Genomic DNA, 56503 nt, shown 5'->3' with positions numbered 1-56503 from the left:
CGCGATCTGAGCAGCAAACTGGTCGTCGAAGACCGCCTTGAGTTAGCGCTGGTGGATGAACTACCGCTGCTGGATCGCATTATTCTGCATATTGACCGCTTCTTTACCCGCCATCAGAACAAACTGGAACGTTTGACCGCCATCGCGATTACGCTGCCCGGCATTATTGATACCGAAAACGGTATCGTTCATCGCATGCCCTTTTATGACGATGTTAAAGATATGCCGCTGGGTGAAGCGCTGGAAAAGCACACTGGCGTGCCGGTGTATGTCCAGCATGACATCAGCGCATGGACGATGGCCGAAGCCCTGTTTGGCGCGTCGCGCGGAGCAAGGGATGTGATTCAGGTGGTTATCGATCACAACGTTGGGGCGGGGGTGATTACTGACGGGCGTTTGTTGCATGCGGGAAGCAGCAGCCTGGTGGAGATTGGCCACACGCAGGTTGATCCCTACGGCAAACGCTGTTATTGCGGCAACCACGGTTGCCTTGAAACCATCGCCAGCGTCGAGAGCGTGCTGGAACTGGCGCAGTTGCGCATGAGCCAGTCAATGAGTTCGATGCTGCACCAAAAACCGCTGACCGTGGAGTGGCTCTGCCAGGCTGCGCAGCAGGGCGATTTATTGGCGAAAGATATCATTAGCGGCGTGGGTGCGAACATTGGACGCATTCTGGCCATCATGGTGAATTTGTTCAACCCGCAAAAAATACTGATTGGATCGCCGCTCAGCAAAGCGGCAGACGTGCTTTTTCCCGCCATTGCCGCGTGCATTCGCCAGCAGGCGTTGCCCGCATACAGCCAGCACATTAGCGTGGAAAGCACGCAATTTACCAACCAGGGCACCATGGCCGGTGCGGCGCTGGTAAAAGACGCGATGTATAACGGATCTTTACTTATCCGTTTGTTGCAGGGGTAACATTTTTACACTGTTGCCATAAAAATTGCGCTACCTCAATCTTGCCCCCAGGCAGTTATCTTAGACTTTCCCCACTGAATTATTTTCCTGGTTTATATTTTCGTAGAACAACGGTGGGATGAGTGATGCTTAAGCGTTTCTTTGTAACGGGTACAGACACTTCTGTCGGGAAGACAGTGGCGTCCCGCGCGCTACTCCAGGCGCTGGCAGCCAGTGGTAAAACGGTGGCGGGTTACAAGCCTGTTGCCAAAGGGAGCAAAGAGACGCCGGAAGGGCTGCGCAATAAAGACGCGCTGGTGCTGCAAAGCGTTTCGTCACTGGAGCTGCCTTACCAGGCGGTCAACCCCATCGCATTAAGCGAAGAAGAGAGCAGCGTTGCGCACAGTTGCCCCATCAATTACACCCTGTTATCGAATGGCCTGGCTGATCTCTGCGATCGCGTCGATCACGTGGTTGTGGAAGGCACCGGCGGCTGGCGTAGCTTAATGAATGACTTACGCCCGCTTTCGGAGTGGGTGGTGCAGGAGCAGATGGCGGTGGTTATGGTGGTGGGTATTCAGGAAGGGTGTCTTAACCACGCCTTGCTGACCGCGCAGGCCATCGCCAGCGACGGCTTACCGCTGATTGGCTGGGTGGCGAACCGCATCAATCCGGGGCTTGCGCACTATGCCGAAATTATCAATGTGCTGAGCAAAAAACTGCCCGCGCCGCTGGTCGGTGAATTGCCGTATCTGCCACGCCCGGAACAGCGTGATCTGGCGCAATACATTAATCTGCAAATGGCGACCGGCATGTTAGTTGCCGACCGTATTCTGGCCTGACGCGGGCCGTTCGCTCATAGCCCGCTGTTCCTGTTTCTCCGCTTATACTCTTTATTGCATTTGATGCAAAAGTAGACAATTTAAGCGGGGAATCTTATGAGTACATCCCTTTTACAGTAAAACTCCGTCGGTCACGGTGCTGGATAACCGTGGTCTGGCGGTGCGTGACATCGTTTATCACCGCCATCCGGAAACGCCGGACACCACCGACGAGCGCATCACCCGCCATCAGTTTGATGCGCGCGGTTTGCCGTCACAGAGCGCCGACCCGCGTCTGTATGCCGCCGGGCGGGCGAATTTCAGTTATCTCCCTGACCTGGTCCGCCGCCGGGCAGAAGCTGCGTGAGGAGCACGGCAACGGCGTGGTGACCACATATTCGTACGAAGCGGAAATCCAGCGCCTTGTTGGCATTAGAACGGAACGAGTCTCCGCCACAAAAGTGCTGCAGGACCTGCGCTACGAATACGACCCGGTGGGCAATGTGCTGGTGATTACCAACGATGCCGAGGAGACGCGTTTCTGGCGCAATCAGGAAGTGGTTCCCGAAAATCACTACGCCTACGACAGTCTGTACCAGCTGGTCAGTGCCAGCGGACGCGAAATGGCCAGTGCGGTACAGCAGAGCAGTAACCTCCCTGATGTCACCTCCTTCGATAACGCCACGTACACAAACTACACCGCACTTACACCTACGACAACGCCGGTAATCTGACGAAAATTCAGCACAGCGCGCCGGCGTCCGGCAATAACTACACCCTGAACATGACGGTATCCGACCGCAGCAACCGCGCGGTGCGCGCAGCACGTTTACGGAAAACCCGACCGATGTCGGAACGCTGTTCACTGCCGGTGGCCAGCAGAAACAGCTTTTACGGGCGCAGAGCCTGCTGTGGACGGCGCGCCAGGAATTACAGCAGGTCAGGCCCGTTACCCGCGACGGCGCAGCCGGGTAGCGGATCCACAATCACCGGGTTTGGCAGCACTGGCTGCACCTGATTACCGGTGTTCGGCGGCGTATTTACCCCCGAATTATCCGCTGTCCAGATGATGGTGATGTGGGCTTCGTGCAGTAACAAACATGCAGAGAGAAGGGGAGAATGATGAAAGAACGAGCGGAATCTGTTTCCGCTTACCTGTTACTGAACGCATGAGGACAAGTTGTGAAAGATGTGCGCTTATATCCTCTTGCGACGCTTTGCGGAGTACATCACCTCGTCGCTCTCTTTAATCATCTCCCCCAGCGACTGGTAACGACGCGCGTCACTATGCAACATTCCAAAGGAATAATTAATGTTGTACGGCTTACCCGATTTTTTGTTGTACTCATCCACACTCTTGCGGAGATTGTTCAAGAAAGCATCAGCATGAGCCTGCTGCGTAACGAGAACGGCGAATTCATCCCCACCAAGACGTCCTACGATATCTCCGGCACCAAGATGTTGGTGCAACAGCGCTGAGAATACTTTTAATACTTCATCACCTTCAGCGTGCCCCCAGAGATCGTTGATAGGTTTGAATCTATCCAGATCAAAAAAGATAAGGCTAAATGCCGCATTATCTTTAGCAAGGCTGCGGAATCGTTTTTCCCCCGTCCTGTAAAAGCCACGACGATTAGCGATACCTGTCAGGCTATCTGTCATGGCCATTCCAATCACCCTGAATTCATCTTCCAGAATAAAGGCTAAATCCTTGAGTGAGGCAATATCATCGTCGTTAAAGCCACGGGGGGTGGTATTGATCAGACAAAGCGTACCTGCTACCTGTCCATCAGGCAGATGTACCGGGTAGCCTGCATAGAATCTGATGTAAGGCTCACCCGTCACCAGAGGGTTATCATGGAAGCGTTCATCATTAGCTGCGTCGTTAACAATAAAGGGGCCTTCCTGCAAAATGGCATGACCACAAAAGGAGATGTTACGGGGCGTTTCCTTAATACCCAGCCCCTCACATGCAAGCAACCATTGGCGCTCGCGATCAAGCAGGCTTATTAGTACGACAGGCACCTGGAAGACCTTTTTTGCAAGGCGAGTTAAACGATCAAAACGTTCATCGGCACCTGTATCCAGCAGGTCTGCCAGATGGAGAGACTTTAATCGTTCTTCTTCATTTTCGGGGATTCCTGGAAATTTCATACGGCCTCGCAGAGATATACTTGCTTTGTGTCAGCTACGTTGACTGCATCCAGACTGGCTAAGCCTTCCACGTCATTAGAACAATATAGTTCAAACGATAATGGACAGCCTGCTTGCTACGCGGTGCACGACATGTGATCCCGCCTGCTTTTCACCTGTCGCAGCCTTTCAGCTCACAACCCCCTCTTTTAGTAGAAAGTTAAACATCACTGAATCGCAGACAAAACGTCGGGTTGGTGGGGATGGGGTGCCTGTTTAACCCGTGGCGATTCAATGAGCGGTTGTCAGGGCATTTTGACTGTTGACCCTGACCCCGAATATGATCCAGTCGTAATCAGGAATAACCGGCTTCATGATGGCTGCATATTCTGCCAACCGGCAGACTTCTCAGCGAATTCGGATGGCGTCATCCAGCCCAGTGCAGAATGGGAACGCCTCTGAAAATACATATAAATCAAATCCGACAAACTTTGCAGAGGCCGTCAACTATACTTTCGGTGACCATTTTGGTTGCCTAACATCTAACGGAGTATTCCATGAGTCTTTCCCTTTACAGTAAAACCCCGTCGGTCACGGTGCTGGATAACCGTGGCCTGGCGGTACGCGACATCACGTATCATCGCCATCCGGAAACGCCGGACACCACCGACGAGCGCATCACCCGCCATCAGTTTGACGCGCGCGGTTTGCCGTCACAAAGTGCCGACCCGCGTCTGTATGCCGCCGGACTGGCGAATTTCAGTTATGTCCCCGACCTGAACGGCACGCCGCTGCGTACGCAGAGTGCCGATGCCGGAACCACGGTTGCCCTGAATGACGCCTCCGGGCGGGCGTTTTTGCAGGTCAGCAATATTGGCTCAGGGAATGACCGCAGTGTCGCCGTCACCCGCACCTTTCAGTATGAAGCGGCAGACCTGCCGGGACGACTGCTCGGCATTACCGAGCAGGTTGCCGGCGACAGCGCGCGCGTCACGGAGCGGTTTGTCCGGGGCGGTCATTCCGCAGATGAACAGAGCCACAATCTTGCAGGCCAGCTTGTCAGCCACTACGACCCGGCAGGTTTGTTTTCCACGACCAGCGTTTCCCTGAACGGCGTGCCGCTTGCCGTCACGCGCCAGCTGCTGCCGGACGATGCCGACGCAGACTGGCAGGGTGCGGATGCTTCCGCGTGGAACGACCTGCTGGCGGGCGAAACCCACACCACAACCAGCACGGTGGACGCGGCCGGAAATGTACTCACCACCACCGATGCGAAAGGCAATATCCAGCGCGTGGCCTATGACGTGGCGGGTCTGCTGAAAGGCAGCTGGCTGACAGTCAGTGGCGGTTCCGAGCAGGTAATCGTGAAATCCCTGACCTGGTCCGCTGCCGGGCAGAAACTGCGCGAGGAGCACGGCAACGGCGTGGTAACTACGTACGCATATGAAGCGGAAACGCAGCGGCTGGTGGGCATTAAAACCGAACGTATGACACCGGCAAAAGTGCTGCAGGACCTGCGCTACGAATACGACCCGGTGGGTAACGTGCTGGTGATTACTAACGATGCTGAGGAGACGCGTTTCTGGCGCAATCAGGAAGTCGTTCCCGAAAATCACTACGCCTACGACAGCCTGTACCAGCTGGTCAGCGCCAGCGGACGCGAAATGGCAAATGCGGTACAGCAGAGCAGTAACCTGCCTGATTTCACTTCCTTCGATAACGCCACGTACACAAACTACACCCGCATCTACACCTACGATAACGCCGGTAATCTGACGAAAATTCAGCACAGCGCCCCGGCGTCCGGCAATAACTACACCACCAGTATCACCGTATCCGACCGCAGCAACCGGGCGGTGCTCAGCGCACTCACCGAAAACCCGTCGGATGTGGAGGCGCTGTTCACTGCCGGTGGCCAGCAGAAACAGCTTTTACCGGGGCAGAGCCTGCTGTGGACGGCGCGACAGGAACTGCAAAAAGTCACGCCCGTCACCCGCAGTGGTGCAGCGGACGACAGCGAACGTTACCGCTACGACGCCAGCAGCCAGCGCATCGTGAAAATCACCTCGCAGCTGACCGGCAACGGCCCGCAGACCAGACGGGTGGTTTATCTGCCGGGTCTGGAACTGCGCAGCAGCGCCACAGAGGCGTTACAGGTGATAACCGTCGGTGTTGCCGGACGCGCGCAGGTACGCGTTCTGCACTGGGAAGGCGGGCAGCCTGAAGGTATCAGCAATGACGCGGTGCGTTACAGCTACGACAACCTCACCGGCAGCAGCAGCCTCGAAGTGGACAGCAGTGGCGAACTCATCAGCCAGGAGGAGTATTACCCGTTCGGCGGCACGGCGTTATTCACCTCGCGCAGTCAGCTGGAGGCGGATTACAAAACCATCCGCTATTCAGGTAAAGAGCAGGACGCAACCGGGCTTTATTACTACGGCTACCGCTATTATCAGCCGTGGGCGGGACGGTGGCTTTCCGCAGACCCGGCGGGGACGGTGGATGGTCTAAACCTGTTCACAATGGTGAGGAATAATCCTGTGATATTGAATGACCATCAGGGGCTTAATAGTTTTAATGGAAATGACGATGACTTTACGCCGGTTGAAGATGTTGAAATAGAATATCAGCGCACCAATGCACTTGGTGTATTGGATGCTGCGATCGCAAAACTTAGTGATAAAAAAATATCAGGAGATACAAAACAAAGGATTAGAGAAGTTTTACAAGGTACAACCTCCAAAACTAAAGTGAAGACTTCAAGATTTAAAGATGAGTTATTAGGTAGGTTTAAATTTATGCGCGCAAAGCTGGCGAAAGCCTCATTTATATATGATACAAGTGAAGGTTCTGAACGCGTCAATGCATATGTGTATGCGGATCAGAAAGGTAAACATGCAGGGAATGTTTTTTTTACCAACAACTTTTTAGAAAAAGCAGGTGACATAAGGAATATACAAACTCTTTTACATGAAACTTCGCATTTTAGCGGTTTGTATCGTAGTGCTAAATGGAGTGAAGTATATAAATCAGAAGGAAGTATGGATTATTTTTATACAAAAAAGATTGCAACTAATGATATTAATAAATTTATAGAAAGTGCTATTCTTGGATTTCAGAAATGGTATGGGGAAATGGACAGTGACATTATTGGTAAAGGAGCAGATGTAAGACCTGCTGGGTTAAGTCGTTTGAAAACGGCTATTCATAATGCAGATAATTTAGCTGTCATAGCATTAAGTCTTGGTCGTGAAAAACTACATGCGCATGAGCATTTTAGTTTAAGATTGCGCCATGGTCGTATTAAACGCTTTTTGCAAAAAAACGAATTTTCATCCAGAGCTGCGGGTTCGAATACTCATATGTATATTGGCTAATTAATTCAGTGTTGAGTTGTTGGTTTGGAGTGCCGGTTAGGTTAGTAAACCTAGTCGGCATTATTTAATGCGGTTTGGCTATTATTTAAATAGTAAATGCTCGTTGCGTTTTTCTTTGGTTTAAATATTCCGCAACACGCTCCTGCCATAATGACAGCTTTCTTCATCGACAATCGACAATCGGCATCTGGCAAGTGTTACTTTCATATAATCATCTAAGCACGCGCAGAGTAGTTTCGCTTTGACGAATCCAGTGCTTCGTCTTCGATAACCGGCATTATTAGGTGCGTAACAGTGCATAAAGCCCGGCGATCTTTCCGGGCGTGTTATAGGGGGTAACATTTCCTGAACGGGTGTGGCGTAACCGCTGCTTTCTAAACGTCAGTGGCGGCGACGTTAGCGAAACAGCGTTTTTTGCGCCACCGGAATAAGCAACTGCTCTCGCCACTGCGCCAGCGTTAATTGCGCCAGTTGCCCGAGTGCCATGAAAAAAGGGTGCTGCGCGTTATCACAGAACTCGGCAAGAAACCGCCCGCTCCACGGCAGCAGATGCCAGGCCAGTAATTGATCGCAGGCGTTGTTTTTGCCTTGTTCCACCAGCCACGCCGCCATCAGCAGCAAGGTGCCGAAGTGATCTTCCGGCTCGTTTTGCCCGCTATTGAACGCAATATTGTTGTCGCGCATCCACTGGCGCAGCGCCAGCGTCGAGTCGCCAAATAACACGCTCTCTTTATCCAGCCAGACCGAACCCCACGGCGGCGCGGGTAGCACCCACGGGCCGATCAACAATCGTTGCCAGGCCTCATTAAGCGGCTCGTTACATGGTTGCGCAAACGCCTCTGCCAGCGGAATAAGCGCCTCTTGTGGTAAAGGCCACTGTTCCAGCCACTCGCGACTGCGTAGCGCGGCGACGAGCGGCGCGGAGGGTTCACTCTCCGGCGGATAGTAAAAAAGGGCGCCCAGCACGCGGGCGGTAAAAATAAAAGACTCGCGGGTTGCGTCCGTCATGCTTTCTCCTGAAAAGCGCGGGTTTCCCCGCGCATTGTGATTAACCCGCGACGGCAACGCCAACGGTCATATGCAGGCCGTAAAACAGACCACGGCCAATGATTTCACCGGCTACCACCAGCACAACGCCGACCAGCAAGCTGCTGGCTTTCGGCTGTCTGCGCATTACAAGCGGACAGATCCAGCAACCGAGACCGAGGGCGACCAGCAGTAAACGCACCACCTGCAACAGGCCGTAATCTGGCACCAGCGCGACAGCTTGCTGCACTGAGCTGTGGGTTTCGCCAAGCTGCATGCTCTGCAACATTACCACGGCAGCGCTTGCGATAAGTGCCGCAACGCTGATGGCGGCAAAACGCGGGGCCGGAAAACGCATACCCGCCAGCCGCAGCAGCAACGCCGCCAGCAGCGGCCCGCCCGTCAACATGGTGAGGAAAAATGCAGCAGTGGTGTAGCCGTTATGCCAGGTCGGCACGGTATCAATCTGGTAAACCCGCGTCATCGCCCAGACAAACAGCACCCCCAGCACCATGCTGATAATCAGCCAGCCGCGCCCCAGTGCAGCGGGCAGTTTGCCAAGCCAGGCCAGCAGCCACCAGAAACCGCCGACGGCGAAAAACAGCGATCCGGCGGCAATTTCATTACTCAGTGACGAGGCGCCAATGCGGTTTAGCGAGTTAAACGCGCGCAGCGGTGAACCGAGGTGCATCATTGAGGCGATAAAACCGATGCCCATCAACACCCAGAGCAAAAACTGGCTGCGGACAATCCGCACCTGACCGCTATTGTCATCTCTGGCGTTCATCCACACGAAGCCAGTCACAATCAATCCGCCCACCACGCACTGACCGAGCACAGTAAACAGAACCAGCGGCCATTCATGCCATCCGTTCCCCATCTCACACCTCCTGCGGGTTTGCCAGATAGCCGGTGGTATCCCCCGTCGGACGGCTGTTGGCGTTTGGTTTGATGACAATATTGGGCTTCGTGAAGTGCGATGCCGGAAGCGGGGCGATAGCGGCCAGTTCGCCATGTTGCTTACGCAATTCGTCAATCGGGCCGAAATCGAGCGCGCGCAGCGGGCAGGATTCCACGCAGATGGGCTTTTTCCCTTCTGCAACGCGGTCATAACAGCCGTCGCATTTGGTCATATGACCTTTTGCCGCATTGTATTGCGGCGCGCCGTACGGGCAGGCCATATGGCAGTAGCGACAGCCGATGCAGACATCTTCGTCCACCACCACAAACCCGTCTTCCCGCTTATGCATTGCACCGCTCGGGCAGACTTTGGTGCACGCCGGATCTTCACAATGGTTGCAGGAAATCGACAGATAATACGCAAAGACGTTTTGCTGCCAGACGCCGTTATCTTCCTGCCAGTTACCGCCCGCGTATTCATACACGCGGCGGAAACTGACATCCGGGGTTAAGTCTTTGTAATCTTTACAGGCCAGTTCGCAGGTTTTACAACCGGTGCACCGGGCAGAATCGATAAAAAATCCATACTGGGTTGTCATCGGCTACTCCTTAAACCTTTTGAATATCGACCAGATTGGTGTGCTGCGGGTTGCCTTTCGCCAGCGGCGAAGGCCGGTGCGTGGTCAGCGTGTTCACGCAGCCGCCGTGGTCAATGCGATCGCCGTCCATACTGGCCTGATGCCAGGCCCCCTGGCCCATGGCGCTGACGCCCGGCATGATGCGCGGCGTCACTTTCGCGGCGATACGGACTTCCCCGCGGTCGTTAAAGACGCGCACCATGTCGCCCTGTTTGATCCCGCGCCGTTCGGCGTCGATCGGGTTGATCCACACCTCCTGGCGACACGCTTCCTGCAACACATCGATGTTGCCGTAGCTGGAATGGGTACGTGCTTTGTAGTGAAAACCGAATAATTGCAGCGGGAATTTTTCGCGCGCCGGATCGTCCCAGCCTTCAAAGGTTGAGGCGTAAACCGGCAGCGGGCTAATCACTTCGTCTTTATCCAGTTCCCAACTGTTGGCAATTTCCGCCAGCTTGCTGGAGTAAATTTCAATTTTGCCGGAGGGGGTTTTCAGCGGGTTGGCGATTGGGTCGTCGCGGAATTTTTTATAGGCAACAAAGTGGCCGTTCGGATCTTTGCGCTTATAAATACCCATCGCTTTCAGGTCTTCATAAGCGGGCAGTTGCGGATCTTTGGCGACCATTTTGGCGTACAGGTATTTCAGCCACTCTTCCTGCGTACGACCTTCGGTAAATTTCTGGTAAATATCCGGTCCCAGGCGGCGAGCGATTTCGCTGGTTATCCAGTAAATCGGTTTACGTTCGAACTTCGGCGCGGTGACGGGCTGGAGGAAAATCAGGTAGCCCATGTTCCCGGCATAATCATTGGGGATGATGTCTTCCTGTTCGACGGTCATCAAATCTGGCAGCAGAATGTCGGCATACATCGCCGATGAGGTCATAAAGTTCTCAATGACCACGATCATTTCGCACTTGCTGTCGTCCTGCAGAATGTCGTGAGTACGGTTGATATCGCCGTGCTGGTTGGTAATGGTGTTTCCGGCATAGTTCCAGATAAATTTAATCGGCACATCAAGCTTATCTTTACCGCGTACACCGTCACGTTTGGCGGTCATCTCCGGGCCGCGCGCAATGGCATCGGTCCAGGTAAAGCACGAAATCGAGGTTTTCACCGGGTTTTCCGGCATCGGCATGCGTTCGATGGTGATGGTGTAGGTGGATTCACGCGCGCCGCTGTTGCCGCCGTTGATGCCGACGTTACCCGTGAGGATCGGCAACATGGCAATGGCGCGTGAGGTCAGTTCGCCATTGGCCTGGCGCTGCGGCCCCCAGCCCTGGCAGATATAAGCCGGTTTGGCGCTGCCAATTTCCCGCGCCAGTTTGATGATTTTATCGGCGGGAATACCGGTGATACGCGATGCCCACTGCGGTGTTTTAGCGATGCCGTCTTCGCCCTGGCCGAGAATATAAGCTTTGTAATGGCTGTTGGCGGGCGCATCGGCAGGCAGCGTTTTTTCGTCGTAGCCGACGCAATATTTATCCAGAAACGCCTGGTCGACGAGGTTTTCGTTAATCAGCACCCACGCCATACCGGCAACCAGCGCGGCATCGGTACCTGGACGAATGGGCACCCACTCATCTTCGCGTCCGGCGGCCGTGTCGGTATAACGCGGATCGATAACGATCATCCGCGCATTTGAGCGTTCACGCGCCTGCTCAAGGAAATAGGTAATGCCGCCGCCGCTCATGCGGGTTTCCGCCGGGTTGTTACCGAACATCACCACCAGTTTGGTGTTTTCGATATCCGAGGTGCTGTTACCGTCGTTGGAACCGTAGGTGTAAGGCATCGCACAGGAGATTTGCGCGGTGCTGTAAGTGCCGTACTGGTTGAGAAAACCGCCATACATCGCCATCAGGCGGGCAATAATCGACGCCGAAGGGGAAGAGCGGGTAATGTTGCCGCCGACAATGCCGGAGGAGTAATTAATGTAGACCGCTTCGTTGCCGTATTTTTGCACCACGTCTTTCAAACTGTTGGCGATAGTATCCAGTGCTTCGTCCCAGCTGATACGTTCAAACTTGCCTTCTCCGCGTTTACCGACGCGTTTCATGGGGTAGTTCAGGCGATCCGGGTGGTTAATGCGGCGGCGAATAGAACGGCCGCGCAGGCAGGCGCGTACCTGATGATTGCCGTAGATATCCTCGCCGGTATTATCGGTTTCGACCCAGTAAACTTCATTGTCACGGACGTGCAAACGCAGCGCGCAGCGGCTACCGCAGTTGACCGAACAGGCTCCCCACACCACTTTGTCTGGCGCGGGTTGCATCGCCTGTTGCACGGCAGCGGCGGCAGAACGCAGGCCAAAGGGCAGGGAAAAACTCCCGGCGGCCAGCGCAAGCGATCCTAAAGCGGTGGATTTCACCAACGTTCGTCGGCTGATCCCTCCCTGGTATTCACTATCGGACATAGCTCACTCCATTATTTTTTATAATAAAAAGAAATTGCCTGGTGTATTAAAAGCAGGCTAATGAAGTGATCATGTTAATCATTAGGGAGTAGAAGAATCTTAAGCGTGATCAAGTTGAGGGAAATCCCCCTGGAATGAAGGGGGATTTTATTTACTGCGCGCCGGCGCTTTCTTCGCTCTGCTGAGCGGCGCCGCTGTTGCGGGTGTAGAGAATTTTGTAGGTGTCATTGGCGCAATGACCGACGACCTGCGAACCTGCCTGGTCAGCCTGATCATTAGGCACGATGGTTAGCGTAAATCCCGTTTCCGGCACGCCATTATTGATAATACGTTGCTGAATATCGGTTTTAACCCGTTCGCATGAGTCCGGCGCGGCGAACGCCGGTACAGCACCCACCAGCAGTAATGCGCAAAGCCAACGTGAATAATGCATCCTCGTCTCCTTCTGTTTTACCCGCTCTAAGCTTAGCACCTGCGATGCCTGCAAAAGGTAAATATCTGAATCATCTGAATAAGCCGCTATCGCTGTTTTAATAGCTCCACCTCCGGCGGGAAATCGACCGGGACGGCAGTGAGGAGGAATTCGCCCAGACGGTCAATATTCTTTTTGCGCGGCGAATCTTTTGGCCATACCAGCCAGTAACTATCGCCAGTGCTTATTGCTTGCGGGAAGGGCAGCGTTAGCTGATTTTGCGCCAGGGCGGGCAGGCTGAGCAGCAGATCGCCGACCGCCACGCCATGACCACCGATCGCCGCCTGGTAGGCTTGTTCCAGCGTGTCAAAAACCGCGCCGCCGCTAGGGACGAGCGTGGGAAATAAACCGCTCCCGGCTTGCCAGCGCCGCCAGTCGCGGCGATCGCGCGACGGATGGATCAAGGCGCAACTGCTCAGATCGCGTTGCGCCAGCGCTTTAAGCGCCGGGGCGCAGAGCGGGATCAGCCACTCATCAAATAAGCGCAGGCTTTGCGTGTACTCACCAAAATGGCCATTGCCCAGCAGAATGGCGCAATCGAAGGGTTCGGTGCGGAAATCGACGGTATCGATATCCATCCAGACACTACTGATCTCAATCTGCGGTGTGCTGTGCTGCTGGCGAAAGGCATTTAACACATCTAATAACCAGCGCATTGTCAGTGTCGACGGGGCTTTGAGCCGCAGTTGATGCTGGTGGCTGCGCAGTGTCTGGCAGGCATTTTCCAGTTGCAAAAAACCGTCCTGTAAACGAACAGCCAGCTGGCTTCCTGCGTCGGTCAGGGTAATTTTCGGGCCATGGCGCAGAAACAAACGACACCCAAACCACTCTTCAAGGGTACGAATATGGCGGCTTACCGCACCGGGGGTGACATTGAGAAAAAGGGCTGCCTGGCTAAATGATGCCATTTGTGCGGCAACGGTAAACGCCCGTAGTGCGTAGAGTGGAGGCAGGTTTTGGTTCATTTGTTCGTTATCCATTGTGAGTTTTTTGCATAGCGAACGGCAGTTTAACTCGTTTTTCAGGCCCGCGCTTTCCGGTGATACTTCCTCAATAAATAAAAGGAGGGAGAGGATGGGATCACTGAATGTGGTGCTGCTGGGAACATACATCGGTGTGGTAGTGACGTTGCTGGCAACGCCCGGGCCGGTGGTGGCGCTGGTGTGCGCGGCGGCAGCGCGGGGCAACCACGCGCGCGCGTTTTTAACGCTGGCAGGCACTAATCTGGCCTCGCTGGTATTAATCGCACTGGCGGGGTTAACGTTGGCGGGCGTTGTCACGCTCTCGGGCTGGCTACTAAATCTGGTAGCAACGGCGGGTTCGCTCTTTATTGCGATTAGCGCTGTGCAGGCATTGCGCGCCTTGCGGCGTGAAAAAGGCACGGGGATGACCCACAATAGCGGGCAGGGCGGGTTTGTTGCGGGATTTATGACGGCCATCGCTAACCCAAAGGATATTCTGTTTTTTATCGCTTTTTTCCCGCAGTTTACCGGCATTACCGGTGATTTCTCCGCCAGCATCACGTTGCTTACCGCCATCTGGGTAGTGCTGGATTTTAGTGTCTTAACGCTCTATATCCTGGCCGTTAAACGCTGGTTACCCGCGAGGCAAAGTGGGCGTTTTGCTACCTTCTCATCGTTGATTTTATTGCTAACAGGTGTGGGTGGCGCAGGCTATTCGCTGTTGTTACTCGCCAGCCACCAGGCATAGCCACAAAGAAGTCATTGCCCTAAGTTATAAAGCTTTTGCTAATATAAGCGCATTACAAAAGAAGAATGTGGTGAACCCATTGAAAAAACAGCTGTTACTTATCTCTCTGGCGGTGGCGCTTGCCGGATGCGATAAGCCGAAGGGACCCGTTTCATTCACGCCGGAAATGGCGAGCTTCTCGAATGAATTCGATTTTGATCCGCTGCGTGGCCCGGTTAAAGATTTCAGCCAGACGTTGCTTAACGATAAAGGTGAAGTCACGAAACGCGTTACCGGAACGATGTCGAAAGAGGGATGTTTCGATACGCTTGAACTGCACGATCTGGAAAATAACAGCGGCGTGTCGCTGGTGCTGGATGCCAACTACTATCTCGAGGCGGAATCGAAGGAAAAACGACTGCGTTTGCAGGGCAAGTGCCAACTGGCGGAGTTCCCGGCAGCGGGCGTGACCTGGGATACCGACGATAACGGATTTGTGGTTCGCGCAACGGGCAAGGAGATAGAGGTTAAATACCGCTATGACGACGAAGGGTACCCGCTGGGAAAAACCACGACATCGAAAGACGCGACGTTGTCTGTTGTGTCTACGCCTTCGAAAGATAAGCGCAAAAAGCTGGATTACACCTCTGTCAGCACGCTGAACGATAAGCCGCTGGGCAATGTGAAACAGGCCTGTGAATACGACAGCCATGATAACCCGGTGAGTTGCAGCCTGGAGATTGTGGACGAAAGTGTTACGCCACAGGTGTCGCACAAATACAGCATCAAAAACACCATCGAGTATTATTGATGCCGCTGACCACCGTGCTTTACTGCGCGGTGGGTTTCAGTAGCGTCGGGCCGCTTGTTTTGTGGTTTTCAAGATACTGCTGCTGGAAAATACACATGCGAATGGTGTTGCGGTACTCACCGTTAATAAAGAACTCATGGATTAATTCACCTTCGACCATAAACCCCAGCTTGCGGTAAATGTGAATCGCTTTTTCGTTCTCTTTATCCACAATCAGATAGAGCTTATACAGGTTCAGTACCGTAAAACCGTAATCCATCGCCAGCTTCGCGGCTTTTGATGCCAGCCCTTTGCCCTGATATTCCGGGGAGATGATTATCTGAAACTCCGCACGGCGGTGAACGTGGTTAATTTCAACCAGCTCCACTAATCCGGCTTTTTCGCCATTGCACTCGACCACAAAACGGCGTTCGCTTTGATCGTGAATGTGCTTGTCATACAGGTCAGAAAGTTCAACGAAGGCTTCGTAGGGTTCTTCAAACCAGTAACGCATGACGCTGGCGTTGTTATCCAGTTGATGAACGAAGCGCAAATCCTCGCGCTCGAGCGGGCGCAGGCGGACGGTGTAAGCGTCACTCATGAAAAGTCCTTTTACGTAAGCGGAAATCGGGCGCGCGAGCGCCCGGGGCGGTTAACGAATTTGCTGTCCGGTGCGGCGATCCAGACAACGCAGGGTATTGGGTTCCCAGTAAGCGTTGAGGTTGCTACTTTTCTGGCATTTGTCCTGCGCATCAAACGCGACATCGGTTTTATCCCACTCTTTTTCCACGCGCTTGTTCACTTTTTTGCGCAGGCTGCGGGTGTCATTCCATTGCTCTTTTTCCATCGCTGCGGATTGGCGGCTTTGCGCGTTATCGCCGGATTCAATCACCAGACGATTGGTTTCGGCCAGTGCGGAGGTGGTGTACACGATGGCACCCAGCGTCAGCATTGCGGTGAGGCACAGGCGTTTGCTAAGTGTTTTAGTCATTGCGATTTCCTTAATTTGAGGGAGAAACAAGATGCCCATATCACTCTATTCTATGCGATCTCAGCCACACGGGATAGCCAGCCGGGACTCACTCTCAGAGCATTATCAGGTATGATAGTTCAACCAAGTTTGAATCAACGTGCCTCTGATGCTGAAAACCACACTCCTGTTCTTTGCCACCGCGCTGTGTGAAATTGTCGGTTGTTTTTTGCCCTGGTTATGGCTAAAACGCGGCGCTACGCCACTGTTACTCATTCCCGCGGCGTTCGCGTTGGCCATGTTCGTGTGGTTGTTAACGCTGCATCCGGCGGCCAGTGGGCGCGTTTACGCGGCTTACGGCGGCGTGTATGTATGCACCGCGTTGATTTGGCTACGTGTGGTCGACGGCGTCAAACTCAGTGTTCACGACTGGCTTGGGGCGCTCATCGCCATGTGTGGGATGTTGATCATCGTGGCTGGCTGGGGACGTGCATAATGTACGCCGTTTTTGATACTCAGCGTGACAGCACCGTTGTTCGCATGCGGTCTTTGTTTCTCTCCTGATTTCATTCTGTTAGCACAGTTTAAATAACCGCTAAGGCAGCACCGGCGCGTGAAATCGCGTCAGGCGCGTAGAACTTCTGAAGAAAATGGGGCACGGCGACAGCGTTTGACCTGGCAGGAATGTCTTCAACATGCCCGGTTCAGTAAGGCTGTTTAAGATGATATCCGTCACCTGCAAAGGGATTCATTTACTCTTCGAACGCTTCAGGTATTGTTCGCGGGCGCGAATATTTTTAAAACGCTTTTTGCCGGAACGCCGGAACGCCGGAACGCCGGAACGCCGGAACGCCGGAACGCCGGAACATCTGCGCTATCGCGTAATTTCATCTTCTCAACGCATTGCCTGAATCACAAAGGTAAATGTGTAGCGTTTTGAAACATTTGGTTACCATTCTAGTTGGTGTAGTCCGCAAATCCTGTCGCAAATCATAGTCTGGTTTACCGCAGTCCGTAATCTATTGAACCACTGTTTCACTTAATAAGATGAGTCTCACCATGGAAAACAGGCTATTAACGGCGAAAGCCACGCTACCCACTTATGACCGTAACAAACTGGTTGCGCGCATTGTGCATCTCGGTTTTGGCGCGTTTCACCGCGCGCATCAGTCAGTTTATGCCGATATTCTTGCCGCAGAGCATGGCAGTGACTGGGGCTATTGCGAGGTCAATTTGATTGGCGGTGAGCAGCAAATTGCCGATCTCAAGCAGCAGGATAACCTCTATACCGTGGCGGAAATGTCTGCCGACGCGTGGACTGCGCGTGTGGTTGGCGTAGCAAAACGCGCGCTGCACGCACAGGTGGATGGTCTGGAAACCGTGCTTGCCGCTATGTGCGAACCGCAGGTTGCCATTGTTTCGCTGACCATCACCGAGAAAGGCTATTGCCACTCTCCGGCGACCGGCAAATTGATGCTCGATCACCCGTTAATTGTCGGCGATCTGCAAAATCAGCAGCAGCCAAAATCGGCCGCGGGCGTGATAGTGGAAGCTCTGGCGCGCCGTAAAGCCGCCGGTTTACCGGCGTTCAGCGTGATGTCCTGCGACAACATGCCGGAAAACGGCCATGTCACCCGCAATGTGGTCTGCGCTTATGCACACGCGGTGAACGCAGAATTGGGCGACTGGATTGAAGCCAATGTGACATTCCCGTCAACCATGGTAGACAGAATTGTTCCGGCGGTGACTGCCGAAACGCTGGATAAAATCGAGCAACTGACCGGTGTGCGCGACCCCGCGGGTGTAGCTTGTGAGCCGTTCCGCCAGTGGGTGATTGAAGACAATTTCGTGGCGGGTCGTCCGGCGTGGGAAAAAGCGGGGGCCGAGCTGGTGGCAGATGTTGTGCCGTTTGAAGAGATGAAACTGCGCATGCTGAACGGCAGCCACTCCTTCCTGGCGTATCTGGGCTATCTGGCGGGTTATCAACATATTAATGAGTGCATGGAAGATGAGAATTACCGTCGCGCCGCGCACGCGTTGATGTTGAAAGAGCAGGCGCCAACGCTGAAAGTGCAGGGCGTGGATTTGGCGCATTACGCCGATCTGCTGATCGCCCGTTACAGCAATACCGCCCTGCGTCACCGTACCTGGCAGATCGCCATGGACGGTAGCCAGAAACTGCCGCAGCGTATGCTGGATTCTGTGCGCTGGCATTTAGTGCATCAGCGAGATTTCTCCCTGCTGGCGCTGGGGATTGCCGGCTGGATGCGCTATGTCGGCGGAGTCGACGAACAGGGACAAGCGATTGAAGTGTGTGATCCGTTGCTGACAGTGATCCAGAGCGCGGTTAACAGCAGCGCGCAAGGTGAAGCCCGCGTGCAGGCGTTGCTTGGCATTGAGGCGATTTTTGGCAATGAATTGCCGAAAGACGCAACCTTTGTGGCGCAGGTGAAAAAAGCCTATCTGACACTGCTGGAGAAAGGCGCGAAAGCTACGGTGGCGCAGTACGCTGCAACACTTTAACTGCGAGTCTTAACTCAACACAGAAACAGTGAATGCCGCCACGGCGGCATTCTTTTTTCACCACGCTTTTTTCAACCGCTTAGTGCAAACCAAGACGAATCAGTTCAACCGGTTCGAATTTACCTTCACAGCCTTCCACTTCCACCGTTTTGCTACGGCGCACCTGCGCGGGGTTTAACCCCTCGGCGTGAATCGCGACGATTTTACCGGTGCGGCCAGTGCCATTAATCATCACGCGCGTGCCGGTGGTGATAGCGTTACGGTTACGATCATACGTCATCATGGTGGTTTCTCCTTATTGAAATCCGCAAAACGAAACGGGGCAGAAGATGTCCCCGAAATGGACGCCTTATAAATACGCCCCTGAGCCAGTGAGTTTTTGTTTTTGATCAAAGTCACACTTTTTTGCCGGAAAAAAATGTGACCTGGCGGAGATAAGAAGGGGGAAGGATTACTCTTCGCTGAACCAGTCGCGGTTTTCCTGGCGAATAGTTTTTACTGACTCGCTGATTTCCTGCAAATGCAGCGTCATGGCGCGATCAACGGCGTCAGCATCGCGCTTTTCCAGCGCGGAGAAAATATCCATATGCTGGCGCAACAGCATCTCCGGCGGCGAAACATGATCAAGGCTCATATAGCGCACGCGGTCGATGGTCGCTTTAATATTTTCGATAGTGTCCCACGCTAACTGGCAGTCGGCGATGAGCGCCAGCTTCTGGTGGAAATTATCATCCAGCTCGAAAAAGTCATTCAGTTGTTTACGCTCAATCGCAGTGCGCTGCTGATTAAGGTTTTGCTCCAGCTGATAACAGGCGCTGTCATCAATCATCGTTGCGGCGCGGCGGGCGACGGCGCATTCAATGGCCTGGCGAACGAAGCAGCCGTTACGCACCTGCGTCATGGAGATCTTATTGACGTAGCTACCGCGTTGCGGGCGGATTTGGATCAGGCCGTTTTCAGCAAGCTTAATAAAAGCTTCGCGTACTGGCTGGCGTGACACGTCAAAGCGCACCGACACCTCTTTTTCAGACAACGGCGTGCCCGGTGGGATCAGGCAATGGACGATGTCCCGCCGTAAGATGCGGTAAATCTGTTGATTGACGGGCTGTGTAGGGTTGAGTTGCGTTTCAGCGGCCATTCGCTCTTACTTTTTAAGGGGTTAACCGGTCTACCATACCATTAATTTACCGTACATCCCATACCCGGCCCGCAGGCCGGGCGTGGAAATTACCCTTCGCGGTGGACGCTAAGACCAGCATATGTCTGGCTGACTGGCATCATTTCGAGGGTATTAATATTGACATGCTTCGGCAACGTGGCGACCCACCACACCGCTTCGGTAACGTCTTCCGGCGTCAGTGCTGTGGTGTTCTCGTAAGTTTTTCCGGCTTTCGCATCATCGCCTTTAAAGCGCACATTCGAAAACTCGGTGCCGCCCACCAGGCCCGGTTCGATATTGGTCACACGCACGGCGGTGCCGCTAAGATCGGTACGTAAGTTCAGGCTGAATTGCCGCACAAAGGCTTTGCTCGCGCCATAGACGTTACCGCCTGCATAGGGCCAGCTACCGGCGGTGGAACCGATATTGATGATGTGGCCGCGATTACGCTCAACCATGCCCGGCAGCACTGCGCGTGTCATATACACCAGACCTTTATTATTGGTGTCGATCATGGTTTCCCAGTCGTCGACATTCGCTTTATGTGCCGGTTCCAGACCCAACGCCAGGCCTGCGTTGTTAACCAGTACATCAATATCGCGCCACGCGGCAGGCAGAGCAGAAATAAACTCTTCAATCGCCGCGCGGTTACGCACGTCCAGTTGTGCGGTATAGAGGTTATCGCCCAGTTCGTCCTTCAGTTCCTGCAAACGTTCCTGACGACGACCTGTGGCAATCACTTTATGGCCGTTCTGAATAAAACGGCGTGTAATACCTTCGCCAAAACCCGCGGTTGCCCCGGTAACCAGAATAATCATCTCACTGTTCCTCAACGCATTTTGTGGTGTAGTGACATAGCATGCACCGCTTTATAGCGGTAACACAACTTATCCCGCATACAGTGTGGCAAAAATCGCCGGCTCATGTGCAAAAGCAGAGAAATGATTGCGATGCGCGCGGCGGATGCCTACTCTGAGAAGAATCACCGCATTCAGGAGCGAAATATGTCGGTCACTAATCCTTTCTTTTCTGCCAGCACACTGCCTTACCAGGCGCCGCCTTTTGACGTCATTAATCAGGAGCATTACCGCCCGGCGTTTGATGAAGGAGTACGGCAAAAACGCGCTGAAATCGCCGCTATCACGCAAAATCCAGCGCCAGCGGATTTCGACAACACCCTGCTGGCGCTGGAGCGCAGCGGTGCGCTGCTCACCTATGTCACCAGCGTCTTTTTTGCCATGACATCGGCCCATACCAATGATTTTTTACAACAGCTCGATGAGGCGTTTTCTACCGAGCTTGCTGAACTGGCGAACGATATTTACCTCGACGACGCTCTGTTTGCCCGCGTGGAAGCGGTATGGAAGCAGCGCGACGCGCTCTCTCTGGACGCCGAATCTTTACGTCTGGTGGAAACCACCTATCAGCGCTTTATGCTGGCGGGCGCAACACTGAGTGCGCAGGACAAAGCGACGCTGAAAGCGCTGAACACCGAATCAGCCACCCTGACGAGCCAGTTTAACCAGCGGCTGCTGGCGGCGGATAAAGCCGGTGGGCTGGTGGTGGATTATGCTCATCAACTTGATGGCCTGAGTGCAGAAGAGATTGCCATCGCTGCCGAGGCAGCAAAAGCCAAAGGGCTGGAAAATCGCTGGTTGTTGTCGTTGTTGAATACCACGCAGCAACCGGCGCTGGCGGCGTTGCGCGATCGCCAGACGCGTGAAAATCTGTTTAACGCGAGCTGGTTGCGTACGCAAAAAGGGGATGCCAACGACACCCGCGCTATTGTGTTGCGCCTTGTGCAGTTACGTGCGCAGCAGGCGAAACTCCTCGGATTTGCCGATTTTGCCAGCTGGAAGATTGCCGATCAGATGGCGGCAACGCCGCAGGCGGCGCTGGAGTTCATGCGAAATATCGCGCCCGCCGCGCGTGCCCGTGCTGAACGTGAGCTGGCTGATATCCAGCAGGTTATCGATACGCAACAGGGCGGTTTTACCGCGCAAGCCTGGGACTGGGCATTCTATGCCGAGCAGGTGCGTCTGGCGAAATATTCACTGGATGAATCACAAATCAAACCGTACTTTGCGCTCAATACCGTGCTCACCGAAGGCGTTTTTTGGGCCGCGAGCCAGCTGTTTGGTCTTCGCTTTACTGAACGTTTTGATATTCCTGTCTATCATCCGGATGTTCGCGTATGGGAAATTTTTGACGCGGATGGCGCCGGATTAGCGCTGTTCTACGGTGATTATTTCGCCCGCGACTCAAAAAGTGGTGGCGCATGGATGGGCAATTTTGTCGAGCAGTCAACGCTCAACGGCACGCGACCGGTGATTTACAACGTCTGTAATTACCAGAAACCCGCAGCCGGGCAGACGGCATTGCTTTCGTGGGATGACGTTATCACGCTGTTCCATGAATTTGGCCACACCCTGCACGGTCTGTTCGCCAGCCAGCGCTACGCCAGCCTCTCCGGCACCAATACGCCGCGTGATTTTGTCGAGTTCCCGTCGCAAATCAATGAGCACTGGGCCAGCCAGCCGCAGGTGTTTACCCGCTATGCCCGCCACTACCAAAGCGGCGAGCCGATGCCGGAGCTCCTTCGCGAGACGATGTTACGCGCCACGCAGTTTAATAAAGGTTACGACATGACCGAACTGTTGAGCGCAGCGCTGCTGGATATGAACTGGCATGCGCTGGCAGATGGTGAGAGCGTAAGCGATGTGGAGAGTTTTGAGGCACAAGCGCTGCGCAAAGAGCATCTTGATGTGGCAGCGGTTCCGCCGCGGTATCGCAGCAGTTATTTTGCCCATATTTTCGGCGGCGGTTATGCGGCAGGTTATTACGCTTATCTGTGGACACAAATGCTGGCAGACGATGGTTACCAGTGGTTTGTGGAGCAGGGCGGGCTAACGCGTGAAAACGGGCAGAAGTTCCGTGAAGCGATTTTATCCCGTGGTAACAGCGAAGATCTTGCCGCACTTTACCGCCAGTGGCGCGGTCACGATCCTGAGATCGAACCGATGCTGAAAAACCGGGGATTGAGTGAATAGCGCAAGAAAATTGCTTTAAAAACTTACATAACCCGCCAGAGCATTGACCTGAATATGCCCGGCAAATAACGTGAACGTGGTGATGAATCCCCCTGCGCGGAGGGGCTACCAGTCATACCTTTTTGGGGTGAAAGCGAGTTCTGCGGGCTGGAGCAGACTCACCGGGAGGCACCCGGCATCACCGAAATCTGTATCGCCAGAGGCTTTTTTTCTTAAAGGCCTCTGGCGTTTTTCTTAAATCACCACGGTTCAAATCCCTGTTTTTACCCACTTCATTTATTAAATTGCGGGCTGGTTCACACTTCCTGGCATAGCGTTATCCCTCTCATTAAGCCAAATTAAAGAACCTGATTTTACGGCTTAACATTCTGTGGCATTACGCAGGCATTGAGAAAGTGGCTGTGCTAATGTCGAGTGCTATTTAAGCAACTGAGGTAACCGACATGACCAAAAATGTAGTGGTAATACGCGCCGGTGGTAAGGTTGAAAACGTGACCGTGGAAGATAATGCAAAATCGGTCACGTTTAAAAATGAGCAAAGCTCTTTTCTTGAAATCCCAATTGAACCCTGGGAGCTTGACGGAGAAACCTTCCTCGTTGCCCGATTTTCTGACCTGGTCAGCCAGCAGGAAACTGAACAAGCCATCCGGAAATTCTATTGATCAACAACCGCCCGCGGGCGGTTTTTTCATGCGGTACGCGGAGGTGTAAATGGCAAATGAACGTGAAGTTTCAGAAACTGCCGCTCCCACAGTGAGCACTCAGGATAGCGCCTTATCCCATCTGGTTTCGTGTGCCAATCTCGGCGCGGGTATGGTGGTGACGCTGGTTGTTGGCGGCCAAGTGGTGGCGGGTGAGCTCGTATCCGGCCAAGAATATGCGTTATATACGGCGAAATCGATTCGATCTATTCAGGGGGATGACGCGTCGCTGAAAAATTCCATCGCGCTTTTCTTTGATGATCTGGCTAATGATTATCGCGTTGAAGAGGGACACGATATTCCGCTTAACTATTTACATATTAAAGATCCGTCGTGGATGACGGGAAATGGCGGTTGGACGAGCGTAAAAGGAACAATATTGCGCGTACATATTGCGAAAGTGAGCGGCTTTTCTTTAGGGAAAGCGAAAAACGCCTGAATAAAGGAAATTAAAAGGGCCTCAAATGAGGCCCTTCCTATAACACTTGTTTTGGCCACCGCCTTCTTCGTAGAACAGGTATACAGGATCTGGCTGTAAGTCTTGCGCCACAAACCGAGCAAATGGCCCCATGAGGCAAACGTTGACCCGGGCAGAATGTGGTAAATAAAAACTTCTGGCTGCTGCAAACCGGGCATTTAAATTTGATATTGGGGATAACCCCTCCGGTCTGTGAAATGGTGATCCGACGTTATCACAAACTTTATACGCCGGAAGATATATCTTCTGTAATTTCAATAGCAAAAGAGCACTCCCCGCAGAAAAACGTTTCGATGAAACCCGTTTCAGCCATGACGCGAGCGCCGCGCGTTAAGCACTTGTTTAGGTTTTATTGAGGAAGGCAATGCTAGATTGGTTGGCAGTCCGCTAACCCGTCGTTTAAGTTAGCGCGTAGAAAAACAGCAATCTATCCATGCAAGCATTGGCCGCCTTTTAAGGGCGGTTTTTTTTTGTCTGTTTGCGCAAAGCGTACAAAAATAAATGGCCCCTTACGTTTTTTCGCAAGGGGCCATATCGGCGGGGGATTATCAGCGATCATCAGTCATCCCATTTATGGCTGAAATAAGCAGCAAGGAACCCGGAAAAAACAATAATGCCCAGTACTGCGATAAAAACATGCATATTTGCCATGGTGTCAACTCTCCATTTAATTAACCAACTTGCCTCTCTTACCTTAATTGGTGGCCGCGATGGAGAAAGAATAGCCTGCTTAACCTCAATAAAAGATGAATAGCGTGAATTATTTCGCCGCGGCGCTAAATTTTTTGCGGTATGCCGCCGGGGATATTCCACGCTGCTGCTGAAAATGGTGGCGCAGTGATGCCGCAGTCGCGAATCCGCTGTGCCCGGCAATCAGCTCAATACTCATCCGTGAGTGAATGAGTAAATCTTCAGCCCGGCGTAATCGCTCCTGCAAAATCCAGCGGGCGGGGGTGGTTCCTGTTGATTCTTCGAAACGGCGTAAAAACGTACGCGGGCTCATGCCCGTTTGTTTCGCCAGTGACGCTACCGTATGGCTGCCTGCCAGATGTTGATGAAGGAAATCGAACAACTGTCCTAACTGGCGGCTCTCGCGCGTGCGGGCGACCGGGCGTTGAAGCTGCTGGGTTTGTGAGCCATCCCGGTGCGGCTGGACCACCAGCCGCCGGGCGACATTATTCGCGACGTCAATACCGAAATCCTCGCGCACGACGTGCAGGCATAAATCGATCCCCGCCGCGCTTCCCGCCGAGGTCATCACATTTCCTTCATCGTAATAGAGAGCGTCATCCAGCACGATAATCGCCGGGTAGGCTTCCCGCAACATGTCGGTATAGCGCCAGTGGGTGGTGGCCTTGCGACCATTAAGCAACCCGGCCGCCGCCAGCACAAACACCCCGGAACAGATAGAGATCACCCGGCAGCCGCGCTGCCAGGCTTGATACAGCGCGCTGCATAATGCAGGCGGAACAGGCACCTGGGCACCGCGCCAGCCCGGAACCACAATGGTGTCCGCTTGCGCAAGCAGTTCCAGCCCGCCTGCCGCCATCACGCGGATACCGCCTGTGGCGCGCAGTTCGCCCTCATCCACGGCGGCAACGGTAAACGTATACCAGTTATCGCCAAGCTCCGGGCGCGGCAGACCGAAAATCTCCACCGCGACGCCAAATTCAAAGGTGCAAAGCCCATCATAGGCCAGCGCGACTACGCGGTGGCGGGCAGGGGTGTGTCGTGAAGTTGTCATTATCCTGGTGTTATCTGGCATAGAAGGGGGCAGTGAGTTAGTCCTGTGTTGGTTAAATTAGTGTTAACACAAACAAGGAGAAAAAACGATGAGCTACGTAACTGAAGTTCCCGCAGCATCACCGGAAGAAACCGCCCTCCATTTTCTGCGCCGTTTGAGCGTGGAAACGGATTGCGCCGATGTCCACCATGCGATTACCCACGGCGAGCAGGATTTTGTGTTACTGCATGTGGTGGGCAACCCGCAGACTTTTGCCCGTCGCCACCTGCCGGGGGCATTGCATTTGACACATAGCGAGATGACGGCGGAGCGCATGGCGCAATGGCCCGCCGATACGCTGTTCGTGGTCTATTGCGCCGGACCGCACTGCAATGGTGCCGATCGCGCGGCGCTGAAACTGGCGCGAATGGGGCTGGCGGTGAAAATCATGATTGGTGGTATCACCGGCTGGGAAGATGAAGGCTATACCTTTGCCAGCGGTACGGGCGCGTTGTAAGCCATTTCTTCACCTTTCACGGCACTAAGTTGAAATTTTTTCATGTGCCGTGAAATTTTCTCGGTTGCTGCTTTTCCTGCGCTATGACATTTTCTTTGGGCATTTAGACATCCAGAAGTCTAAAGGTTCAAATAGTGAATTATCACGCCGGTCAATCATTCCGGCGCAGAGGAGAGCAATATGCAGCGACATCAGGCCCCATTCCGTGCAGACGTAGTCGGCAGTTTCTTGCGCCCGGACGAGATCAAGCAGGCACGCCAGCAGTTTGCGCAGGGTGAAATCAGCGCTCAGCAGTTGCGCCGTGTTGAAGATGATGCGATTCGTCAGGTGGTTGAGCAGCAATGTGCCTGCGGTCTGCATGTCGTCACCGATGGCGAGTTTCGCCGTGCCTGGTGGCATTTTGACTTCTTCGATGGCCTCGAAGGTGTGGAACGTTACGACGCCGATAAAGGCATTCAGTTTAATGGTGTGCAAACCAAAGCCCACGGCGTGCGCGTCACCGGTAAATTAGGCTTTGGCAATCACCCAATGCTGGAAGATTTTCGCTTCCTGAAAAGCATCAGCGGCACCGCGCAACCGAAGATGACCATTCCCAGCCCAAGCGTGCTGCACTTTCGCGGCGGGCGTAAAGATATCGACGCCACGGTTTATCCGCAGCTTGACGCTTACTTTGACGATCTGGCGACCACCTGGCGCGATGCGATCCAGGCGTTCTATGCCGCAGGCTGCCGCTATCTGCAACTGGATGATACGGTTTGGGCATATCTCTGCTCTGATGACCAGCGTCGCCAGATCCGCGAACGTGGCGACGATCCCGATGAACTGGCGCGCATTTATGCCCGCGTGATTAACAAAGCGCTGGAAGGTAAACCGGACGATTTAACCATTGGTCTGCATGTGTGCCGCGGTAATTTCCGCTCCACCTGGATCTCCGAAGGCGGTTACGAGCCGGTGGCAGAAGTGCTGTTCGGCAGCGTGAATGTTGATGCGTTCTTCCTCGAATATGACAACGATCGTTCCGGCGACTTCGCGCCGCTGCGTTTTGTCCGTCCGGGCAAACAGCAGGTGGTGCTGGGGCTTATCACCACCAAAAATGGCGAGCTGGAAAACCCGGAAGGGGTAAAAGCGCGAATTCAGGAAGCGGCGAAGTTTGTCGATATCAACCAGATTTGTCTCAGCCCGCAGTGCGGTTTTGCCTCCACTGAAGAAGGCAACACGCTCACGCCTGCCCAGCAGTGGGACAAAGTACGGCTGGTAACGAAAATCGCCGAACAGGTATGGTAAATAAAAAACGGCGCTCTGTGCGCCGCTTTTATTATTGCGCCTGCAATCCGCCGAGCGGCCGTGCCTGCATGCCTTTGAGCATCATCAGCCAGGCCACAATGATGGTCACCATCAGAATGACAAACAGTGAGGCCGCAGGCAGCGTGGTCAGGATAACCCCGGTAAGTAATGGGTTCATTGCCGCGCCGAGCCAGCCCAGCGCCTGCGCCGAGAAGTAGGTCGCTTTCATTCCCGGCGGCGCGATGTTATCGATCAACATATATTCACCGGGGGCGTAGATCACTTCTCCCAGCGTAAACACCGCGGCGGAAAGCCCCCAGAGCCACAGGTTATCGCCGGATAACATAAAACCGATAAGGCCGATAACAAAACTGAAAGTGCCAATGGCCATCGCCGGACGCAGGTTGGAGGCGGTGAGTTTACGGCCAACCGCATACTGCAAGGTGACCACAATCGCGGCGTTGACCGGCAGCACTACGGCCACCACGCGCTCGGCGAACTCGCTGCTGGCGACCGTCATCACATATTGTGACAGGCAGGAAGCAAAAGAACCGGCGACAAACGAGGCGAGAAAGTTCGATAAGGTAAACCAGCCGAGCGCTTTATCTTTCAGCAACACGGAAGGATCCCACGCCACAGAGTTATCGGGGCTTTCGCCAACCGCGACGCGGCGTACAAACAGCTGAATAAACACCAGCGGAAAGGCCGCACAGATAGCCGCCAGCCAGAAGGGCAAATTAATGCTCTGCATGACCAGCAACGTGCCAAGCGGCGGGCCAACGGTCCAGCCGACATTCAGCACCGTGTAGTTGAGCGAGAAAATTTTCGCTTTCGCCGCAGGCGCGAGTGTGTCGGCGAAATAGGCCTTCAACACGGTGGAAAACACCGAGTAAGCGCAATTAATCAGGGCAAAAAACAGCACCACTAACCCGGCATGGTGTGACAGCGGGATCGCCGCAAAACCGGCTATAAAGGCGATAATCGCCAGCAGCATATAGCGCTTTTTATCGAACTTGTCTGCCAGCATGCCGAAGCCAAGGCTGAACACCACGCCGATCGTCAGCGCAATAGACATCGCGTAACCGACCTGATCGACCGCCATCCCGTACTGGCGATTCAGGTAGATGGTCATAAACGGCAGCGTAGCACCGCGTCCGATGGTTAATAAAAGTGAAGATGCCAGTAACGCGGCGGTGGAGCGTGTTTGCTTGATGGTCATGTTCCTGCCCGACATGGTGTTGTTATATTTTTTTGTGATGGGTACAGCTTTAACATGCATAAAGTGTGATGTACAACCGCAGTTTTGTCGGGAAATGCCCAAACTGCCCTACCTGAATTAATGATCTGTCGCTGTACAACTTTTTGCGTTAACGTAAATTTTTTACAAAAGTTTAAAAAACACAAGGGCGAAGAATGACGCGTAAAGATGTCCTGCTGGCGATGCTGGTAGTTGTAGCGTGGGGGCTGAATTTTGTGGTGATCAAAGTTGGCCTGCACAATATGCCGCCGTTGATGCTGGCCGGGTTACGCTTTGTGCTGGTGGCCTTTCCGGCCATTCTGTTCGTCGCGCGGCCAAAGGTGCCGCTGCGGTTGTTGCTCGGCTACGGCCTGACAATCAGCTTCGGGCAGTTCGCATTTCTGTTTTGCGCCATCAAGTTTGGCATGCCCGCAGGGCTGGCGTCGCTGGTGTTACAGGCGCAGGCGTTTTTCACTATTATTCTCGGCGCCGGCGTGTTTGGCGAACGTTTACAGATAAAACAACTGGTTGGCATCACGCTTGCGGTAGTGGGCGTGCTGGTGCTGATCGAGTCCAGCCTGAACGGTCAGCATGTTCCGCTGCTGGGGTTCCTGTTGACGCTGGTGGGGGCGTTTTGCTGGGCCTGTGGCAATATCTTCAACAAAAAAATCATGCAGCACAGCTCGCGCCCGGCGATCATGTCGCTGGTGGTCTGGAGCGCGCTGATCCCCATCGTACCGTTTATGGTCGCTTCGCTGATTTTCGATGGTCCGGCGCTGATGCTGCAAAGCGTGGTCAGCATTGATTTCACCACGCTGTTGTCGCTGGTCTATCTGGCGTTTGTCGCCACGATCCTCGGGTATGGCATCTGGGGTACGCTGCTGGGGCGCTACGAAACCTGGCGTGTGGCGCCGCTGTCGCTGCTGGTGCCGGTGGTCGGTATGGCGAGTGCCGCGTTATTGCTGGGTGAGACGCTATCTGCGTTACAACTGGTAGGGGCCGTGCTGGTGATGGCGGGGCTGTATATCAATGTGTTTGGTTTTCGTCTGCGCAGTCTGGTGCGGGCGTAAGCATAAAAAAAGCCCCGCGTGATGCGGGGCAAGACGTTTAGCTGCGCTGATGGTAATACGGCACACCTAATGCGTCGGATTTGTCGCTACCCACGCCCATATGGTTAAAATCAAAAGGCGATGTTTGCTGGGCGGTGGGTAAAATCATCGCGTCACGGTTGTTCTGCTGTGCGGGATGATTAACTTGCTCCGCATAACTCTGGCCGGATAACAGCACCATCAGGGTGACAGCGGCACAGGCGATACGTTTCATACTTTCCTCGATACGTCTTTTTACTGCAGGCGATTAAATTAACAAGCGTGATTCAGCGGGAACAGATACCGGGACTCTGCCGGAATATCCGTCACGCGGAATTTATGCGGCGGCACGTCGAAATAGTTCTTAAACGTGCGCGTTAAGGTTTGTTGCGATTCAAACCCGTAACGCTCTGCCAGATACAGGATCGGCTCATTACTTCCCTTGAGCTTTTGCGCAATTTCCGTCAGCTTGCGGCTGCGAATGTACTGGCCCAGCGAATGACCAGTCTCTTTTTTAAACATCCGTTGCAGGTGCCACTTGGAGTAACCTGAACGCTCTGACACTTTTTCCAGCGACAGCGGCGATTCCAGGTTGTCCTCGATCCAGTCCAAAATGCTATGAATAGTGATAGCGTCAGTATTGCGTCTGGACATCGTCATACCTCTTTGTTTTTTTACGGCAAAATTTTCTTGAGCAAATACTCAAGGGTTGCCACTTCTTCTGTCGTTAAGTTTTTAGTTAATTCCTGGTGCAGGTTATGCCCTACTAATTGATGACATTGCTCACACAGCGCCGCGCCTTCGGCGGTTAACCGCACCAGCACGCCGCGCTTGTCATTCGGATTCGGGTTACGTTCGATCCAGCCTTTGCACACCAGTCTGTCCAGCATGCGGGTCAGGGCGCCGAGATCGACGGAAAGCACCTTTTTCAGTTCTACCGGGGTGATACACACTTCGCAGCGGATAGAGCAGAGCACCTTAAACTGGGTGGCGGTGATATCCAGCGGCGACAGGTAGTCGTTGAGTAAACGATCTTTTTTCTGGTTAACCATGTGGATCAAGCGGCCAAGAGGAATGATGTCGTTAAATAGATCATTCGTGCTTTTCACAATGGTTGCCCCGGCAAGTAGATTAGTCACGGCAGATATTATTGCTCAGGCAAATATAAGTCAACCGAATGAATCCACGATGCCACTATTTGCTAAAACGTTTCATGTCTGGAAAAAAATCCATTCGTAACGCACTGAAAGTAATCATTTAATCAAGACGCGAGCCGCGCGCGGGCATGCCATTGCCGCCGCGTTATGGCTATACTGGCGGGGTCTTGACCTTGCAAGGAGTGACCGTCAGATGCTGGAACTTTTTAAAGCCATTGGCCTTGGGCTGGTGGTATTGCTACCGCTGGCAAACCCGTTGACCACCGTGGCGCTGTTTTTAGGGCTGGCGGGCAATATGAACAGCGCGCAGCGCAACTATCAGGCGCGGATGGCCTCGGTTTATGTCTTCATTATTATGATGGTGGCGTACTACGCCGGTCAGGTGGTGATGAACACCTTCGGTATCTCCATTCCGGGGTTGCGCATCGCCGGGGGATTGATCGTGGCGTTTATCGGTTTTCGCATGCTGTTTCCGGCGCAAAAGCCGCATCAGGCGCCAGAAGTGAAAACCAAGTCAGAAGAGCTGGAAGAGGAGCCCGGCGCCAATATCGCCTTTGTGCCGCTGGCCATGCCGAGCACCGCCGGGCCTGGCACCATCGCTATGATCATCAGTTCCGCCTCGACCATTCGCCACGGCGCTGAGTTTCCCGAATGGGTCATCACCGTTGCGCCAACGCTGATTTTTGCCATTGTGGCGCTGATATTATGGGTAAGCCTGCGCAGCTCCGGGGCGATCATGCGGCTGGTGGGCAAGGGCGGTATAGAAGCTATTTCACGGCTGATGGGCTTTCTGCTGGTCTGTATGGGCGTGCAATTTATCATTAATGGCGTGCTGGAAATCATCACCACTTTTCATGCCGGAGCCTGATGCGCACATTTCTCTCCTGGCTGGTTGTGGCGCTGGTTGCGCTAACCGGCTGTCAGCAGCGTCCCGGCGTGCAACCGCCGCTGGCGCAAAAAAGTTTCACTGAGTATCAACAGCAAACGCGCGATTTTGTTGCCGCGCACCGGGCGTTTCAGACGCTGGATAAAGCGAGCGAACTGCGGCTCAACACACCACAGGAGTGGCGTCCGGCGAAGCCTGCGCATAAAGGCATTTTGCTGATCCACGGCCTGGGCGACGGGCCAGGAACGTTTGTGGATATTGCCCCCGAACTGGCAAAACAGGGCTTTCTGGTGCGCACCGTGCTGTTGCCAGGCCACGGTACGCGACCTGCGGATCTGCTGGATGTCGATGTTGCTCAGTGGCGGCAAGTGGTGCGCGAGCAGGCCGATATTCTGGGCAAAGAGGTCGATGCCCTCTGGCTCGGCGGTTTTTCCACCGGCGGGAATCTGGCACTGGAATATGCGATGGCGCATGACAACGTGCAGGGGCTGCTGCTGTTTTCCCCGGCGTTCAAATCCAGCACTGGTTACGATTTTCTCGCTCCGACAGTAGCGTTGTTTCGCGACTGGTTGCGTCCGCCGAGCGCTATTTTCCCGCAGCAAATCGCCACCCGCTACTTACGTGTGCCGACCAACGGTTTCGCCCAGTTCTGGCGCACCAGCGCCAGCGCGCAGCGGCTGCTTGCGCGTAAGCCGTGGACAAAACCGGCGCTGCTGGTGTTAACCGGACATGATTCGGTGCTCAACACCCGCTGGATCCTCGATCAGTTCGATCGCCGCTTTACCCACCCGGCCAGCCGTGTGATTTGGTACGGTACCCCCCCGGCGGAAGCGGCAAAAATGTCTCGCTTACGGGTAAAAACGGATTATCTGCCGCAGGATCGCATCAGCCAGTTTTCTCATATGTCGGTGCTCTTTTCGCCCCGTAATCCGCTGTACGGACGCAAAGGCAGCGTGCTGCTCTGTGCGAATGGCCAGTCAGAAGAGGCGGCAAAGCGCTGTCTGGCGGGTGAAACGGTGTGGTATTCAGACTGGGGGCTGGTCGAGGCGAACAAAATTCATGCCCGCCTGACCTGGAATCCGTGGTTTGACTGGCAAACCACGGTGATGGATGAGGTTGTCGCTGCCGCGCAGTAACCGGCGCGGTTTACACGTGGCTGGCGTGGGTTTGCTCTTCCAGCTTCACCGGCCAGCGGCGGAAAATCACCACCGCCCACACCAGCGCGGCAATCGCCGGGATCGCCCCGGCGTAACCGATCACGTTCATCGACCAGTGCAGGCTTATCTGGTTGCCGACCAGCGCACCCGCGCCGATACCAATGTTAAAAATGCCGGAAAACAGTGACATCGCCACATCGGTTGCATCCGGGGCCAGCGCCAGCACTTTGACCTGCATACCCAGGCCGATAATCATAATCGCGATGCCCCATACCACGCTCAGCACCGCCAGATGCATTTCGCTACCGGAAGCGGGCAGCAGCATCATCAGCGATATTACCAGCAGACCAATCGCGCTGCAGACCAGGCCAGAGGCGTGCTGATTCCCCAACTTGCCGAACAGTACGCTACCGATAATCCCGGCACCGCCAAGCACTAACAGCAGCAGGGTGGCGAAATTGGCGCTGAAGCCCGCCACATTTTGCACGAACGGCTCAATGTAGCTGTAAGCCGTGTAATGCGCGGTAACCACCACGGCGGTGAGCAAATAGATGCACATCAGCGCAGGGCGACGGAACAGCACCGGCAGGCTTTTCAGCGAACCCGAATGTTCGCTCGGCAGCGCGGGCAGCAGTTTCACCAGGCACACCAGCGTGACCAGTGCGCCCATACCGATAGCAAAAAAGGTGGTACGCCAGCCGAAATACTGCCCGACGATACGGCCAATCGGCAGCCCGAGCACCATCGCCAGTGCGGTGCCGGTGGCGATCAAACTCAACGCCTGCGCACCTTTCCCGGCAGGCGCCAGGCGAATGGCCAGCGAGGCAGTGATCGACCAGAAAATGGCGTGGGCGAAAGCAATGCCGATGCGGCTGATGACCAGCACCTCAAAACTCCAGGCGAGGAACGACAACACATGGCTGGCGATAAACAGCACAAAGAGCGCAATCAACAGTTTACGGCGCTCAATCTGGCTGGTGAGCAGCATAAAGGGCAGCGACATTAACGCCACAACCCAGGCATAGATGGTTAACATGATCCCCACCTGCGCGGTTTCCATGTCGAAGCTCTGCGCGATATCCGACAGCAAACCCACAGGCACGAATTCGGTGGTGTTAAAAATAAATGCGGCGACAGCAAGCGTCACTACCCGCAGCCACGCGACTTTTCGTGAAACGGTATTCGTAGTCATAAGGGTATTGGGGGGGTGGTTGGCGAAAAGAAGAGGTCACGATCTTACTGCCTTTGCTGGCGAAAATACAAACATTTTGTGATGTAGATCTCACTTTTTATTCATGGGGAAAATACCAGTTGCAACGTTTCCGAATAGCGCTCAAAAACAGAAGACGAAAAAGAGGAAATGCTATGCAAACCATCGATTTTTATATGGTCGACGCCTTTAGCGACCGCACTTTTGGCGGTAATGCCGCCGCCGTCTGTCCCCTGACCGAATGGTTAGCCGATGATGTGCTGCTGCGCATGGCGCAACAGCATAATCAGTCTGAAACCGCCTTCTTCGTGCGTAACGATAGCGGTTTTGAGCTGCGCTGGTTTACCACGCAGGATGAGATCAATCTCTGCGGCCACGCGACCCTCGCCGCCGCGCACGTGATCTTTGAATATCTCGATTACCCGGATACTGAAATCCTCTTCACCACCCGCTTTGTGGGGGAACTTAAAGTGAGCCGCAACGGCGACTGGCTGACGCTGGATTTCCCGGCCTGGTCGACGGAAACGGTAAGCCAGCCACCGGCGCTGCTGCTGAAAACGCTGGGTATTGAACGCGCGAAAGAAGTGCGCGTGGCGCGGGATTATCTGGTGGTGCTGGAAAACCAGGCGCAGGTAGAAGCCTTAACGCCGGATATCGCGGCAATGAAACCGCTTGGCAAGATGGTCTGCGTGACCGCGCCCGGTGAGAACGTCGATTTTGTCAGCCGCTTTTTCTGCCCGGGTGAATCGGTGGCGGAAGATCCGGTGACCGGTTCGGCGCACAGCATGTTGATCCCGTACTGGGGCGAAAAACTGGGTAAAAACAGCCTGCAGGCGCGGCAGGTCTCCGCGCGCGGCGGCGATTTGCGCTATGAATGGCGCGGCGATCGCGTCCTGATTGGCGGCCAGGCAACGCTCTATCTGTTGGGCAAAGTGTTCTTACGCTAAAAACCGTCCGGCAGTAACGCCGGGCGAGTTTCTTTCGGCTCATTGCGCTGTTTCCGTCGGAATTCAAACGGACAGAAGGGACGATCATCGGCGGGCGCAGCCAGTCCTGCATTGGCGAGCACCGGCGTAAACTGCCGCAAAATATCTGGCCGGATCTGGCGCTTTTCAGCCGTAACGGCTGGGATTTGCCGCGCGGTATCTCCGCGCAGACGGAGGAGAAAGCGGCGCTGAAACACGATTTGATTGTTAACGCCAAACGCCGGGGGGCGCTGGCGGACAGCAGTAAAGATGGTGTGAGGTCGCTGTTTAACGTGGCGAATCCCGATTCGCTGACCGATATCGTTACCGATACGCAGCGTAGCCCCGGGATCCGCCAGCAGCTTACAACGTTACCTGGCCGGTTAACGGCGCCAGTCAGGGCAAGCGGGCAATATTCGCTTTGATAACTTCGGCGGAGTGGTTGAATTTCGCCACTTCGTCACCTTCCAGTTGCAGTTCAATAATCTGCTGAACGCCGTTTTGCGCCAGCACGGCCGGTACGCCAATCGCCACGTCGCTGACGCCATATTCCCCGTCAAGAATGCAGGAGATTGCCAGCGCGCGGTGGCTGCCGGTGAAGATATTGCGGCAGATCTCGGCGATGGTGCCGGCGATGCCGTACTCCGTACAGCCTTTACGGGAGTAAATCTCAAAGCCGTGGCGGCGTACTTTGTCGGCCAGCGCGTCAACATCCAGCCGCTGGCCGGTTTTGCGCCGGTAAACATCGGCAATCGGCGAACCGTATACCGACGAGTGCGACCACACCGGAAACTGCGTGTCGCCATGCTCGCCGAGGATAAACGCATCGATACTTTGCGCGCCAATATCCAGCGCCTGGGCCAGCGCGCGGCGTAAGCGGGTGGTATCCAGCCAGACGCCAGTGCCAATCACCTGGTTGCGCGGAAGCCCGGACAGTTTCCACACCTGCCAGGTAATGATGTCGCACGGGTTGGTCGCCACCAGAAAAATGCCGTTAAAACCGTTTGCCATCATGGATGGCACAATATTTTTAACGATCCGCGCGGTGTTGGCCAGCTCATCAAGGCGGGTTTGCCCTGGCTTTAACGCGCCGCCGGAAACGGTGATCACCGCAATATCCACATCCGCGCAATCTTCAACCGGGCGGGTGGAAATGGTCATCATTCCGGGCATATACGCGGCGGCATCCGCCAGATCCTGGGCGTGGCCTTCCACCCGTTGCTGGTCTAAATCCACCAGAATTAACTCTTCACAAATGTTCTGGTTCAGCAGGGCATAAGCAGCAGATGCGCCGACATTGCCTGTGCCAATAATCATCACTTTCCGGGCTTTGGTGTTCATGAGTATTCCATTTTCTGCATCGTATGTTGCGTAAGGTACAACCTATATTCTCAGGAGCGCAATCTCAGGAGGCGTAGCTATAGGTTATTCATATGACGGCGGTAGCAAATTCTTGTTTATTTTTAACAGGCTAATAACAAGGAGCCTGCTATGTACCGCATTGTTGATGCTGCGGCCACGCAACCGGATCTGATTGCGCTGATCGCTGCTCTGGATGCCTACCAGAGCGCACTTTACCCGGCAGAGAGTAACCATCTGCTTGATCTCGCGGCATTACCTGCCGGAACGCTGATTTTGCGCAAAATTATGCATCACGACGAGGCCGTCGGCTGCGGCGCAGTGGTGCTCAACCACGACGGCAGCGGCGAGATGAAACGGGTGTTTATCGATCCCCGCCATCGCGGCCAGCGGCTGGGGGAAAAATTGCTCGCGGCGCTGGAACAGGCAGCCGCTGGGAAATCGTGTCATACCTTGCGGCTGGAAACCGGCATTGAACAGCACGCGGCAGTGAAACTGTATCAGCGCTGCGGTTACCAAATATGTGAGCCTTTCGCGCCGTACAGCGCCGATCCGCTGAGTATTTTTATGCAGAAGTCGCTGGTTGCGGAGCCGCATTCAGCAGGGCAATAAACGCCTCCAGATGGCGGGTTTTCGCGCCGCGCCGCCACACCAGCCAGGTGGTGAGCCAGCGCCAGTTCTCCGCCAGCGGCCAGGCTTCCACCTGGTGATGACCGGGCATACTTTCCAGCATACTGCGCGGGATCAGCGCCAGGCCCGCTCCGGCAATCACGCACGCCAGCATGCCGTGGTAAGACTCCATCTCGTGAATTTTACCGGGCGTGGCGCGATCGGCGTGAAACCAGCTTTCAAAATGGCGGCGGTAGGAGCAGTTGGCGCGAAACGCGTAAATGCTGGCGCCGTTTACCTGAGCAGCATGGGTAATCACCTCATGACCGACAGGCGCGACGATCATCATCTCTTCGCGGTAAACCGGAATGCCTTCCAGGCCGGGATGCATAATCGGGCCGTCAACAAACGCCGCGCTTAGCCGCCCCTCCAGCACACCATCGATCATGGTGCCGGAAGGGCCGGTGGCGAGATCGAACTGAATGCGCGGATAGCGCTGGTTGTACTGCGCCAGCGTCGCCGGAATGCGCACCGCGGCGGTGCTTTCCAGCGCGCCGAGCGAGAACAGCCCTTGCGGTTCATCACCGGCGACCACCATCCGCGCTTCATCGACCAGGGCGAGGATCTGCTGGCTGTAGCGCAAAAAACTGTGCCCGGCGGGAGAGAGGCGCAGGCGCTGATTTTCGCGGATAAACAGATCCACGCCGAGATCGGACTCCAGCTGGCGAATGCGCGTCGTCAGGTTTGACGGCACACGGTGCACCTTCTGCGCCGCCTGGGTAATGCTGCCGGTCTGCGCCACGGCGTTAAACATCTCAAGCTGGGTTAAGTCCATGCCATTCTCTCTTCGTGAACAGGGTGGTTAATATTATTCAGTTTTCAGAAATAACAAATTGCGCCATCCTTGCGCAAGTCCTGAACATATTTAGCGGAGTATTTATGCCTGTTTCCTCAATCACGCACGCGCTTTCCATCAACCCGGCCACCGGTGAAACCCTGCGCGCAACCCCCTGGGCCAGCCGTGAAGAGGTCGATACGGCAATTGAACTGGCTACCAGCGGTTATCGCCAGTGGCGGCTGTTGCCGGTCAGCGAACGTGCGCAAACCTTACGTCGCCTCGGCGATGCGCTGCGCAAACGCGGGGAAGAGATGGCGCAGATGATCCGCCAGGAGATGGGCAAACCGATTTTGCAGGCGCGCGCGGAAGTGAATAAATCAGCCGCGCTGTGTGACTGGTACGCGGATCATGGTCCGGCGATGCTTGGCAGTGAGCCGACGCAGGTCGAACAGCAGCGGGCAACCATTGAGTACCGCCCACTGGGACCGATTCTGGCGGTGATGCCGTGGAACTTCCCGCTGTGGCAGGTGCTGCGCGGTGCGGTACCGATCCTGCTGGCGGGCAACAGCTACCTGCTTAAACATGCGCCAAACGTGCTGGGTTGCGCGGCGTTAATAGGTGAGATCTTCGCTGAGGCCGGCGTTCCGCAGGGCGTTTTTGGCTGGGTGAATGCCACCAATGACGGTGTGAGCCAGGCGATTAACGATCCGCGCATCGCCGCCATTACCGTGACCGGCAGCGTGCGTGCGGGAGCGGCTATTGGCGCGCAGGCCGGGGCGGCGCTGAAAAAATGCGTCCTTGAACTCGGCGGTTCTGATCCCTTTATTGTGCTCAACGATGCGGATCTTGAACTGGCGGTGAAGGCCGCGGTAGCAGGGCGTTACCAGAACACCGGACAGGTCTGCGCCGCCGCCAAACGTTTTATCGTCGAAGAGGGCATTGCGCAGGCCTTTACGGAGAAATTTGTTGCCGCCGCCGCCGCGTTAAAACAGGGCACACCGGACGAAGAAGAGCATTTTCTCGGGCCGATGGCGCGCTTTGATCTGCGTGATGAGCTGCATGCGCAGGTCGAAGCCAGTATCAACGAGGGCGCAACGTTGCTGCTGGGCGGTGAGAAACTGGCGGGTGAGGGGAATTACTACCCGGCCACCGTACTGAGCGGTGTGACACCAGAGATGACCGCGTTTCGCCAGGAGCTGTTTGGCCCGGTCGCCGCTATCTCGACCGCACGTGATGCACAGCATGCGCTGGCGTTGGCAAACAACAGTGATTTCGGCTTGTCGGCTACCGTCTTTACCGCCGATCCTGCGCAGGCGCAACGTTTTGCCGAACAGCTTGAGTGCGGCGGTGTGTTTATCAACGGCTACAGCGCCAGCGATGCCCGCGTGGCCTTTGGCGGGGTGAAAAAGAGTGGTTTTGGCCGCGAGCTTTCCCACTTCGGTCTGCATGAGTTTTGCAATATCCAGACGGTGTGGAAAGATCGTCTGTAAGCTAAACGCGCCCCGCGCGGGCGCGTCATTGCTGGCTGTCATGGACCTGTCATGATCCTTTTGTAGACTCACGGCAACTTTGTGGTTATAGAAGAATATCATGAACTTAAAGCAAATTTTCCGCCGTATTTTGCGGCGTGTTTCTCCACGACAGTTTGGTTTGCTCGCCGGGATTTTCTGCATTATTGGCTTGTTTTCGGCCCTGCAAATCGCCTCCTCGTTTGTCCTTTCCGCGTCACTCCATAACGCCCAGCATAATGAACAACTCAACCAGCAAGCGCACCTGCAACAGGTGCGGGTCGATGAAGCGCGCATTGCGCTCCTGACGGCAAGCGATCTGCTCAACCGGGCGGGCGTCTATTTTATGCAGGATAAAGAAACCGGCTCGGAAGGGAGCTGGCACAGCCTGATGGATGAAACCCATAAGGCACTGGAGACCTCGCAAAAGGCCTGGCAAGCGTGGCTGGCGCTCAACCCGCCTAAAGATGAGGCGCTGATTAACAGCTATCAGCTTTTCTACGGCGCGCTAAAAGAGCAGGCCGACGGGCTGGTGAAAACCCAGTCGATTGACGCCTTCTTCGCCGTGCCGGCGCAGGCGTTCCAGGCTGATTTCAATGACAACTATGCCCGTTTCCAGCAGGCCAGCGAAGCGCGCGCCGAGCAGGGACGCCAGGCGCTGATGGCGAACCTTGCGCAGTTACAGCATGTGTTTGTGCTGGTGCCAGCGCTGCTGGTGGTGATTGCGGTGCTGGTCTGGTTTGGCATGTCGCGCTGGGTAATTACCCCGCTGCGCAGCCTGATAGCCCATATCAATATCCTGGCGGCAGGCGATCTGGGTACACCGCTTCCGCCGGTGAAACGCTTTAACCGAGAAGTTGACCAGCTCGGCCTCAGCATCGGCACTATGCAGCAAGGGTTGCAGCAACTGGTGATGCAAGTCAGCGATGCCACCTCGTCGATGGTCGATACCATTCGCCGCCTCGCTGAGGATAACCAGTCGCTGTATCAGCAGTCGGCGAAACAGGCGCAGGAATTGCTGGATGTGACCGAGCATATCGCCACGCTGGAATCCCATGTGGAAGGTAATACCGGTTTTGCTGAGCAGGCGCGCAAACAAGCCGATGAGGCGCGGGAAGTGGCCGCCGGTGGCGATCGAATGATGGATACGGTGAATCAATCGATGCGCGAGATTGTCGAGCGTTCGGCGGAGATGCGCAACATTGTAGCGATGATTGATGGTGTCGCTTTCCAGACCAATATTCTGGCGCTGAACGCGGCGATTGAAGCGGCGCATGCCGGCAACCACGGTCGCGGCTTCGCGGTGGTGGCGAAAGAAGTGGGGCTGCTGGCGCGCAAGAGCAGCCACTCCACGCAAACCATTCAGCAATTGATCAATCACTCCTTACAGGGCATCAACGACGGCACCCAGGCGGTGAGCCGCCTTGAGGATAACCTGCAGCAGGTCACCGGGCTGGTCGGGCATTTAAGCAGTGTACTGAGCGAAATTTCTGCCGCCACCCTCAGCCAGGGCGACAGCATTCACAAAATGACGCGCCGCCTGCACTCGCTTAACAACGTTGCCCGCCGCACCGGGGAACTGGTCTCGACGGCCACCGAAGCGTCGGAAAAATTGCACAACGATTCTCATCAGCTGATGCAAGCGGTTGCGCGTTTTCGACTTCCTGCCTGACGCAACGTATTCGCCTCTGTTATACTCGCAGGCCATTTTTGGCCTGTGGGTAGCAAGGAGTCAGAGTGGCAACGGTGATGGATAACGGCGTACTGGAGGCGGTGCTCGCTGAGGTACGCCCGCTGTTGGGGCGCGGCAAGGTTGCGGATTACATTCCGGCGCTGGCGTCGGTGAGCGGCAACAAATTGGGCATTGCCATCAGCACCGTGCAGGGCGAACACTTCCAGGCGGGCGATGCCGACGAGCGTTTCTCAATTCAATCAATTTCCAAAGTGCTGAGTCTGGTGGTGGCGATGAACCACTACGCGGAAGAGGAGATCTGGCAGCGGGTGGGCAAAGATCCCTCCGGCCAGCCGTTTAACTCCTTGTTACAGCTTGAAATCGAGCAGGGCAAGCCGCGTAATCCCTTTATCAACGCCGGGGCGCTGGTGGTGTGCGATATGTTGCAAAGCCGCCTTAGCGCGCCGCGTCAGCGCATGCTGGAAATTGTGCGCAAACTCTGCGCCGCGCCGGATATCGCCTACGACAGCATGGTCGCGCGATCTGAATTCGAGCACTCCGCCCGCAATATGGCCATTGCCTGGCTGATGAAGTCCTTCGGTAATTTTCATAACGATGTCGCCACCGTGTTACAGAACTACTTCCACTATTGCGCGCTCAAAATGAGCTGTGCCGAATTGTCGCGCACTTTTTTATTCCTCGCCGATGGCGGACACAGCGCCCAGCAGGCGGCGCCGGTGGTGACGCCGATGCAGGCGCGGCAGATTAATGCCCTGATGGCGACCTGCGGCATGTACCAGAACGCCGGGGAGTTTGCCTGGCGCGTCGGCTTACCGGCGAAATCCGGCGTCGGCGGCGGGATCGTCGCCATTGTGCCGCATGAGATGGCAATTGCGGTCTGGAGCCCGGAGCTGGATGAAGCGGGCAACTCACTGGCTGGTGTTGCGGTGCTGGAAGCGTTAACGCGAAAACTGGGGAGATCGGTCTATTGATGAATGATTTCGCGCCGTTGTTTGCCCGGCTGGGACGGTCAACATTCCGTTCGCGTTTTCGCCTCGGGGTGAAAGAACGCCAGTACTGTCTGGATAAAGGTGCGGAAGTGATTGCTTCCCACGCGGCGGATTTCGTTGCTAAACGCCTTGCGCCAGCGTACCCACAAAATGATGGCAAACAGACGCCGATGCGCGGCCACCCGGTATTTATCGCTCAGCATGCCACGGCTACCTGCTGTCGGGGATGTCTGGAAAAGTGGCACAACATCCCGCATGGTCAGGCGCTAACTGAATCGCAACAACACTACATTGTTGCGGTGATTTACCAGTGGCTGGTAATGCAGATGAATGCGCCGCGCTGATATGCGCCGTGTAAGCCAGCGCCGCGTGTTGCGGGCCGATAGCCAACGTTAGTGATATGGATTGAGATTTGATGCGTGCACTTTTTTCATCCCCTTTCCGTCCTTTTCGGAAAGAGACGCCGTACACCAATGCGGTCATGGTGTTTATCCTGACAACGCTGTTTTATTTGCTGGGCGCGATGATGCGCCTGGTCGAAGAGCTTTCCCTCTTCTGGCCGCTTAATGCGGTGATGGCCGGTGTTTTCGCGCGTTATGCCTGGTTGCAGCGCTGGCATTACTACCTGATTAGCTATGTTGCCATGCTGGTCTATGACGCCATCACCACGTCCTGGGGTATGGCGTCGCTGATTATCAACTTCTCCAATATGGTGTTTATCATCACCATGGCGCAGCTTATCGGGCTTGAACGTAACCAGATGACCAAAGCGCCGGAGCCGGTTAACGCGCTGAAACTCTTTGGCTACTGTCTGCTTGCCGCGCTGCTGTGTGCGTTTTTTGGCGCGCTGGGCTCCGTGGGGATCAATGGTCAGGGGTTTGGCCTGCTGCTGGCCGACTGGTTTGGCGAGCAGTTCTCAACAGGCGTGCTGATCCTGCCCTGTATGCTGACCATGAGCTGGCCGCGTAAACCGCTGAACGTCGAGATGCGCAATGTAATGCCGGTGCTTGCTGTTGGCGTATCGATTGTCGCCTCGGTCGTGATTGGCGGCGCAGGCAGCCTGGCGTTTCCGCTCCCGGCGCTGATCTGGTGTGCGGTGCGTTACTCGCTGCCGCTGACATGTCTGGTGACGCTGCTGACCGGCGGGCTGGAGATAATTCTGGTCGCCAGCGGCCAGATCAATATTTTCGTCAGTTCACCTCTGCAGATCCCGCATATGTTCTCCGCGCGCCTGGGGATTGCCACCATGGCCATTTGCCCGGTGATTGTCTCGGTCAGCGTTGAGGCGATAAACCGCCTGATGCGCCAGGTTTCCCTGCGCGCCGATTTCGATTTCCTGACCCGCGTTTACTCGCGCTCGGGTTTGTATGAGGTGTTAAACCGCGACGCAAAACGCTTTGCCGACAAACACATCACCGTGATGTTGCTGGATATTGATTACTTCAAAAGTGTCAATGACAGCTACGGCCACGAATGTGGCGACCGGGTGCTGACCTCCTTTGCGCGAAAAGTACAGCAGGCGCTGGGCACGCGCGGTGTGCTCGCCCGCATGGGCGGGGAGGAGTTCGCTGTCGTGGCGACAACGCAGGACGCCAGTGAAGGTAAACACCTGGCGGAAACGCTGCGCGAAAAAGTGGCGCAGTATCCGTTTAACTGGCAGCAACAGACGCTGCATTTAACCGTCAGTATTGGTATCAGCCATGGTAAAGCCGATGCCGGGCAATTAACGGCAACGTTCAATGCGCTCCTGGCGGTGGCGGATGAAAATCTCTACCGCTCGAAAAAACGCGGGCGTAACTGCACGACAGATGCTCAACATAACGCGCCGGAAATGGCGGGAAGCGCCATTGGAGGATAATTTCCCGCGCGTGTCGCAGCGGGTGATGACGATAGCGGCAATTAATATCGATAACTTATTAAATTGCTTGCTACTAATTTTTATCGTCAATACTATTATTGCGTATACGTAGCGGAATCATCGCGTTATGAGCGGATCGGATAATTTGAATAAACACGAGCGGATCCCAGGCAGGCGTTTTGCCAGGCGGATGTATCTGATGCGTATGCTGGGAACGCTACTCTGCTTTTTCCCCATTCTTTCCGTCCTTCTTGAACTGCAGCGCCCCTTGTGGAGCGTGGCGTTGCTGTGCGCCAATGCCTTTTTATGGCCTACCGTCGCGTTTTTACGCGCACGCAACGCGCAGATGCCGCTGCAAATTGAACATCAACACCTGGTCTTTGACGCTGGCGCAGGCGGGTTCTGGATTGCGCTAATGGCGGTCAACCCGCTGCCTTCGGTGGTGATTGCCACCATTTTGCTCTCTGACCGCTTATCGGCGGGCGGGTTTGTGCTGATGCGTAAAGCGGCACTGGCCATGCTTGCGGCGTTCTTACTTACCTGGCTGGCGCTCGGTTTACCGCTGGAGTTGCAGGTGACACAGCGGACGATGTTCGCTACGTTGCCGCTCATCGGCATCTATATCCTGGCGCTCAGCGCACTTACCGACAGCATTGCCGTCAGACTGCGGATAAAAAGCCGCGAGCTTGAGCGTATTGCGATGATGGATCCTTTGCTTGATATCGCCAATCGCCGCCTGCTGGAAAAACGGATCCAGTACGAGCTGGAAAAACTGCACGTGACGCCGCGCCACTCCTCGTTGATGTTTATCGATATTGATAATTTTAAAGAGGTGAATGACCGCTTTGGTCATAAAATTGGCGATGCATTACTGGTCACCGTGTCGAAAATTTTGCATATTGCCACCCGCACAACGGACACGCCCGCGCGCCTCGGTGGCGATGAATTTGTGATTTTATTGCCCGATACGCCAGCCGAAGAGGCGTATGCGGTGGCAACCCGGATCATGGATGCGGCTGCGGTAATGACAGTGATGCAGGAGCATGCGTTCAAATGTACGTTGAGCATCGGTATCGCCAGCGCGCTACCGGAAATGCACAGTGTTACCGACTGGTTAAAAGCCGCAGACGACGCGCTTTACCAGGCTAAACGGCTGGGAAAAAACCAGATCTACTCGCACTGACAAACGTAGCGAATAAGCTACGCTTTATGCTGTATGCCGTGAAATTAACGACACTTTTTATAGTGTTGCGCATTAACAGCCTGAGAATGGAAACGGCCCTTTATGAAAATACCTGCTATTCCTGCAGATGAGGAACAACGGCTGGCGTCGCTGCGCGACTCCGGGCTTCTGGAAACCGGCGTAACCGAGCGTCTTGACCGGCTTACCCGGCTGGCTAAGCGCATGTTCGATGTCCGCGCGGCGCTGATCACGCTGGTTGATGAAGAGATGCTTTTCTTCAAATCCACCTCAGGTACTGTGCGCGAACCGCTTCCGCGTAAGATCACCTTTTGTGGTCACACCATTTTGCATACCGAACCGTTGATTATTCCTGATACCCACGGCGATGATCGTTTTGCCGATAATCCGCTGGTCACCGGGGAGATGAACATCCGTTTCTATGCCGGGTATCCGTTACGTTTGCCGGACGGTGCGGTGGTTGGCGCATTTTGCCTGGTGGATAGCACCGCGCGGCAGTTCACGGACGCTGAGCGGGACTACCTGAAAGATTTCGCCATGATCGTTGAAGACGAGTTTGCGGTGATGAGCGCGGCGACCACCGACGAGCTGACCGGTTTATTTAACCGCCGTGGTTTTGAAAACCTGGCGAAGTTCGCCATTGTGGGCGCGCGTCGTCGCGCGGAACCGTTAACGCTGGCGTGGATCGATCTCGACAATTTCAAAACGATTAACGACACCTGGGGTCATGCTGAGGGTGATGAAGCGCTGAAAGCGATGGCGTCGGTAATGAGCGCCAGCCTGCGTGAAGCGGATCTACGGGTGCGCTACGGCGGCGATGAATTCGCGATCCTCTTTTCCGATACCGATGAGCAGGGCGCATGGATTGCGATGCAGCATCTGGTAGAACAGGTTGAGGCGTGGAATCAGACCTCTGGTAAACCGTGGCAACTGGCGTTTTCCTGGGGGATCAGCGAGTTTGATCACAATGGTTGCGGCGAGCTGAAGCCGTGGATGAAGGCGGCAGATCAACAGATGTATGCCATGAAAGAGCGCAACCACCGCGGCCGCTGAATCATCACAAAAACCTATGTTTGCCGGGCTTGTGTTAATAAGTTGTAAAGCTGATAGTGGTTGTTTTTAAGGAACAAAAATGACCACTTATCATATCCATTCGCTGGCCGGCGAAGCGCTCGCATCACATCTTCCTTCCCTTTGTGACGTGCTGGAAAACTGCGTTTCCGGCGGGGCTTCCGTCAGTTTTATGCATCCGCTTTCGCGTGAGAAATCCCTGCAATTCTGGTCCGGCGTCGCCGCAAGTGCCGCGCGCGGAGAACGCATTGTGCTGGTGGCGCAAGACGATACAGGGGAAATTGTTGGCACCGTGCAGGTGGTGCTGGAACAACCTGAAAACCAGCCGCATCGCGCCGATGTGTCAAAGTTACTGGTGCATGAAAAAGCCCGCCGTCAGGGGCTGGCGCGTCGTCTGATGGATGCGCTGGAACGTGAGGCGCTGGCGCACGGCAAAACCGTGCTGGTGCTGGATACTTCCACCGGCAGCGGGGCGGAACATTTTTACCTGCAATGCGGCTGGCAGCGGGTGGGTGAAATTCCGCGCTTTGCGCTGATGCCGGACGGAAATGTGACGGCGACGACAATTTTTTACAAGTTCTTATAATCCGCGCCAATAAGACATCCCATTTTGATCAAAACAGGGTTTCATGGTCTAAAAGTCTGGTAAGTTATTACACCAATCTTCCCAGGTTGTATGACTAATCAAAAAAGGAACCCACTGTGAACACATTAAACCGTCGCAACTTTCCCGGCGCTGAATACCCTGAACGTATTATTCAGTTCGGCGAAGGGAATTTTTTGCGCGCTTTTGTCGACTGGCAAATCGATCTGCTGAACGAGCACACCGACCTGAACGCCGGTGTGGTGGTTGTTCGCCCGATCCAAAGTGATTTCCCGCCGTCCCTGAGCACTCAGGATGGTCTGTATACCACCATTATTCGCGGTCTGAACGAGCAGGGCGAAGCGGTGAGCGACGCGCGCCTGATCCGCTCTGTGAACCGTGAAATCAGCGTCTATTCCCAGTACGACGAGTTCCTGAAACTCGCCCATAACCCGGATATCCGCTTTGTTTTTTCAAACACCACGGAAGCGGGCATCAGCTACCACGCGGGCGATAAATTTGCAGATGCCCCGGCCGTTAGCTACCCGGCGAAACTGACGCGCCTGCTGTTCGAACGTTTCACCCACTTCTCTGGCGCGGCGGATAAAGGCTGGGTGATCATTCCTTGTGAATTGATTGATTACAACGGTGACGCGCTGCGCGAGCTGGTGCTGCGTTATGCGCAGGAGTGGGCGCTGGGTGCGGAGTTTACCCGGTGGCTGGATAACGCCAACACCTTCTGTTCCACGCTGGTTGACCGGATCGTTACCGGTTACCCGCGTGATGAAGTGGCGAAACTGGAAGCGGAGCTGGGCTACCAGGATTCGTTCCTTGATACCGCTGAGCACTTCTATCTGTTTGTGATTCAGGGGCCGAAATCGCTGGCGTCTGAACTGCGTCTCGATAAATTCCCGCTCAACGTGCTGATTGTTGACGATATTAAACCGTATAAAGAGCGTAAAGTGGCGATCCTCAACGGTGCGCACACGGCTCTGGTGCCGGTGGCGTTTCAGGCGGGGCTTGACACCGTGGGCGAGGCGATGAACGACAGCGAAATCTGCGCGTTTGTGGAAAAAGCGATTTACGAAGAGATTATTCCGGTGCTGGATCTGCCGCGCGATGAGCTGGAATCTTTCGCCAGTGCGGTGACCGGGCGTTTCCGTAACCCGTACATCAAACACCAGTTGCTGTCGATTGCCCTGAACGGCATGACCAAATTCCGCACCCGTATTCTGCCGCAATTGCTGGCAGGGCAAAAAGCCCATGGCAAACTGCCAGCGCGCCTGACTTTTGCGCTGGCAGCGTTGATTGCGTTCTATCGCGGTGAGCGTAACGGGCAGGCGTATCCGGTGCAGGACGATGCGCACTGGATCGAGCGCTACCAGCAGTTGTGGAGCCAGCATGGCGATCGCCAGATCAGCACCAGCGAACTGGTAAAAGCGGTGCTGTCCGTAAGCGATCACTGGGAACAGGATCTGAGTAAAGTTACGGGGCTGGTGGAGCAGGTTTCGCTGGATCTGGATGCTATCCTGCTGCGCGGCATGCGCGATGCGGTTAAACCGCTGTGCTAATTGCACTTAATTAAATCAATGTCCAACCCGGCTCCGGCCGGGTTTTTCTTTTTTAATAATGGCTAACGGTGCAACCGCGAGCGGCAAGAGATGTAAAGGCGTCGGAATAGTGTGCTTGCCATTTATTAGTTACAACATATTATTAAATAGTTGTATAACAGGTTTCAGCAACTTCTGCGCCAGCCATCGTCGGGAAGGGCGACTTTTCGTCACAATTTATTATCAAACTTGCAACCGTGATTGCGATCACGTTTAATAGTGCCGCTCTCCCTTATGCACACAATTCAAGATGATCGTTCGACCTCAACAACACTGGCTTCCCCGTCTTTTCGTCTGGCACGGTTCCGTACTGCCAAAAATCACGTCGCGTTTGCTGATGAATTTCCTGCTCTCTATCGCGGTGATCTGGATGCTGCCGTGGTTCACCTCGCTGGGTATCAAGCTGACCGTCGCGCCGTTCAGCATTCTCGGTGTCGCTATCGCTATCTTTTTAGGTTTTCGTAACAACGCTTGTTTTGCCCGCTACAGCGAGGCAAGGGTGTTATGGGGACAGTTGATGATCGCCTCGCGTTCGCTGCTGCGTGAAGTGAAAACCACACTGCCAGACGATGAGGGATTACGGCACTTTATTCAGTTGCAAATCGCCTTCGCGCACTCTCTGCGCATGACGTTGCGCCGCAAGCCACAAGGCGACGTGCTGGCGAAATACCTGAGTCCAAACGATCTGCATAACGTGCTGAACGCGCACTCACCGGCCAACCGTATTCTGCTGTTAATGGGCGAATGGTTAGGCGAACGCCGGGCGCAGGGCGCACTTTCGGATGTTTTATTCAGCAGCATCAATCAGCGGCTGCATGATATGTCCGCCGTGCTTTCTGGCTGCGAGCGCATTTTCACCACGCCGTTGCCGTTTGCCTATTCGTTGATCCTGCATCGCACCGTGTACCTGTTCTGCATCATGCTGCCGTTCGCGCTGGTGGTGGATTTGCACTTTATGACCCCGTTTATTTCGGTGCTGATTTCCTACACCTTTATTTCGCTGGACACGCTGGCAGAAGAGCTGGAAGATCCGTTTGGCGAAGAGGATAACGACCTGCCGCTGGACGCTATCAGCAATGCCATCGAGATTGATTTACTGCAAATGGTGGATGCCGATGTGCTTCCGCACAAAATGACACCAGGCAAAAATTATCAATTAACCTAAACTTTGCTGTGGAGAGTCATCGATCTTTACGATTTTTTCAGTCTGATAGCGAAACCCACAACAGAGAGGGACGTGCGATGGAAAAGTCCGACAGAACTATCTCATTAGCGTTGACCCTGCTGGTCAGCTTCTCACTTCTCGCCACGGCGTGGGATCTCTCCTTCGTCAGTAACTTGCCTTAACATCATTGGTCGCCAGCAGCGCCCGTGTCTCCTCAGCCGGGCGCTGCAATAACGACAGCGCTTCCTCCGCTGAACGTACATTGGTATAACCGATAATCACGCCGTAGCGTTTGGCGGAGGTGTTATACCAGCGCGAGAGCGGGCTAACCTGCAACTGGTGCCGCTGCCAGATGTCCGCCAGCGCGATATCCTGCGTGCTGGTGCGTAAAAACGCGATGACATGCATCCCACCATCGCTCACTTCCACGGTAAAAAGCCCCGGATAAACCTGCTCCAGCGCGTCCAGCACATATTGTCTGCGTTGCGAATAGAGCGTGCGCATCTTTTTTAAATGCTTATAAAAGTGACCTTCGCCGAGAAACGCCGCGAGGATTTTCTGCGTCAGCACCGGCTGGCCGCTTTCGGTGAGTTCCGCCGTTTCACGAAACGCGGCAAGCGTCGCGCGTGGCATCACAATGTAGCTGATGCGCAGCGCAGGCATCACCGTCTTACTGAAAGTGCCCATATAGATAACCCGATCATCGATATCGAGACTTTTCAACGCCGGAAGCACTTTGCGGGTGTAGTGAAACTCGCCGTCGTAATCATCTTCAATAATCCAGCGATTATGCTGACTGGCCCAGGCCAGTAATTGCTGCTTGCGCGGGAGCGAAAGGGTTACCGCCAGTGGGCTATGATGTGACGGTGTCACAAAAACCAGCTGCGCATCGCGGTGGTATTGCTGCAAATAGTCGACATTCAGGCCCTGGCTGTCCACCGGGACAAAGTGCAGATTATTGGCGGCGCGTTTCAGCGCCTGGGTACCAAAATAGTAACCGGGATCTTCAAACAGCACTTTATCGCGTGTCGTGGTAAGCGCATTGAGGATCAGCCGCAGGTTGTTGCTGTACCCGCTGGTGATGAAAATCTGATCGGCCGTGCAGGATAAACCGCGCGACACATTCACATAATGCGCAATCGCCTCGCGCAGCGGCGTGTAACCCAGCAGCGGCGGGTTGGTCATCTCCATTGGTGACAGCGATCGCACCGCTTTGCCGCACAACAGTAGCCATTTTTTGTAGGGGAAGGCATCCAGAGACGGAATGCCGGGGCGCAAAAAACCGGGGCGATCGCGCAGTACATCCGCAATGCCTGGTGGCGCGTCTGCTGCCTGAGGCGTAATGTCCGGGGTGGGCGGTTCGCTCAGTACCAAATCCGGGTTGACCCGCGTGCCGCGCGCGCCCTGGCTTACCAGATAGCCTTCACCGATCAGAATCGCCCAGGCCGTTTCCACCGTTTTGCGCGCCACGCCTAATTCACTGGCCAGCACACGCACCGAAGGCACTTTATCACCCGGTTTCAACAACCCGCTGGCAATGCTGCGCCGATACTGCTCGTAAATGGCTTTATAACCCGGTTTCATGTCCTACCTCTATTCACGGTTTTTGCATCTTTTTACTATGGCATAAACGCGTACTATAGCGGCTGTTGAATCCATAAACGAGGCTAAAGACGATGAGCAATCGCGTAAATCTGTTCCAGACTGTTCCGGCATTAATTAAAACCCTCGGCGATGCAAGCCAGGCGTCGCACGCCAGCAGCCTGGATATTGGTATTAAAAATCTGGTCGATATCCGCGCCTCGCAGCTCAACGGCTGCGCATTCTGCCTGGATATGCATGTGAAACAGGCAAAACTGCACGGTGAGCGCGAACTGCGCATTTACCACGTGGCTATCTGGCGTGAATCGCCGCTGTTTACCGCCAAAGAGAAAGCCGCGCTGGCGCTGTGTGAAGCGCTGACCAAACTTGACGCGCATGGCGTGCCTGATGAGCTGTACCACGAGGCGCGGGAGCATTTCAGCGAAGTGGAACTTTCCGAGCTGGCGTTTTCCATTGCCATTATCAATAGCTGGAACCGTCTGATGGTGCTGTCGCAAACCTTACCGGGCGCGCTGGATAAAGCCTACGGGCTTGATCGCGCGCACCTCGAGTAGTTAACGCTCCGCCCGGATAAAGGCAATAAACGCCTGCAACCCCACAGGGATGTAGCGGTGTCCGGGATAGTACAAACACAGCCCTTTAAAGGGCTGTGTCCACTCATCCAGCACGCTGACCAGCGTCCCGTTACGCAAATCCTCTTCAATGTAAAACCCCGGCAGAAAGCCCACGCCCAGCCCCGCGCGCACGGCGGCAATCGAGGTAAAGAGATCGGTGGTCGACAGCCGTGGCGGAACGGCAACCGCTATGCGCTCGCCGTGTCGCGCCAGCTCCCAGCGGTAATTTCCGCCGCTGGACATGCGCATGCAAATCCCCTGGTGCTGGTGTAAATCATCCGGCGTCTGCGGCGTACCGTGTGCGGCAAACCACGCTGGTGTTGCCACTACGCGCATGCGGATATCCGGCGTGAGCGGCACGGCAATCATATCCTGTGGGATGGACTCCGCCAGGCGGATCCCGGCATCGTAACCGTCGGCCACAATGTCGATCATCTTCGCTTCAGTGGCGACCTCCATGCGCATCTGCGGGTAGCGCGCCAGAAAACGCACCAGCAGATCATCCAGGAACAGTTGCCCGACGGCTAGCGGGACGTTCAGGCGCAACGTGCCGGAAGGCTCATCCGCCACGCTGTGGATCTCCTCGTGCGCGTGCTGGATTTCACGCAGCGCCGGGCCAACACGCGCAACAAACCGCTGCCCGGCTTCGGTTAGCGCCACGCTGCGGGTGGTGCGGTGAAATAGCCGAATCGCCAGGCGACTCTCCAGCCCGGCAATGGCGTTACTCACCGCCGTTGGTGACATTCCCAGCTCCTGCGCGGCGGCGCGAAAACTGCCCCGACGCATCACCGCCATCACCACTTCCAGCTCAACCAAACCTGAACGATGCATAGATTATCCCGAATTTCGCAACAACCCTTGCAGCATAGCGTGGATTATCAGCGCGATAAAGGCGTGTCACACTGGCTTCATTGTGAACAGGAGGTGGTTATGCATGCGATTGAACAGATCTCAATTAATGGCGAATGGGTCACGCCACAAGGTACAGAACGTTTCGACCTGTTTAACCCGGCAACCGGCGAAGTCACCGGCCAGGTGCGGCTCGGCAATGAGGCCGACGCGCTGAACGCCATTGTGGCGGCAAAAGCGGCGTTTCCTGGCTGGTCGCAAACCAGCCGCGATGAGCGAATCGCCGCCCTGATGCGTATGCGCGATGCGATGGAGGCCTGCCAGCCCGCGTTGTTGCAGGCAATTGTCGAGGAGTATGGCGCGCCGGCGTCGCGCGCCAGCTGGATGGCGCATTATCCGGTGTCGGTTATCGAGGCGGCGATCGACGCGCTGAAAGCGTTTGAGTTTGAATCCGTAGTGGGCCAGGCGCGCGTAGTGATGACCCCGCTCGGCGTCGCCGGGTTAATTACGCCGTGGAACAGCGATGCCGGATTTATCTGCGGCAAGCTGGCGGCAGCGCTCGCCGCCGGCTGCACGGCGGTCATCAAGCCGAGTGAGATGAGCGCGCTGCAAACCCACATCGTCACCCAGGCGTTACATGAGGCGCAACTGCCACCGGGCGTGTTCAATATTGTTACCGGGCGTGGCGAGGTGGTGGGCGAGGTGTTCAGCCGTCATCCGGACGTGGCGAAAATCTCCTTTACCGGCTCGACAGCGACGGGCAAAGCCATTTTGCGTAACGCGGCAGAGACGTTTAAACGTGTCACGCTGGAACTGGGCGGCAAGTCACCGACCATTATTCTGGAGGATGCCGATTTAGCCGACGCCGTGCCGCTGGCGATCCAGGCCGGATTTATGAATAGCGGCCAGGCGTGTGTCGCGGGAACACGCATTCTGGTGCCCGCATCGCGCAAAGCCGAGTGTGAAGCAGCGCTGGCGCAGGCGGTCGCGGCGGTTAAATCGGGCGATCCGCGCGATCCCGCCACGGAAGTTGGCCCGATGGTCAGCGAAAAACAGTGGCAACGCGTGCAGTCCTATATCCGCCTTGGCCAGCAGGAAGGCGCACGCCTGTTAGTGGGTGGAGAAGGGCGCGCAGCCGGGTGCGAGCGCGGCTGGTCGGTGCGACCAACGCTGTTTAGCGAGGTCAAAAACAGCATGCGTATTGCGCGTGAAGAGATTTTTGGCCCGGTGTTATCGGTGATCGCCTATCGGGATGACGCCGAAGCGATCGCTATCGCCAACGACACCGATTATGGCCTGAGCGCACTGGTGCTGGGTCGCGATCCCGAACGCGCACGCCGTGTTGCCGGGCAAATCGCCGCCGGGCGGGTGTTGGTCAATACGCTGGCGCACGAGGCTGCCGCGCCATTTGGCGGGTTTAAACACTCGGGGTTCGGGCGTGAAATGGGGCGCTGGGGACTGGCGGCCTTTATGGAGCCGAAAAGTATTGTTATGTAGCAAGTAAACGCCGTGCCACCCGAAGCGAGTGGCACGGGTTGCGATTAACGCGCCAGCTGGAAGAAGCGCACGGAGTCGCGCAGCATCTCGCTCTGTTCGGTCATCGACTGGGCGGCAACCGCCGCTTGTTCCACCAGCGTGGCGTTCTGCTGGGTCACCTGGTCCATCTGATCAATGGCCACGCTAATCTCTTTGATCCCCTGATGTTGCTCGGTAGAGGCAGCAGAGATCTCAGCAACAATATCCGTCACTTTGTTAACCGAGCTGACAATCTCTTCCATCGCGCGGCTGGCGGTATCGGCGTAGCGGGAACCGTCGGTAATTTTCTCAACGGTGCCTTCAATCAGCTGTTTGATCTCTTTCGCCGCCTCGGCACTTTTCTGCGCCAGGTTGCGCACTTCACCGGCCACCACGGCAAAACCTTTACCCTGCTCGCCAGCACGTGCGGCTTCAACGGCAGCGTTCAGCGCCAGAATATTGGTCTGGAAGGCGATGCCTTCAATCACCGAAATGATATCGACAATTTTCTGCGAGCTGTCAGAGATTTCATGCATGCGTTTCAGCATGTCATGCACCTCTTTACCGCCTTTAACTGCCGTTTGTGACGTCTGGCGCGCCAGGTCGCTCGCTTTACGGGCGTTTTCAGCGTTACTCTTCACGTTCTCGGTGATTTGCTGCATGTTCGACGAGGTTTGTACCAGCGAGGCCGCTTGTTCTTCGGTACGCTGTGACAAATCGTTGTTGCCTTCGGCAATTTCGCCTGCGGCGTGGGAAATCGATTCGCTGCCGTCGATAATACCGGTGATGATTTCCGCCAGTTTATTGTTCATTAAATGAATGGTCGCCAGCAGGCTTTCGCTGTCGCCCTCGCGCAGCGCAACCTGGGTGCCCAGTTTACCGTCAGCGACTGCCTTCATAATCGACATCGCATAGGCCGGTTCGCCGCCGAGCTGGCGGGAGAGATTCCGCGAGATAAACAGCGCAATCACGCCGGTGGCAATCAGGGCCAGCAGCAGCAAGCCGCTCAGCAGATAAAGTGCCTGGCGGTAACCGGCCTGAGAATCTTCCCCGGCTTTATCACCAATGGCGACTTCCATATCCACCAGCGTCGCCAGATCTTTCATCAACTGGGTACGATATTTTGCTGATACCGCGCCGCTGATTTTGGCCGCTTCCGCCGCATCACCACGATTCATGGCGTCGATCACTTTGGCGTTTACATCAACAAAGTTTTTAAAGTTATCCACCACAGTCGCGAACAGGGCGCGCATTTCTTGCGGCTCATTGGCCGAGATTTTTGCGTACTGCTGCTGAGCATTCAGGAAGGTTGCCTGGTTTTGCAGCAATTCGCCGCGATGTTGATCCAGCGACGCTGGCGTGGTGGAAGCAATATACTGCACCTGTTGCAGGCGCATTTCAGCTAAGACGCCTCGCATTTCAAGGGTATAGCGAACTCCTGGCATTCTGCTTTCGCGGAACTGGTCAATATTTTTATTGGTGTTGTTAAGTTGATAAATAGAAACAACGCCCAGCAACAACATCATCACAATCAGGATGGAGAAGCCGATGAGCAATTTGGTTAATACAGTGGCCTGCGCAATTTTTTTCATAATCCACAACTAAGTAAAGAAAGGTAATATTAATAACGGCAATATTTTAGGAAAAATTGATCTATTTATCTGATCTCTATCACACATTGCTATGATTTTTGTGCAATGGCACACATCGGATTTTTAATTTGGATTAAGGGAAGGGCGGTTGTTAAAAAGGTTGGAGAATAATACTTCATTGAAGTGAAATATTGTTTCAAATGGTATCTTTGTGCTGAAGTTTATTTTCTGCACACCGTATTCAGTGTGCAGAAAAATTAATGGGAAATAGTTATCGGCAGTTCGTCCGCCCATTTTGTGGCCTGGTTCATCAGCTCTGAAATGGCCGAATTGGGTAAGCCAATTTCATGCGCCACGTCGCTGGCCTCATCCCACATCCGCTGCTCGTACAGGCGCGCCAGCCGCACGTAGGGGTAGAGTTCGCCGCTGTTGGCCTCAAGCGCTTTAGCCACTTCCGACGAGACGGCGATCTGCGCCATCAGCTCTTCCAGCGGTAGCCCGAGGATCACATCCAGCAGCGAGAAGAGCCCTGCCATAAAGGCATCATTAGAGATGTTATTGGACGACGTACGTGCCGCCACCAGTTCGC

At 54.9% G+C, this 56503-nt stretch carries 55 protein-coding genes and 2 pseudogenes (2 of these 57 running past the window's edge); 31 read left to right on the top strand and 26 right to left on the bottom strand.

What is annotated here, in order from left to right:
* The 3 genes and pseudogenes from mlc to AAIG26_RS03475 form a co-directional block, all read left to right on the top strand.
* Positions 1-918, top strand: partial view of a sugar metabolism global transcriptional regulator Mlc gene (gene mlc, locus AAIG26_RS03485; protein ID WP_016496211.1) — the 3' portion only. Its footprint begins 303 nt before the window's first position; the window shows 918 of its 1221 coding nt (coding positions 304-1221); its start codon lies beyond the left edge, outside the window; it ends in the stop codon at positions 916-918.
* Positions 919-1043: 125 nt separating this feature from the next.
* A complete protein-coding gene (gene bioD, locus AAIG26_RS03480) occupies positions 1044-1739 on the top strand; it encodes a dethiobiotin synthase (protein WP_045513380.1) in 696 nt (231 codons plus the stop codon).
* 136 nt (positions 1740-1875) lie between these two features.
* A pseudogene (locus tag AAIG26_RS03475) lies at positions 1876-2684 on the top strand (RHS repeat protein); the annotation flags it as partial.
* On the opposite strand, the gene AAIG26_RS03470 reads toward AAIG26_RS03475, so the two are convergent.
* Entirely contained in the window at positions 2649-2816 is a 168-nt protein-coding gene (locus AAIG26_RS03470; RefSeq protein WP_343180350.1) for a hypothetical protein, read from the bottom strand. The pseudogene AAIG26_RS03475 and the gene AAIG26_RS03470 overlap by 36 nt on opposite strands.
* 99 nt (positions 2817-2915) lie before the next feature.
* The gene (locus tag AAIG26_RS03465; RefSeq protein WP_343179665.1) at positions 2916-3872 is read right to left on the bottom strand and encodes a sensor domain-containing diguanylate cyclase; all 957 of its coding nucleotides are present in this window, start codon (positions 3870-3872) and stop codon (positions 2916-2918) included.
* Between the two features lie 536 nt (positions 3873-4408).
* Between AAIG26_RS03465 and AAIG26_RS03460 the strand changes: the two genes are divergently transcribed.
* Complete coding sequence (locus AAIG26_RS03460) at positions 4409-7228, top strand: RHS repeat domain-containing protein (RefSeq protein ID WP_343179664.1); 2820 nt, start codon at positions 4409-4411, stop codon at positions 7226-7228.
* Between the two features lie 396 nt (positions 7229-7624).
* On the opposite strand, the gene dmsD is transcribed toward AAIG26_RS03460, so the two are convergent.
* From dmsD to AAIG26_RS03430, 6 genes are all read right to left on the bottom strand, one after another.
* On the bottom strand, positions 7625-8236 hold the full coding sequence (dmsD, locus tag AAIG26_RS03455) for a Tat proofreading chaperone DmsD (protein WP_343179663.1): 612 nt from the start codon (positions 8234-8236) through the stop codon (positions 7625-7627).
* Between the two features lie 40 nt (positions 8237-8276).
* Positions 8277-9134, bottom strand: a complete 858-nt coding sequence (locus AAIG26_RS03450) for a dimethyl sulfoxide reductase anchor subunit family protein (protein ID WP_343179662.1) — start codon at positions 9132-9134, stop codon at positions 8277-8279.
* Between the two features lies 1 nt (position 9135).
* Positions 9136-9753, bottom strand: coding sequence for a DMSO/selenate family reductase complex B subunit (locus AAIG26_RS03445; RefSeq protein ID WP_045508601.1), 618 nt, complete (start codon positions 9751-9753; stop codon positions 9136-9138).
* Between the two features lie 10 nt (positions 9754-9763).
* A complete protein-coding gene (gene ynfE, locus AAIG26_RS03440; RefSeq protein ID WP_343179661.1) occupies positions 9764-12202 on the bottom strand; it encodes a selenate/tellurate reductase subunit YnfE in 2439 nt (812 codons plus the stop codon).
* A gap of 151 nt (positions 12203-12353) precedes the next feature.
* On the bottom strand, positions 12354-12635 hold the full coding sequence (locus AAIG26_RS03435; RefSeq protein ID WP_016496196.1) for a DUF1161 domain-containing protein: 282 nt from the start codon (positions 12633-12635) through the stop codon (positions 12354-12356).
* 86 nt (positions 12636-12721) lie between these two features.
* Positions 12722-13639, bottom strand: a complete 918-nt coding sequence (locus tag AAIG26_RS03430) for a LysR substrate-binding domain-containing protein (RefSeq protein WP_343179660.1) — start codon at positions 13637-13639, stop codon at positions 12722-12724.
* 109 nt (positions 13640-13748) lie between these two features.
* Between AAIG26_RS03430 and AAIG26_RS03425 the strand changes: the two genes are divergently transcribed.
* Both AAIG26_RS03425 and AAIG26_RS03420 read left to right on the top strand, forming a co-directional pair.
* On the top strand, positions 13749-14384 hold the full coding sequence (locus tag AAIG26_RS03425; RefSeq protein WP_343179659.1) for a LysE family transporter: 636 nt from the start codon (positions 13749-13751) through the stop codon (positions 14382-14384).
* A gap of 79 nt (positions 14385-14463) precedes the next feature.
* Complete coding sequence (locus AAIG26_RS03420) at positions 14464-15174, top strand: YnfC family lipoprotein (RefSeq protein WP_170956352.1); 711 nt, start codon at positions 14464-14466, stop codon at positions 15172-15174.
* Positions 15175-15193: 19 nt separating this feature from the next.
* Here the strand turns inward: AAIG26_RS03420 and speG are convergent, their stop codons facing one another.
* Both speG and AAIG26_RS03410 read right to left on the bottom strand, forming a co-directional pair.
* Positions 15194-15754 carry a spermidine N1-acetyltransferase gene (gene speG, locus AAIG26_RS03415; protein WP_016496192.1) on the bottom strand — a complete coding sequence of 187 codons (561 nt, stop codon included), beginning with the start codon at positions 15752-15754 and terminating at the stop codon, positions 15194-15196.
* 51 nt (positions 15755-15805) lie between these two features.
* Positions 15806-16144, bottom strand: a complete 339-nt coding sequence (locus tag AAIG26_RS03410) for a DUF1283 family protein (protein WP_343179658.1) — start codon at positions 16142-16144, stop codon at positions 15806-15808.
* Positions 16145-16292: 148 nt separating this feature from the next.
* On the opposite strand from AAIG26_RS03410, the gene AAIG26_RS03405 reads away from it, so the two are divergent.
* On the top strand, positions 16293-16619 hold the full coding sequence (locus AAIG26_RS03405) for a YnfA family protein (protein WP_016496190.1): 327 nt from the start codon (positions 16293-16295) through the stop codon (positions 16617-16619).
* 563 nt (positions 16620-17182) lie between these two features.
* Positions 17183-18646, top strand: coding sequence for a mannitol dehydrogenase family protein (locus tag AAIG26_RS03400; protein ID WP_343179657.1), 1464 nt, complete (start codon positions 17183-17185; stop codon positions 18644-18646).
* 79 nt (positions 18647-18725) lie between these two features.
* Here the strand turns inward: AAIG26_RS03400 and ydfZ are convergent, their stop codons facing one another.
* The 3 genes from ydfZ to ydfG all read right to left on the bottom strand — a co-directional run bounded on the left by ydfZ (position 18726) and on the right by ydfG (position 20623).
* Positions 18726-18929 (bottom strand): putative selenium delivery protein YdfZ, encoded by a 204-nt coding sequence (gene ydfZ / locus AAIG26_RS03395; RefSeq protein WP_016496186.1) that lies wholly within the window; start codon positions 18927-18929, stop codon positions 18726-18728.
* Positions 18930-19097: 168 nt separating this feature from the next.
* Positions 19098-19784 (bottom strand): GntR family transcriptional regulator, encoded by a 687-nt coding sequence (locus AAIG26_RS03390; protein WP_016496185.1) that lies wholly within the window; start codon positions 19782-19784, stop codon positions 19098-19100.
* An 89-nt stretch (positions 19785-19873) separates the two neighbouring features.
* On the bottom strand, positions 19874-20623 hold the full coding sequence (gene ydfG / locus AAIG26_RS03385; protein ID WP_016496184.1) for a bifunctional NADP-dependent 3-hydroxy acid dehydrogenase/3-hydroxypropionate dehydrogenase YdfG: 750 nt from the start codon (positions 20621-20623) through the stop codon (positions 19874-19876).
* Between the two features lie 186 nt (positions 20624-20809).
* Between ydfG and dcp the strand changes: the two genes are divergently transcribed.
* The 3 genes from dcp to AAIG26_RS03370 all read left to right on the top strand — a co-directional run bounded on the left by dcp (position 20810) and on the right by AAIG26_RS03370 (position 23995).
* Positions 20810-22855: a peptidyl-dipeptidase Dcp gene (dcp, locus tag AAIG26_RS03380; RefSeq protein ID WP_343179656.1), complete on the top strand. Its 2046-nt coding sequence runs from the start codon at positions 20810-20812 to the stop codon at positions 22853-22855.
* Between the two features lie 443 nt (positions 22856-23298).
* Positions 23299-23517: a hypothetical protein gene (locus AAIG26_RS03375; RefSeq protein WP_007374905.1), complete on the top strand. Its 219-nt coding sequence runs from the start codon at positions 23299-23301 to the stop codon at positions 23515-23517.
* A 49-nt stretch (positions 23518-23566) separates the two neighbouring features.
* Positions 23567-23995, top strand: a complete 429-nt coding sequence (locus AAIG26_RS03370) for a hypothetical protein (protein WP_016496182.1) — start codon at positions 23567-23569, stop codon at positions 23993-23995.
* Between the two features lie 597 nt (positions 23996-24592).
* Here AAIG26_RS03370 and mgtS read toward each other — a convergent pair.
* Positions 24593-24685 (bottom strand): protein MgtS, encoded by a 93-nt coding sequence (gene mgtS, locus AAIG26_RS03365; RefSeq protein WP_016496180.1) that lies wholly within the window; start codon positions 24683-24685, stop codon positions 24593-24595.
* 109 nt (positions 24686-24794) lie between these two features.
* The gene (gene ftrA, locus AAIG26_RS03360; protein ID WP_343179654.1) at positions 24795-25778 is read right to left on the bottom strand and encodes a transcriptional regulator FtrA; all 984 of its coding nucleotides are present in this window, start codon (positions 25776-25778) and stop codon (positions 24795-24797) included.
* Positions 25779-25866: 88 nt separating this feature from the next.
* Between ftrA and AAIG26_RS03355 the strand changes: the two genes are divergently transcribed.
* Both AAIG26_RS03355 and AAIG26_RS03350 read left to right on the top strand, forming a co-directional pair.
* A complete protein-coding gene (locus AAIG26_RS03355; RefSeq protein WP_016496178.1) occupies positions 25867-26274 on the top strand; it encodes a rhodanese-like domain-containing protein in 408 nt (135 codons plus the stop codon).
* A 180-nt stretch (positions 26275-26454) separates the two neighbouring features.
* On the top strand, positions 26455-27558 hold the full coding sequence (locus AAIG26_RS03350) for a cobalamin-independent methionine synthase II family protein (protein ID WP_045508586.1): 1104 nt from the start codon (positions 26455-26457) through the stop codon (positions 27556-27558).
* A gap of 31 nt (positions 27559-27589) precedes the next feature.
* Here the strand turns inward: AAIG26_RS03350 and ydeE are convergent, their stop codons facing one another.
* Positions 27590-28777: an efflux MFS transporter YdeE gene (gene ydeE, locus AAIG26_RS03345; protein WP_343179652.1), complete on the bottom strand. Its 1188-nt coding sequence runs from the start codon at positions 28775-28777 to the stop codon at positions 27590-27592.
* Positions 28778-28971: 194 nt separating this feature from the next.
* Here ydeE and eamA point away from each other — a divergent pair, with 194 nt between their 5' ends.
* The gene (eamA, locus tag AAIG26_RS03340) at positions 28972-29865 is read left to right on the top strand and encodes an O-acetylserine/cysteine exporter (RefSeq protein ID WP_343179651.1); all 894 of its coding nucleotides are present in this window, start codon (positions 28972-28974) and stop codon (positions 29863-29865) included.
* 37 nt (positions 29866-29902) lie between these two features.
* On the opposite strand, the gene marB is transcribed toward eamA, so the two are convergent.
* Genes marB through marR form a run of 3 tightly spaced genes read right to left on the bottom strand, consistent with a single transcriptional unit; the run spans position 29903 to position 30992 of the window.
* Positions 29903-30118, bottom strand: a complete 216-nt coding sequence (gene marB, locus AAIG26_RS03335; protein ID WP_016496174.1) for a multiple antibiotic resistance protein MarB — start codon at positions 30116-30118, stop codon at positions 29903-29905.
* Positions 30119-30156: 38 nt separating this feature from the next.
* The gene (marA, locus tag AAIG26_RS03330) at positions 30157-30537 is read right to left on the bottom strand and encodes an MDR efflux pump AcrAB transcriptional activator MarA (RefSeq protein ID WP_016496173.1); all 381 of its coding nucleotides are present in this window, start codon (positions 30535-30537) and stop codon (positions 30157-30159) included.
* A gap of 20 nt (positions 30538-30557) precedes the next feature.
* Entirely contained in the window at positions 30558-30992 is a 435-nt protein-coding gene (gene marR, locus AAIG26_RS03325) for a multiple antibiotic resistance transcriptional regulator MarR (protein WP_016496172.1), read from the bottom strand.
* Between the two features lie 241 nt (positions 30993-31233).
* On the opposite strand from marR, the gene AAIG26_RS03320 reads away from it, so the two are divergent.
* Both AAIG26_RS03320 and AAIG26_RS03315 read left to right on the top strand, forming a co-directional pair.
* Positions 31234-31908: a MarC family NAAT transporter gene (locus AAIG26_RS03320; protein WP_016496171.1), complete on the top strand. Its 675-nt coding sequence runs from the start codon at positions 31234-31236 to the stop codon at positions 31906-31908.
* Entirely contained in the window at positions 31908-33062 is a 1155-nt protein-coding gene (locus tag AAIG26_RS03315) for an alpha/beta fold hydrolase (protein ID WP_343179650.1), read from the top strand. The genes AAIG26_RS03320 and AAIG26_RS03315 overlap by 1 nt, the downstream gene beginning before the upstream one ends.
* Before the next feature lie 10 nt (positions 33063-33072).
* Here the strand turns inward: AAIG26_RS03315 and AAIG26_RS03310 are convergent, their stop codons facing one another.
* Positions 33073-34275, bottom strand: a complete 1203-nt coding sequence (locus AAIG26_RS03310; RefSeq protein WP_343179649.1) for a sugar transporter — start codon at positions 34273-34275, stop codon at positions 33073-33075.
* Between the two features lie 173 nt (positions 34276-34448).
* On the opposite strand from AAIG26_RS03310, the gene AAIG26_RS03305 reads away from it, so the two are divergent.
* Positions 34449-35240 carry a PhzF family phenazine biosynthesis protein gene (locus tag AAIG26_RS03305; protein WP_343179648.1) on the top strand — a complete coding sequence of 264 codons (792 nt, stop codon included), beginning with the start codon at positions 34449-34451 and terminating at the stop codon, positions 35238-35240.
* 41 nt (positions 35241-35281) lie between these two features.
* Positions 35282-35683 (top strand): annotated as a pseudogene (locus tag AAIG26_RS03300) (DeoR/GlpR transcriptional regulator); the annotation flags it as partial.
* Here the strand turns inward: AAIG26_RS03300 and AAIG26_RS03295 are convergent.
* Entirely contained in the window at positions 35655-36599 is a 945-nt protein-coding gene (locus tag AAIG26_RS03295; RefSeq protein WP_016496166.1) for an L-lactate dehydrogenase, read from the bottom strand. The pseudogene AAIG26_RS03300 and the gene AAIG26_RS03295 sit on opposite strands and share 29 nt — an antisense overlap.
* A 150-nt stretch (positions 36600-36749) precedes the next feature.
* Between AAIG26_RS03295 and AAIG26_RS03290 the strand changes: the two genes are divergently transcribed.
* Entirely contained in the window at positions 36750-37229 is a 480-nt protein-coding gene (locus AAIG26_RS03290) for a GNAT family N-acetyltransferase (protein WP_045508566.1), read from the top strand.
* Here AAIG26_RS03290 and AAIG26_RS03285 read toward each other — a convergent pair.
* Positions 37183-38061, bottom strand: coding sequence for a LysR family transcriptional regulator (locus tag AAIG26_RS03285; protein ID WP_016496164.1), 879 nt, complete (start codon positions 38059-38061; stop codon positions 37183-37185). The two genes, AAIG26_RS03290 and AAIG26_RS03285, sit on opposite strands and share 47 nt — an antisense overlap.
* A 104-nt stretch (positions 38062-38165) precedes the next feature.
* Between AAIG26_RS03285 and sad the strand changes: the two genes are divergently transcribed.
* From sad to AAIG26_RS03235, 10 genes are all read left to right on the top strand, one after another.
* Entirely contained in the window at positions 38166-39554 is a 1389-nt protein-coding gene (gene sad / locus AAIG26_RS03280; protein ID WP_343179647.1) for a succinate-semialdehyde dehydrogenase, read from the top strand.
* Between the two features lie 100 nt (positions 39555-39654).
* Positions 39655-41244, top strand: coding sequence for a methyl-accepting chemotaxis protein (locus AAIG26_RS03275; RefSeq protein WP_343179646.1), 1590 nt, complete (start codon positions 39655-39657; stop codon positions 41242-41244).
* A gap of 65 nt (positions 41245-41309) precedes the next feature.
* Positions 41310-42236: a glutaminase B gene (glsB, locus tag AAIG26_RS03270; protein WP_045508560.1), complete on the top strand. Its 927-nt coding sequence runs from the start codon at positions 41310-41312 to the stop codon at positions 42234-42236.
* A complete protein-coding gene (locus tag AAIG26_RS03265) occupies positions 42236-42598 on the top strand; it encodes a DUF4186 domain-containing protein (RefSeq protein WP_016496160.1) in 363 nt (120 codons plus the stop codon). The genes glsB and AAIG26_RS03265 overlap by 1 nt, the downstream gene beginning before the upstream one ends.
* 71 nt (positions 42599-42669) lie before the next feature.
* Positions 42670-44112: a diguanylate cyclase gene (locus AAIG26_RS03260; protein ID WP_343179645.1), complete on the top strand. Its 1443-nt coding sequence runs from the start codon at positions 42670-42672 to the stop codon at positions 44110-44112.
* A gap of 190 nt (positions 44113-44302) precedes the next feature.
* Positions 44303-45295, top strand: coding sequence for a sensor domain-containing diguanylate cyclase (locus AAIG26_RS03255; protein WP_045508551.1), 993 nt, complete (start codon positions 44303-44305; stop codon positions 45293-45295).
* A gap of 102 nt (positions 45296-45397) precedes the next feature.
* Positions 45398-46366, top strand: coding sequence for a sensor domain-containing diguanylate cyclase (locus AAIG26_RS03250; RefSeq protein WP_045508548.1), 969 nt, complete (start codon positions 45398-45400; stop codon positions 46364-46366).
* Positions 46367-46445: 79 nt separating this feature from the next.
* On the top strand, positions 46446-46970 hold the full coding sequence (locus AAIG26_RS03245; protein WP_097406798.1) for a GNAT family N-acetyltransferase: 525 nt from the start codon (positions 46446-46448) through the stop codon (positions 46968-46970).
* Positions 46971-47086: 116 nt separating this feature from the next.
* Positions 47087-48538, top strand: coding sequence for a tagaturonate reductase (locus tag AAIG26_RS03240; RefSeq protein WP_343179644.1), 1452 nt, complete (start codon positions 47087-47089; stop codon positions 48536-48538).
* Between the two features lie 289 nt (positions 48539-48827).
* Positions 48828-49742 (top strand): bestrophin family ion channel, encoded by a 915-nt coding sequence (locus AAIG26_RS03235; protein WP_343179643.1) that lies wholly within the window; start codon positions 48828-48830, stop codon positions 49740-49742.
* Positions 49743-49907: 165 nt separating this feature from the next.
* Here AAIG26_RS03235 and AAIG26_RS03230 read toward each other — a convergent pair whose 3' ends face one another.
* The gene (locus AAIG26_RS03230) at positions 49908-51326 is read right to left on the bottom strand and encodes a PLP-dependent aminotransferase family protein (RefSeq protein WP_343179642.1); all 1419 of its coding nucleotides are present in this window, start codon (positions 51324-51326) and stop codon (positions 49908-49910) included.
* Positions 51327-51418: 92 nt separating this feature from the next.
* Here AAIG26_RS03230 and AAIG26_RS03225 point away from each other — a divergent pair, with 92 nt between their 5' ends.
* Positions 51419-51898: a carboxymuconolactone decarboxylase family protein gene (locus tag AAIG26_RS03225; RefSeq protein ID WP_343179641.1), complete on the top strand. Its 480-nt coding sequence runs from the start codon at positions 51419-51421 to the stop codon at positions 51896-51898.
* Here AAIG26_RS03225 and AAIG26_RS03220 read toward each other — a convergent pair whose 3' ends face one another.
* A complete protein-coding gene (locus tag AAIG26_RS03220) occupies positions 51899-52789 on the bottom strand; it encodes a LysR family transcriptional regulator (RefSeq protein WP_343179640.1) in 891 nt (296 codons plus the stop codon).
* 99 nt (positions 52790-52888) lie between these two features.
* On the opposite strand from AAIG26_RS03220, the gene AAIG26_RS03215 reads away from it, so the two are divergent.
* Positions 52889-54304 carry an aldehyde dehydrogenase family protein gene (locus AAIG26_RS03215; protein WP_343179639.1) on the top strand — a complete coding sequence of 472 codons (1416 nt, stop codon included), beginning with the start codon at positions 52889-52891 and terminating at the stop codon, positions 54302-54304.
* 44 nt (positions 54305-54348) lie between these two features.
* Here AAIG26_RS03215 and AAIG26_RS03210 read toward each other — a convergent pair whose 3' ends face one another.
* Positions 54349-55914 carry a methyl-accepting chemotaxis protein gene (locus AAIG26_RS03210; RefSeq protein WP_343179638.1) on the bottom strand — a complete coding sequence of 522 codons (1566 nt, stop codon included), beginning with the start codon at positions 55912-55914 and terminating at the stop codon, positions 54349-54351.
* 257 nt (positions 55915-56171) lie between these two features.
* Positions 56172-56503 carry the final stretch of an EAL domain-containing protein gene (locus AAIG26_RS03205; RefSeq protein WP_343179637.1) on the bottom strand. It continues 907 nt past the right edge of the window, so the window shows 332 of its 1239 coding nt (coding positions 908-1239); its start codon lies off the right edge, out of view; it ends in the stop codon at positions 56172-56174.

It is taken from the genome of Kosakonia sp. PSU_27 (genome assembly GCF_039409795.1).
Classification (GTDB): domain Bacteria; phylum Pseudomonadota; class Gammaproteobacteria; order Enterobacterales; family Enterobacteriaceae; genus Kosakonia.
The sequence above is the reverse complement of the archived record's forward strand: the minus strand, read 5'-3'. Positions and strand labels throughout refer to the sequence as shown.

Excerpts from the sequence above, each read along its gene's own strand:
- sad (WP_343179647.1), top strand. The coding sequence starts at position 38,166 with ATGCCTGTTTCCTCAATCACGCACGCGCTTTCCATCAACCCGGCCACC.
- AAIG26_RS03235 (WP_343179643.1), top strand. The coding sequence starts at position 48,828 with ATGATCGTTCGACCTCAACAACACTGGCTTCCCCGTCTTTTCGTCTGG.
- AAIG26_RS03435 (WP_016496196.1), bottom strand. The coding sequence starts at position 12,635 with ATGCATTATTCACGTTGGCTTTGCGCATTACTGCTGGTGGGTGCTGTA.
- AAIG26_RS03425 (WP_343179659.1), top strand. The coding sequence starts at position 13,749 with ATGGGATCACTGAATGTGGTGCTGCTGGGAACATACATCGGTGTGGTA.
- AAIG26_RS03305 (WP_343179648.1), top strand. The coding sequence starts at position 34,449 with ATGCAAACCATCGATTTTTATATGGTCGACGCCTTTAGCGACCGCACT.
- AAIG26_RS03245 (WP_097406798.1), top strand. The coding sequence starts at position 46,446 with ATGACCACTTATCATATCCATTCGCTGGCCGGCGAAGCGCTCGCATCA.
- AAIG26_RS03315 (WP_343179650.1), top strand. The coding sequence starts at position 31,908 with ATGCGCACATTTCTCTCCTGGCTGGTTGTGGCGCTGGTTGCGCTAACC.
- AAIG26_RS03260 (WP_343179645.1), top strand. The coding sequence starts at position 42,670 with ATGCGTGCACTTTTTTCATCCCCTTTCCGTCCTTTTCGGAAAGAGACG.
- ynfE (WP_343179661.1), bottom strand. The coding sequence starts at position 12,202 with ATGTCCGATAGTGAATACCAGGGAGGGATCAGCCGACGAACGTTGGTG.
- marB (WP_016496174.1), bottom strand. The coding sequence starts at position 30,118 with ATGAAACGTATCGCCTGTGCCGCTGTCACCCTGATGGTGCTGTTATCC.
- ydfZ (WP_016496186.1), bottom strand. The coding sequence starts at position 18,929 with ATGATGACGTATGATCGTAACCGTAACGCTATCACCACCGGCACGCGC.
- bioD (WP_045513380.1), top strand. The coding sequence starts at position 1,044 with ATGCTTAAGCGTTTCTTTGTAACGGGTACAGACACTTCTGTCGGGAAG.
- eamA (WP_343179651.1), top strand. The coding sequence starts at position 28,972 with ATGACGCGTAAAGATGTCCTGCTGGCGATGCTGGTAGTTGTAGCGTGG.
- speG (WP_016496192.1), bottom strand. The coding sequence starts at position 15,754 with ATGAGTGACGCTTACACCGTCCGCCTGCGCCCGCTCGAGCGCGAGGAT.
- AAIG26_RS03410 (WP_343179658.1), bottom strand. The coding sequence starts at position 16,144 with ATGACTAAAACACTTAGCAAACGCCTGTGCCTCACCGCAATGCTGACG.
- AAIG26_RS03355 (WP_016496178.1), top strand. The coding sequence starts at position 25,867 with ATGAGCTACGTAACTGAAGTTCCCGCAGCATCACCGGAAGAAACCGCC.
- AAIG26_RS03465 (WP_343179665.1), bottom strand. The coding sequence starts at position 3,872 with ATGAAATTTCCAGGAATCCCCGAAAATGAAGAAGAACGATTAAAGTCT.
- dmsD (WP_343179663.1), bottom strand. The coding sequence starts at position 8,236 with ATGACGGACGCAACCCGCGAGTCTTTTATTTTTACCGCCCGCGTGCTG.
- AAIG26_RS03295 (WP_016496166.1), bottom strand. The coding sequence starts at position 36,599 with ATGAACACCAAAGCCCGGAAAGTGATGATTATTGGCACAGGCAATGTC.
- ydfG (WP_016496184.1), bottom strand. The coding sequence starts at position 20,623 with ATGATTATTCTGGTTACCGGGGCAACCGCGGGTTTTGGCGAAGGTATT.
- AAIG26_RS03255 (WP_045508551.1), top strand. The coding sequence starts at position 44,303 with ATGTATCTGATGCGTATGCTGGGAACGCTACTCTGCTTTTTCCCCATT.
- AAIG26_RS03460 (WP_343179664.1), top strand. The coding sequence starts at position 4,409 with ATGAGTCTTTCCCTTTACAGTAAAACCCCGTCGGTCACGGTGCTGGAT.
- AAIG26_RS03405 (WP_016496190.1), top strand. The coding sequence starts at position 16,293 with ATGCTGAAAACCACACTCCTGTTCTTTGCCACCGCGCTGTGTGAAATT.
- mgtS (WP_016496180.1), bottom strand. The coding sequence starts at position 24,685 with ATGGCAAATATGCATGTTTTTATCGCAGTACTGGGCATTATTGTTTTT.
- ydeE (WP_343179652.1), bottom strand. The coding sequence starts at position 28,777 with ATGACCATCAAGCAAACACGCTCCACCGCCGCGTTACTGGCATCTTCA.
- AAIG26_RS03230 (WP_343179642.1), bottom strand. The coding sequence starts at position 51,326 with ATGAAACCGGGTTATAAAGCCATTTACGAGCAGTATCGGCGCAGCATT.
- AAIG26_RS03265 (WP_016496160.1), top strand. The coding sequence starts at position 42,236 with ATGAATGATTTCGCGCCGTTGTTTGCCCGGCTGGGACGGTCAACATTC.
- AAIG26_RS03370 (WP_016496182.1), top strand. The coding sequence starts at position 23,567 with ATGGCAAATGAACGTGAAGTTTCAGAAACTGCCGCTCCCACAGTGAGC.
- AAIG26_RS03400 (WP_343179657.1), top strand. The coding sequence starts at position 17,183 with ATGGAAAACAGGCTATTAACGGCGAAAGCCACGCTACCCACTTATGAC.
- AAIG26_RS03390 (WP_016496185.1), bottom strand. The coding sequence starts at position 19,784 with ATGGCCGCTGAAACGCAACTCAACCCTACACAGCCCGTCAATCAACAG.
- AAIG26_RS03220 (WP_343179640.1), bottom strand. The coding sequence starts at position 52,789 with ATGCATCGTTCAGGTTTGGTTGAGCTGGAAGTGGTGATGGCGGTGATG.
- AAIG26_RS03290 (WP_045508566.1), top strand. The coding sequence starts at position 36,750 with ATGTACCGCATTGTTGATGCTGCGGCCACGCAACCGGATCTGATTGCG.
- AAIG26_RS03250 (WP_045508548.1), top strand. The coding sequence starts at position 45,398 with ATGAAAATACCTGCTATTCCTGCAGATGAGGAACAACGGCTGGCGTCG.
- marA (WP_016496173.1), bottom strand. The coding sequence starts at position 30,537 with ATGTCCAGACGCAATACTGACGCTATCACTATTCATAGCATTTTGGAC.
- AAIG26_RS03445 (WP_045508601.1), bottom strand. The coding sequence starts at position 9,753 with ATGACAACCCAGTATGGATTTTTTATCGATTCTGCCCGGTGCACCGGT.
- AAIG26_RS03350 (WP_045508586.1), top strand. The coding sequence starts at position 26,455 with ATGCAGCGACATCAGGCCCCATTCCGTGCAGACGTAGTCGGCAGTTTC.
- AAIG26_RS03275 (WP_343179646.1), top strand. The coding sequence starts at position 39,655 with ATGAACTTAAAGCAAATTTTCCGCCGTATTTTGCGGCGTGTTTCTCCA.
- AAIG26_RS03210 (WP_343179638.1), bottom strand. The coding sequence starts at position 55,914 with ATGAAAAAAATTGCGCAGGCCACTGTATTAACCAAATTGCTCATCGGC.
- AAIG26_RS03430 (WP_343179660.1), bottom strand. The coding sequence starts at position 13,639 with ATGAACCAAAACCTGCCTCCACTCTACGCACTACGGGCGTTTACCGTT.
- AAIG26_RS03225 (WP_343179641.1), top strand. The coding sequence starts at position 51,419 with ATGAGCAATCGCGTAAATCTGTTCCAGACTGTTCCGGCATTAATTAAA.
- AAIG26_RS03285 (WP_016496164.1), bottom strand. The coding sequence starts at position 38,061 with ATGGACTTAACCCAGCTTGAGATGTTTAACGCCGTGGCGCAGACCGGC.
- AAIG26_RS03450 (WP_343179662.1), bottom strand. The coding sequence starts at position 9,134 with ATGGGGAACGGATGGCATGAATGGCCGCTGGTTCTGTTTACTGTGCTC.
- AAIG26_RS03310 (WP_343179649.1), bottom strand. The coding sequence starts at position 34,275 with ATGACTACGAATACCGTTTCACGAAAAGTCGCGTGGCTGCGGGTAGTG.
- AAIG26_RS03375 (WP_007374905.1), top strand. The coding sequence starts at position 23,299 with ATGACCAAAAATGTAGTGGTAATACGCGCCGGTGGTAAGGTTGAAAAC.
- AAIG26_RS03215 (WP_343179639.1), top strand. The coding sequence starts at position 52,889 with ATGCATGCGATTGAACAGATCTCAATTAATGGCGAATGGGTCACGCCA.
- dcp (WP_343179656.1), top strand. The coding sequence starts at position 20,810 with ATGTCGGTCACTAATCCTTTCTTTTCTGCCAGCACACTGCCTTACCAG.
- ftrA (WP_343179654.1), bottom strand. The coding sequence starts at position 25,778 with ATGACAACTTCACGACACACCCCTGCCCGCCACCGCGTAGTCGCGCTG.
- AAIG26_RS03320 (WP_016496171.1), top strand. The coding sequence starts at position 31,234 with ATGCTGGAACTTTTTAAAGCCATTGGCCTTGGGCTGGTGGTATTGCTA.